The following is a 57,671-nucleotide window of genomic DNA, read 5'->3' on the forward strand; positions in this document are numbered from 1 at the left end:
GAGCCGATGGTACTGCGGTAACACGTGGGAGAGTAGGTCGGTGCCAAATCTTAAAGAAAGCCTGTAGGAAACTACAGGCTTTTCTTGTTTAAAGACTTTTTTATAAATCCTGTTTATGGTTTACAATCTTTTTGTAAACAAGCGTAGCAGCTTTTGATGAATAGGGCCGATGCTTTTATCGACAAGGTTTATTCTTTTTATAGCAACTGTGTACTGCTAACTCCCTGGACAGATCACTGCTAACTTCCCGAACAGATACTTATTCCGATAAAATCTGCAACAATTAGACCCTTTCATACGTTGTATAAACAGATCTGTTAAATTCTTTAATAATTTGTCTTTATACAATAACATTTTTTAACCATAATCTGCTATTAAATGGTGTCAGAAAGGCATTATGAAATAATTTTGGTTATCTTTGGTGTTAAACTAAAACACACATATAATGAGTTTTTTTGCTGAAAAAAGACGGGAAGTAATGCTTCACATTGAGCAGTATATGCTTGATATGATGGATACTTACCTGAAACCGATTGATACAAATTGGCAGCCAACTGATTTTTTGCCTGTTTCTACCAGTGATACTTTTATTCAAGATATAAAATCCCTTCGCGAAACTGCAAATGACCTTTCATACGATCTTGTTGCCGTATTAATTGGCGATACTATTACAGAAGAAGCGTTACCAACATACGAATCATGGTTATCCATGGTTGATGGTATTTCAAGAAATGAACAGGGTGGTTGGATGAAATGGGTGCGTCACTGGACTGCTGAAGAGAACAGACACGGTGATTTGTTAAATAGATATCTTTATTTATCAGGTCGTGTTGATATGCGCCAAATGGAAATCTCTACGCAATATCTTATTGCTGATGGTTTTGACATTGGTACTGGTCACGATCCTTATCGTAACTTCATTTATACAAGTTTCCAGGAGCTTGCAACGAATGTGTCTCACCGTAGGGTAGCTTCTTTAGCTAAAAAAGATGGAGATACATTACTTTCTAAAATCTGTGGTGTAATTGCCTCGGATGAAGCAAGACATGCTAAAGCCTATAAGGACTTTATGTCTAAAATCTTCGAAGTTGATCCTAGTGAAGCTATGATTGCATTTGAAGATATGATGCGTATGAAGATTGTTATGCCTGCTCACTTCCTGAGAGAAATGGGAATGAAAATGGGTCAGACTTTCGGTCACTTTACGGATGCTGCACAACGCTTGGGTGTTTATACCGCAGTTGACTATGTGGAGATCATGCAGCAGCTTATCGTAGAATGGAAAATTGAAAGTATGCAAGACCTGAATGAAGCAGGTGAAAAAGCCCGTGATTATATCATGGCTCTGCCAAGCCGCTTATTACGTGTTGCTGAAAGAATGAAAACGCCAACAATGGAATACAAATTCAGCTGGATACACGCTTAGTGCCATAGAAATAATTCCGATACTAACCATAGAAGAATATCTTATAAATAATAGCCCGGATGATAAATCCGGGCTATTATTGTTATATGGAGTTTACATATTCCTTCTGTACTGACCACCTACCTCATATAAAGCATTGGAGATCTGCCCAAGAGAACAAATTTTACAAGCTTCCATTAAAGCTTCAAAAGTATTTCCTCCTGCAATAGCTATTTTCTGTAATTCCTTCAAGACTGCTCCTGTGTGGTCTGCATTTCTTTTCTGGAATTCATCCAAAGCAGCAATCTGAAATTGTTTTTCTTCTTCTGTTGCACGGATAATTTCGCCGGGAACAACTGTTGGTGATCCGTTTTTATTTAAGAATGTATTTACACCCACAATCGGATATTCTCCATTATGTTTTAAGGTTTCATAATACAAGCTTTCTTCCTGGATTTTACCACGTTGATACATAGTTTCCATTGCACCTAAAACACCGCCACGGTCATTGATCCTTTTAAATTCAGCCAGTACAGCTTCTTCTACCAGGTCTGTTAAATCTTCGATGATAAAGGCACCTTGTAAGGGATTCTCATTTTTAGCTAATCCCAGTTCTCTGTTAATGATCAGCTGAATTGCCATAGCTCTTCTCACGGAATCTTCTGTAGGTGTGGTAATAGCCTCATCATAAGCATTGGTATGCAGTGAATTACAGTTATCATAGATTGCATATAATGCCTGCAGGGTAGTTCTTATATCGTTAAAATCAATTTCCTGTGCGTGCAATGATCTGCCTGAAGTCTGAATATGATATTTAAGCTTCTGTGAACGGTCATTTCCTTTATACTTGTTCTTGATCGCTTTTGCCCAGATACGTCTGGCTACGCGGCCTATTACAGCATATTCGGGGTCTATGCCATTAGAGAAGAAGAAAGATAAGTTGGGCGCGAAATCATCAATATGCATGCCTCTGCTCAAGTAGTATTCTACAAAAGTAAATCCGTTACTTAAGGTAAAAGCCAATTGTGAGATTGGATTCGCACCGGCTTCGGCAATGTGATACCCTGAAATAGATACAGAATAGAAATTGCGTACTTTCTCATCAATGAAGTACTTCTGAATGTCACCCATCATTCTTAAGGCAAACTCTGTAGAGAAGATACAGGTATTTTGCGCCTGGTCTTCTTTAAGAATATCAGCCTGGACAGTACCACGAACAGTACTGATCGCATAGGCACGGATTTTAGCATAGACATCTGCTGGCAAAACCTGATCGCCGGTTACACCCAGCAGAAATAGTCCAAGTCCGTTATTACCTTCTGGCAAAACGCCGCTGTAAACAGGTCTTTTAATTTTCTTTTCTTTATAGATTTGAGTAATCTTTTCTTTAACCTCGTCCTGCAGCTCATGTTCCATAATGTATTTCTCACATTGCTGATCGATAGCCACATTCATAAAGAAGCCTAACAGCATCGGAGCAGGGCCGTTAATCGTCATGGAAACAGAAGTAGAAGAAGCACACAGATCAAAACCTGAATACAATTTCTTTGCATCATCCAGTGTCGCAATACTGACTCCTGAATTCCCTATTTTACCATAAATATCCGGTCTGATGTGCGGATCCTCACCATATAAGGTTACCGAATCAAACGCAGTGGATAAGCGGTGTGCAGGTTGTCCAAGGGATACATAATGGAAACGCTTGTTGGTTCTTTCTGGTCCGCCTTCTCCGGCAAACATCCGGGTTGGATCTTCTCCGTCACGTTTCAGCGGAAATACGCCTGCTGCATAAGGAAATTCACCTGGTACATTTTCTGTTAATAACCAGCGCAGAATATCTCCCCAGTCTTTATATCTTGGCAGGGAAACCTTAGGGATTTTGAGCTGTGATAAAGATTCATAAAATAGAGGTTGTTTAATTTCCTTATCCCTTACTTTATAGACAAAGTACTCTTCTTTATATTTTTGAACGGTTTCTGGCCATTCTCTTAATAACCTGCGGCATTGTCCATCTAATTGTTCCTCTAAGTGATTGTAGATGTCCTTCAGAGACGTTTTTAACGGTTCTGTATCTTTCCCTTTCTTTGCAGACTTTTCGTCTTCACAAAGTTCCAGTACACCACTTAGCTGATAAAGTTTTCTGGCGATACCGCTTTGAAGGTCAACCCATTCATTATAAGCCTGGCTTGATTCTGCAATTTCTGCCAGGTATCTTGAACGGTCTGGTGGAATGATATATATTTTCTCTGATTGACCTGCTGTCATCAGCATTTTTGCTTTGAAATCTGTTCCTGTGCGCTCTTTAATTTTCGCCATCAGTGCAGTAAACAGGTTATTCATTCCGGGATCATTGAACTGAGAAGCCATTGTACCGAATACCGGGATGGTATCATCTTTTGCTTCAAACAGGTTATGGTTCCTTTTGTATTGTTTGCGGACATCGCGCAAAGCATCTAAAGCTCCGCGTTTATCAAACTTGTTAATCGCTACTAAATCGGCAAAATCAAGCATGTCGATTTTCTCCAATTGTGTTGCTGCACCAAATTCTGGTGTCATCACATATAGGGAAACATCGCAATGCTCTGTAATTTCTGTATCGGACTGACCAATACCTGAAGTCTCGACAATGATCATGTCGTAGCCTGCAGCTTTACAGATATCAATGCTTTCCTGTACATTGACAGACAATGCTAAATTTGCTTGTCTTGTTGCCAATGAACGCATATAAATTCTTGGATTATTAATCGCATTCATCCTGATCCTGTCACCCAGTAATGCTCCGCCTGTTTTTCTTTTAGAAGGGTCAACAGAGATAATTGCCAGTGTTTTGTCTTTAACTTCCATCAGGAAACGCCTCACCAGTTCATCCACCAGTGAAGACTTTCCAGAACCACCGGTACCAGTAATCCCTAATACAGGAGCCTGGCTTTTGCTGGTCAGCACTTTCAATTCATTGACGAATGCTTGTGCACCTGCAGGATCATTTTCGGCAACTGTAATCGCAGAAGCAATACTTCTTACCTCTTTGCGGGGGATCATTTCCAATTCGTTGGTAATCGATTTAGTGGTGATGAAGTCAGTTTGCTCCAGCATGTTATTGATCATCCCCTGTAAACCCATTGTCCGGCCATCATCAGGAGAGTAAATCCGGGTGATCCCGTAAGCTTGCAGTTCTGCAATTTCAACAGGTAGAATTACGCCACCTCCACCTGCAAATATTTTAATTTTTGTAGCTCCTTTTTCCTGAAGCAAATCATACATGTATTTGAAATATTCGAGGTGTCCGCCTTGGTAGGAGGTCATTGCAATACCTTGTACATCTTCCTGAATTGCACAATTGACAACTTCTTCTACAGATCTGTTATGGCCCAGGTGAATAACTTCTGCTCCTGAAGATTGCAGAATACGGCGCATGATATTTATGGTAGCATCGTGCCCATCGAAAAGGGCTGCTGCTGTTACAAAACGAATTTTATTTTTGGGTACGTAGCTCTTAATTGGTTCCATTAAAGAAATTATATTTGGTCAGTAAAGTTAATAAAAACTAAATAGCAAGTTTGATTATTGAAAGTCAAAATAATATATAACCGCTGTTTTTTATTGCTTTTAAAATATATAAGGCACAAAAAAAGACAAACCCTATCTGGACTTACACAAATTTTTCAAATTGTGAGTGCGGAGAGCGTTTGTCTTATTATTTTTATTGATGCGTCAGTTCTGTAATAGGTTCCCCTACACAGCCACTTGGCATTTGAATATGAAGCATTGCTGCTATTGTAGCGGCAATATCTGTCATGTGATGCGTTTGATTCGTTTTACCGGGCTTGACATTCCATCCCATGAAAACAAGAGGAATATGCGCATCGTATGGATTCCATGCACCATGCGTAGTTCCTGTTTTTCCACCGTCAAACCAGTTTGGCTGTAAAATGAAATAGATATCTCCGCTGCGACGTGCATTGTATCCGTTGGTAATCATTTGTTTTTGTACGGCGGTCAATGTGCTTTCTGAGATACGGGCTAAATCTACAGCGTCAGCAAATCCTTCAAGCGTTCTTAAATAATCAATAGATGCAGACTTCATTGCTGTAAAATCAGCTTGCTTGAAATCAGGATTGTCATGGTTAAAGATGATCTGGTTGTTCATCGCTAACAAGACAGGCTTTTTGATTTTAAATTTGCTTTCCAGGAATGTATTCAGACTAGCTACAATTGCTTTATCGTCTACCACGCCACCAGGAAGTTTATTCTCTTTCATAAAACCAGGAACGTGTGCTGCACCGTGATCTGCTGAGAGGAATAAAAGATAATTTCCCTTACCTACCGTTTTATCCAGGTAATTGAAAAAGTCTTCCAGGTCTTTGTCCAGGCGCAGGTAAGTATCTTCTGCTTCGATTGAGTTTGGTCCGTATTGGTGACCAATATAATCAGTCGAAGAGCAACTTACTGCTAAGAAATCTGTGATGTTGTCCTGACCAAGATTTTCTGCTTTGATCGCTACTTTTGCAAGATCAAGTGTAATTGTATTTCCGTAAGGAGTACTTCTGATCATGTCGTAGTTTTTCCCCGCATAAAGTTTTAAAGGGTGTGGGAAGGTTGGTGTTGCTTCTCCTCTGGTTTTACCTTCATAGTCTTTATTATCGGCTGTGCTTTGTGTATAGCTTTCAATAGGATAAAGCGTATTCCAGTTTTGCTCATAATATTTATTGGCCATTTTCAGCTTATTATAATCCTGCACCCATGCTGGAAGCTGAGACATATAATAAGTACTGGTAATCCAGTCGCCGGTTTGGCCATCGTACCAGTAAGCGCCATTTGGTGTGTGACCAGCTGGCAGGATTGATCCACGGTCTTTTAACGAAATACCGATTACTTTACCTTTGAAATTTGTAGCCAGCCGCAGTTCATCTGTGATCGTACTGCTCAGTAGATTTTTAGGAGACATCATACCTGCCCTGGTGGTTGAGCCTACAGAAACTACAGTAGTATCTTCTGTACAGTAAACGTTTCTTCTTAATTGCGGGTCATACCAGTCATTACCAACAATTCCGGTAATAGCAGGTACAGAACCTGTATAAATGCTGGAGTGTCCAACAGCGGTATAAGTAGGGGTGTAAGGGATGAATGTATTTTCGGCTGAAAATCCATCATTGATCAGGCGTTTGAAACCTCCGTTTGAGTATCTGTCATAGTAACGGTAAAGATAGTCCCAGCGCATTTGATCGACAACTAATCCGATGACGAGTTTCGGACGGTCAATGGTTGCAGGATAAGTTCCTGTACTTTTTGTTTTTTTCTGTGCCAGAGTCACTGTGCACAAACAACAAAGTGCGGTAAATAACAGGTAAGTTTTCTTCATCAGGTATTTATTACATTATTTTATAGGTTATGAAGCTTGAATAAGCTTTAAAGAACTTCTGCTACGACAAATGTACTTCCGCCAACAAAAATCAGGTCATCGGTTTCAGCAGTCGCTTTAGCTGCGTTCAAAGCTAACGTTACCGTTTCGAAAACAGGCCCTTGTAACATAAATTTTGCCGCTTCTTCTGCCAATTGATGTGCAGGCATTGCTCTTTCCAGGTCGGGCTGACAGAAGTAGTATTTTGCATTTACCGGCAGCATTTCCAGCACACTGGTCACATCTTTATCGCCCAGCATACCAATTACGATATGTAAATTGTGATATTCGGTGGCATTGATGTTTTCCAGTACTTCCTGGATACCTGCAATATTATGCCCGGTATCACAAATAACCAGAGGGTTCTCCTGGAGGGTTTGCCATCTGCCTTGTAAACCAGTAATTTGAGCGGTATGGGCCAGACCGCTGTATATGGCTTCATCAGAGATATCAAAGCCATTCTGGTTTAACGTTAATACGGATTGTATGACTGTTAATACGTTTTTTAGCTGATAGAATCCACTCAGATCAAGTATCAAGTCTTTAAACAAACAGGTATCTTTTTTATAGACTGATGTTTTAAGTAATTTGCCTTCGCGTACGGTATCCCGAACATGCAGCTCGGTATTGGCAAAAACCAGCTCACTTGCTGTTTCTTTAGCTTCTTCTATAAATACCTGTGCAATTTCTTCTTGTTTTTCTCCGATTACAGCGGGTACGCCCGGTTTGATAATCCCTGCTTTCTGACCAGCGATTTCAAACAGGGTATTGCCTAATAAGTTGGTGTGGTCAAAGCTGATATTCGTAATTACGGACAATGCTGGATGAATGATATTTGTGGAATCTTTTCTACCACCAAGGCCAACTTCAACAATAGCTACATCTACTTTTTCTGCTTCGAAGTAAGCGAAAGCCATCGCAACGGTTACCTCGAAAAAAGAAGGACTGATAGATTCGATCAGGTCTTTTTCCTGCGCGGTAAAGTCAGTGACGAAACGTTCGGTCATCATCTCGCCATTTACTCTGATCCTTTCTCTGAAATCTTTTAAATGGGGAGAGGTGTATAAGCCGGTTTTATACCCGGCTTTCTGTAAAATAGCCGCAAGCATATGGGAGGTAGAACCTTTCCCATTTGTACCGCCTACGTGTATGGTTTTAAATTTATCCTGAGGGTTTCCCAGGTTTTCACACATCACGATAGTGTTGTGTAAATCCTTTTTCATTGCTGCTGCACCGATACGGGTAAACATTGGAAGTCTGCTGTACAGGTAGTCCAGGGTCTCTAAATAAGTCATTGAAATGATTTGCTAAGGGTACAAAAGTATCAAAGAAACCGGATTTTATTTCACTTTAAAATTAAAAACTACCACACCTACCTGCAGGTCGGGCGCTGATTCAGATTGGTTGAGACGTGCACCCATTACAGCTGCTTTACATTTGGCCCAAAGGTCTAAATCCTGTAAGGTTGTACCCCTCACGCCAGGAGTGGCATCAACTACGATCCCTTGTTTATTAATACTGATCCTGACTGCTATTTTACCTGTTTTCTGACCGTTGTCCTGGGGAGTAACCAGGTTAGTAAAGCGTCTTAAAGCAATTGGTGTACCTCCAAAACCAGAACCGCCTTCACCATAGTTATTCGCAAGCGGATCTCCGTTAACTGACCCCTGATTACCAGGTGTAGTACCGGTTCCGTCTCCTTGTCCATTTCCTTTATTGGCTTTGCCTTTATAAAGTGCATTCTGATTTACTGCGGGTTTAGCAGGTTTATCAACAACCTTAGTCGCGACAGTAGGGGTAGAAGGTTTCGTGTTTTTCTTGGTACTGATACTTACTGCTTCTTCGTTGTCTTGTGTAGTGATTTCCTTATCTGTACTTTCTACTGATTTAACAGGCGTAACCACTTTTTCCGGAACTACTTTGTCAGGAAGTTGTTTGTTTGCATCCGGGTCAGCAGAAGGTTCTTCGATACTGGTATAATCCGTACCCATTCCTTCTACAGAAGTACCATAATTAACCACCATTCCTCCCATACCTGCTTCTTCAACAGGTTTGAAAGTCCCGATAGCAATAAAAAAGCTTAATATCAATAAACCAGCCATGATCGCGGTGGATATTGCTACGGCTTTAGGATAATTATTTTCTTCTTTATGGTAAGTCATTATTTTTTTGGTTCTACAGCTAATACAACTTTCAGTTTCAACTGATTGGCTACATCAAACACTGCCATAGTATTCTCGATGGAAACTCCTCTGGCAACATATAATACTATTGTCAGGTCCGGAGATGCCTTTTGATAAGTTTCAATACTTGCTTTCATCTGATCAAGTGTGACCGGTTGTTTCTCTACAAAATAAGTCAGATTATCATTGATAGAGACCGTTACTGTTTTCTGAGCAGCAGATTGTTGTCCGGATTCAGAACGTGGAAGAAGTAGTTTAACGACCTGCGGGTTCACTGCAGCCGAAGCTAGCAGGAAGAACAGCATCAGGAAAAACATGATGTCATTCAGCGCAGAAGTGTGTACCTCAACAGTTCCTTTATTTCTTTTGCGTAGATTCATTATTTACCTGGTTCCTCTAATAGATCAATAAATTCTAATGCGTCGGTTTCCATTCTCAGGATGATTCTTTCTACCATCGCATTCAGGATATGGTATAATACATAAGCGATGATACCTACAATCAGTCCTGTTGCTGAAGTAATCATTTTAGTATATAAACCACCAGATATAGTTCCGATCTCAATGGCACCTTTTACGGATACATCATGAAAGATTGTAATTACCCCGATAATAGTTCCTACGAAACCTAACATGGGTGCGATACCTGCAATAATACCTAAGATACTGATGTTCTTCTCTAATTTAGAGACTTCCAGTTTACCTACATTTTCAATTGCAGCTTCAATATCCTTGATCGGACGGCCAATACGTCTAAGCCCTTTTTCCAGCATACGTCCCAAAGGAGAGTTCGTATTTCTGCATAAAGCAATTGCATTTTCCAATCTGCCTTCGTGGATATATTGTTTGATCTGAAGCATCAGATTAGATTCTGTTTTAGAAGATTTTCTGATAGTCAGATAACGTTCAACGAAGATTACCAAACCAGAAAAAGCAAGGAATGCAAGTGGAAGCATAACCCAACCACCCTTCATCAATAAATCAAAGAAGTGAAGTTCCTGAGGTGCAGCAGCTACAGCCTGATTTGCGGCGTTGGCGGTATCTGTTAAATGGTGTACTGTATCTGTAGCAACCTGTAGCAAAGTGATCATATTTATTGTTTGTTTTTATAAATGTATATTCCGGGTATCTTTAGTTTTTTTGAAAGTTTCTCCAATTCAAGTTTGGCTGATTCCTCATCTTTTAACGTTGCAATACTCATCTTTAGTCTTTTTCCCGACATATTGGTGACAACTTTCGCAGTAATACCGCTTCTTTTCATCAGCTCAATGAACCTGTCTGCTTCTTTCTGATCGTGCATGGAAGCACCTATGATCTCATAAACGACAGCGGTATCACGTGCTGAAGCTATTGCTTTTTTTGCAACTGAGTCTTTCTTAGCAGTGGCAGGAGCCGAAGGAGTTACATTAGTTGTGGTTTTAATGGTATCAGCAAGAGCTGTAATGGAGTCAGACTTGTATCTTTCCTGTATAGGTCTCTTTACTGGTACTTCCGTTTTTGGAGTCGCAAAAGGACTGTTCGCTAATATTCCGCTAAACCATTCTGGTTTGACGATATAAGCAACAATCATCATGATTACTAAAATCAGTATACCAAGTATGATTTTTAAATATAACGGGGTAGTTTTAGGCTGCTCTTCCTCTTCTTCAGGATTATAAATTTCCTCGTTTTTATTGTAAAACGGAGCCGGCTCTGTCGTTTTAGTATTGTCTTTAATATTCCAGATCACTTCTTCCTGCTCAGTAATCGTAGCTTTTGCTACCGGAGATTTAGAACGATAGAAATTCAGAGCCTCGATTTCTGCACGAAGTTGCTTTTCATCTTTGCGCGGTTGATCCGGACGCTCAGGAATAAAGTTTTCCTGGTGAGGAACAACAGTTTCTATAATTGGTTCCTGAACAGGGGTAACCACAGGAGCTGTCGTAGTTTCCGAAGGAGTAACAGGCTCTTCTGTATGGGTTGCAGGAACTTCTGCAGGAGTTATAAGCTGGTCTTCCTGAACAGGGGTAATTTCTTGAACAGGAGTAACTTCTTTTTCTTCTGGAACCACTGGTTCTTCCACATGGGGAACAACGGTTTCAATAGGGATGATTACCGGTACCTCTTCGGCAGGTGCCTTGTCTTCCTCTTCAGCAAGAGTTACTTCTTCTTCGGGAGTTTCTATCTGATCTGGAACAACCGGAGTTTCAAAAGGTAAAGCTTCTTCGGAAGTGGCCGGAGTTTCTTCTTCGGAAGTAGCCGGAGTTTCTTCTTCGGAAGTACCTGGAATTTCTTCAGCAGGTACCTCATCTTCCTCTTCAACAGGGACAACTGCAGGAACTATTTCTTCTTCTGAATTGGATTGGTTTTCTTCGACCGATGGTGTCTCTGGCATGATCTCTTCAGCTGAAGGTTCCTGCTCAGCTTTTACAACCGGTAAACCATAAAAATCGAAACCGTAATTAAGTTTCTCAGCGGGTTCAAAGCGGAATTCATCATCAGCTTTATATAACTTCCCAAGCTCACCAAAATCGGCATGCTGCTGATTATTTAGTTGCTGCAGGATACCAGTGCTGAATTCATCAATAAAGTAGTTGGCAGTATCAATTGATACATTCCTCTTTTTACTGATAAATTCGGCTAATATAATCTCTTCTTTAACTTCAGGTGTAAAGTCAATAGTATAACTGGGAGGTACAAATGAATGCGTTTCTGCATCATACCTTCCCGGTAATTTCTTTTTGTAGACAGTTCCCAATCCGGAAACTCCTACGGCTTTACGGGTTTGAATAAGTTCTGAGAGGTAAGATAAGATATCCATTCTGGTAAAAATAAATTTAAATTCCGTATCAACCAATTATAATTGTAATTGCCTGGATAAATCCAGGCAAGCTCTTAGAACGAATAGCTGATTCCGCCAAATACATTTACACCAATTGCCTGGTAATATAAGTATCTGCTGTATTCTTTATTTAACAGGTTATTCGCTTTAACGAATGCTGAGAATTTGTTGTTGATCTTATAGTTAGCGCCAAGTCCTAAGTCTACAAAACCTTTCACATTTACTGATTGTTCTATAGCAGGGTTAGGGATGATGTAAGGAGCAGCTGGGGCAGCAGTATAGATTTTTGCATTAGATGCATCCTGGATAGCTACAGCAGCAGTAAAACCTAATTTGTCTGTTACATTGTACAACAGGTCTGAACTTATACGCAATTGAGGTTTAAACCAACTGTATTGTTCTGAAGCTGGTTTGTAATCTTCTACATTGATTTTACCAGTCCATTTTAACTGATCACTCACTTGTACAGAAACTTCACCTTCTAAACCTAATAACTTCATTGTTCCGAAATCGTAGATCACATCAAATTTGTTGAAGTCAGTAAAGTTGTTCACGAAAAGTGGCATGTCAGTAATTTCCTTACGGTATACTCTTGCTTTGTAACCAAAACCAGGGCCGCCGGTACCTTTAATACCTGCACTGAAACTTAGTTTTTCAATAGAGTTTCTAATTGCAATATTGCTATTCAGGAATGGATTTTCATCCGAGAATTCTTTCATAGAATTTCTGTTCACGTCTCCTTTAATCTCTCCAAAGATCTGAAGGTAGTCAGGAATAATCGTGAAGTCTGCAGTTACGGCAGGGAAGATTCTTGATTTGGACACCGTACCAAATTCCTGAACAAAGTTAATTCCTGCAGTGATTTTAATTCCACTAGCCTGTAAACGGATATATGGATTTAAACGTAATAAATTATTGGTTACACTTGTTGATACATCTTTCGTATTTCCAAACTCTCCTGAAGCAGCTAAACCAAAGTTGAAGCTGCTGATTCTTTTATTTAAATAACCGTTAATTACAACTGAGTTTTCGCTGGCAGATAACTGGTCGCCCCAGATATAGCCGTTAATTTTCGCTGCATAACTTAAAGCATCTTCATCTTCACTGTGTTTGTTGACAACCTCAGCTTCTGCTTCAATAAAGTTGAAAGACTGTTTGCCAGGATTAGGATTTCTTAGTGGATTAGTTTCATCATAACCATAGAAATAAAGACCTTTTCTCTCGTAATTGATACGACCGCTGAATATGGCCTGTTCACCGATGCTGCGACCAAAAACACTTAATTGCTGCTGGTTGAACTTCTGTCCATTTAATTTTCCGGACTGACTAAAGTGTCTGAAAAAGCCACCTGCCTGGTAATCTTCAGAACGGCCCATATTAATATAAGCTTCACCTAAAACTGTGCTGGCAGAACCAAAAGCCCCTTTTACATAGTTATTGATAATTTCTGTTTGTTTTTCTGCCGCTACTTCTTGAGCATATAATTTATCAATGTCTGAATTAAGCTCCAGTTTTCTATCGGTTAAGCTGTAATTGAAACGTGCTTTATAAGTTTTAACATCGTTCAAATCCGGGCTTCTTCTTAATTTAACTGCTTCGGCCAAAATTGGCTTATAAGGTCTTACTACTTCGATCTCTTCAGTTACTTGTTTATCATCATCGTTTTTATCAGCTACCTTTTTATCCGCAACTTTCTTTTCTGCTGCCTTCTTCTCTGTAGCCTTCTTTTCAGTTGTTTTTTTATCCTGTGCCTTAATGGTCAGTGTACCTGCGGTCAGTAAAAAAACAGTAGTATATAATAATTTGTTGAATCTCATGGTGCTTTGTCTTATTTAATTTTTTCTAATTTCTCTTTGGCAGTAGCGACAATTTCATCTTTACCGTCATAGTTATCAATAATACTTAAGAGCGTACTTTTCGCCTGCAGTTTGTCTTTTAATGCGACATAGTTGTCTGCCAGCAGGATAAACGCTTTTGCCACCCAGTAATCGTAAGAAGGCATGTTATTGACTAAATCAAAACAAGTTTTCTGAGATGCTTTATAGTCATGTTTATTATATTGAATTTCTGCCAATGTGTATTTTGCTTCAGCAGCAGCCAGTGTTTTTGTTTTAGCAACTACGTTACTGAATGATTTCACAGCCATTGTGGTATCCGCTTTTAACAGGTAAGCTTTACCAGCATACAGATCTGCACTGTTCACCTCTTCTTCAGAAGCTTTGTCAGATTCTTTAGTCAGTAATACATATTTCAGCATATCATCTGGCATATTCAACGCTGTATAAGCCTGAAGCAGGTTGTTAATTGCAAATGAATAATGTGACTTGTAATCTGCAGACGTTTCCAGTCTTTTCAGATATACGATAGCTTCATTGTATTTTTTCTGTGCTAAGAATAATTTAGAAATACTAACCAGTGAACGTTCGGTGTAATCACTTGTCCAGTCATTCAGGATGAATTCGTAATCAGCAATGGCATCATCAGGACGGTTCAGTTTAACCAGTGATTCTGCTCTGATAAACTTCGCTTCTTTAGCATGTATAGCTTTTGGATACTTATCAAAGTAAGCATTTACGCTTTCTACTGTTCCTTGTGCATCACCTTTCAGGTAAGTGTTTTTGGCTGCCGAGAAAACGATATTGTCCTGTTCTGCTACCGTATAATTACCGATAGGTGTAGTGTTCGCATAAGCGATAAAGCCATTGGCATCACCGCGGTCAACATAGATATTTTTGATAGATTCCAAAGCTTGTTTGGCTTCTTCAGTACTTGCGTAATCGTTGATTACTTTCTTGAATGATGCCAATGCTTCTTCATCTTTATCCTGGTTATATTGTACTAGCCCAATGGTAACCAGTGCTCTTGGCACATAACTACTGTTTGGATATTTGCTGATTAACGCAGTCAGGTCAGATTTTGATTTGTCCAGGTCACCTTTATTGAAATAAGTATAGGCAATTTCAAAACCTGCATCATCTGCATAATTTGAAGATGGGAATTGTTGTAACAAGCTGCCCATTGTAGCAATTTTGGTATCATCCTGCCCTTGTAATCCCTGGATCATTCCTCTCTGGAACAATGCATAATCTTCACCTGTTGATTTGTTGGTGATGATCCTGTTATAGTAGGTTAAGGCATTTGCATAGCTTTTGCTCACGAAGTAAGAATCTGCTAAACGCATAGTTGCATCAACTACTGTGTTTTTGTCTTTATCATTTCCATTCAGGAAGCGTTCAAAGTAAGTTGCTGCTTTTGCATATTTCTCATCTTCGAAGGCTGCGTATGCCAATGCGTAATTCGCAAAGTTGTACACTTTGGTTTTATCTGCATCAGGCATGGCCAGGAATTTTTCAAATGTTCTCACTGCTTCTCCGTACTTGCGTAACTCATACATGGCTTCTGCCATCCAGTAAGTACTCAATGCATGAATCTCGGCGTCATTAGGAATTGCATTTGAACGCTGGAACATCGAAAGTCCGTTAGGGAAAGCACGCTCATTATAGAATTCCAGACCTCTGAAGTATAACACTTTCTGGTAAGCTTCCAGTGCTTCTGGTGATTTATTCTGAATAGGTTCTAAAATATCAATTGCAGCCTGGTAGTTTTTACTGGTTAAAAGAATCTCGCCCAATAAAGTTTTGGCTTCGTTGATTTTACGCGAAGAAGGGAATTGCTTTAAGAAGCTCTGTGTAGATTCTAAAGCCTGCTGATTGAAATCAAGTTCGTAACTTAATCTTGCGTAGTTAATCCAGGCATCTTCCTGTGTTACTTTGTCAAATTCAAGACGGGATGCTCTGAAGAAAGCACTTCTTGCTTTTGATTTGTCACCCAGTTTAATGAAAGCACGGCCTAAGGTATGCATTCCACTTTGCAAATACACATCATCAGTAGTTAACTGCTCCAATATACCTACAGATTCTCTGTACATCCCTAATTCGAATAGTGAGTAACCGTACTGGTAAATGAAGAGGTTATTTTTGGTTTTAGTATTACCGCTTTTGGTATAGAAGTCACTAAAATACAGTGCTGCATTTTTGTAGTCTGATTTAGCAAAGTAAGAAGCAGCTATTAAACTCAGCATTTCTGCTTCAAATTGTTGTTTCGTATTTTTTAATACCGGAACAGCATAACTAATCACATCATCATAGCGTTCATCCAGGTAATACATGGAAGTGATATAATAAGGATAACTTGCTTCATAAGTTTTAGAACCTTTCAGTTTTTCAAAATTACTCAGGGCTGTTTTATATTCTTTATTCAGGTAATTGATATAAGCGAAGTAATAAGTTGCACTTTCCTGGAAAGGACCGTCAACTTTTTTAACCGCTTCAAATAAAGGTTCTGCTTTTTCTATATTTTTCAGTTCGAAATAAGAATAAGCTTGTTTGAACTGGTATTCTGTTCTTTGTTTCTGAGAAAGGGTAGAAGGGTCAGTTTTTTCAAACCAGTCCAGTGCTTTCTGGTAGTTTTTTTGTGCGAAGTAAGATTTACCTACGTGGAAGTAAGCTAATTTAGTATTCGGATTTAACGGATAGTCTTTAATGAAGGTTTGAAATAGGCTTTCTGCATCGCGGTTACCTAATTCCAATGCGCAGACAGCGGCATAAAACTTTGCGTTTTCTTTGAGTAAAGAAAGTTCAGCATTACTTTCCTGAGCTGTTCCGGGTTTTTGTCTTAGCTGTTCAACCAATCTGAATTGTTGAGCTGCAGCGACATACTTTTCGTTTTGAAGTAATTCAAGGCCCGTCTGATAGTTTTTATTGAGGTTTACTAACGCACTTACCTGCGCATAACCTGCGGTAAGGTTACCAGCTAATAAAAGCGGAATAAAAAAGTATTTTTTCTTCATTGGTGTTTAATTTCTTTAAGCGGTTATGAAACTAACATGGGTTAACACGATTTAAAACGTGATAAACTCATGATGGTTGCAATGATTTCAAATATGGTTGCTGCTAATATAATTATTGTAAAGTGTCTTATTAACATAAGAAGTTAACAAGTGTTGATAACACTGTTTAACGTTAATTCAACCGGAATGTTATAAAAGAAAAGGTTTGAAGACTAATCTCTCTGAGAAGCAAGCAGATAAAGTACAGCCATTCGGATGGCTACTCCATTTTCTACCTGGTCTAAAATGATAGATTGTTTACTGTCAGCGACATCACTTGTAATCTCCACACCTCTGTTAATAGGGCCTGGGTGCATGACAATGATTTCTTTGTCCAGGTTATCCAGAATTTGTTTATTCAGGCCGTACATCATCGCATATTCTCTTAAGGAAGGGAAATATTTGATATCTTGTCTTTCCAGCTGAATGCGCAGCATGTTGGCTACGTCGCACCAGTTTAAAGCTTTGATCAGATCATGTTCAACCTTTACACCCAAACTCGCAATATGTTTTGGGATTAAAGTAGTCGGGCCGCAAACCATCACTTCTGCACCCAGCTTTTGCAGGCAGAGTATATTGGATATTGCTACTCTTGAATGCAGGATATCTCCAACGATCACGACTTTCTTTCCTGCCACTTCACCTAATTTCTCGCGGATCGAGTAAGCGTCAAGTAATGCTTGCGTAGGATGCTCATGCGCGCCGTCTCCGGCATTTACGATCTGCGCGTTGATATGTTTGCTCAGAAACACACCTGCGCCTGCGTATGGATGTCTCATGACCACCATATCCACTTTCATGGCCAGGATGTTATTTACGGTATCAATCAGTGTTTCTCCTTTACTTACAGAAGAGGAGGAAGCTGCGAAATTGATCACATCGGCCGAAAGTCTTTTTTCTGCCAGTTCGAAGGATAGTTTGGTACGTGTTGAGTTCTCAAAGAAGATATTTGCAATCGTAATATCACGCAGTGAAGGTACTTTTTTTATCGTCCTGTTAATGACGCCCTTGAAATTATCTGCAGTCTCAAAAATCAATTCAATATCATTCAGGGTAATATCTTTAATGCCTAAAAGATGTCGTGTTGATAGTTTTTCTGCTGCCATTTCTTATTTATTTCGGTCTGATAATAATATTACTTTGTCTTCTCCTTCTGTCTCTTTCCAGCTCACTTTTACCATTTGGGAATCCAGACTATCTACCTGCTGCCCGATATAATCAGGTTCAATAGGGACATGTCTTGAAAATCTCCTGTCAATGAGTACCAATAGTTCCACTTTGGCCGGCCTGCCAAAGGCAAGCAATGCATCCAGTGCAGCCCTGATGGTACGGCCTGTCCAGAGTACATCATCGATCAGAATGACATTGCAGTCTTCAATGATAAAATCTATAGTGTTGCTATTTGCGGAAACAAGCCCGTCCTTTCTTCTGAAGTCATCTCTGAAGAAAGTGATGTCAAGATTACCTTTTCTGATATTCTTGTTTTTAAGGGTTTCTGAAAGTTCTTGTTTGATTCTGTCTGCGAAGTAACTGCCGCGGGGCTGTATACCAATGAGTACGGTATTAGAAAAATCGTTGTGATTCTCAATTAATTGATGACAAAGTCTCTTAATTGTGATTTGGAATTTTTTACCGTCTAGCAGGGTTCTCTTTTGCATTGACAAATTGATTAGGCAAATATAAAAAATCGGATTGAATTATATACCCGCAATTTTAATTAATTTCAATGAGCTTCGACGTTTTAATTGTAAAATAATGCTAATCGCCTGATTTCTATACTGAAATTTAGGAGTGGATGCCTGTTATTTTTGTGAGATTATTTCAGAACCTTCTTTTTCTGGATAATTTGGAGTATTTGTTCAAATGAATCAGGAATATAATTTAACTGATTAACAATTTCACAATTATTAATGCGGATTTCCGTTACTATTAATTAGAAGCAACAAAGCGCTTAAACCCCTTGCTAATTCACTAAATTGCCCTATGCAGCAGGCTATAATATTCTTTGACGGTGTTTGCAATTTATGTGCAGGCTCAGTTAAATTCGTCATTAAGAGAGATCCTAAAGACAGGTTCAGATTTGCTGCCTTGCAGAGCGATATTACGCAACAGTACCTTGGGCCATTTGGTTTATCACTGAGTGAACTCAGCAGTATTATCCTGTTAGAGAACGGGAGGGTGTATCAACGCTCCACTGCTGCGTTGCGTATTGCCAGGCATTTGAGTGGCGGCTGGCCATTGTTATATGTTTTTATACTCGTCCCTGCTTTTATCCGCGATTTCGTTTACAATCAGATCGCAAAACGCAGGTATTCGATCTGGGGTAGAGAGGAGAGTTGTATGGTGCCTACGGCTGAGTTGAAAGCTAAATTCCTGTAAGTTAACCGCAGATCGTATTCATGGCCTGATCTTAGAAATTTACCCCCAAAAAAAAGGGTGCCTTTTATTGGGCACCCTTTTCTATTATATAAGCCTGAAGATTATTTAGCTTTGTTTTTGCTTTCTTCGCCTTCCATTTGCTCTTTCAATTGTGCAAGAACACCTAGATCACCAAGAGTTGATTTCTCAACTGAATCTTTAACTTTTTTAACTGCATTGCTTGAAGCTTTAGCATCTTTTTTCTTAGTAGCTCTTTCTTCAGCAGCAACTTCAGCTTTAGCCTCTTCCCAGATACGGGCGTGAGAAACAACGATACGTTTAGCATCTTTGTTAAACTCAATGATTTTGAAATCATTAGTTTCTTCAGCTTTGATAGTAGTACCATCTTCTTTAGCCATGTGTTTAGTTGGAACGAATCCTTCTACACCATATGGTAAAGCAATAACAGCACCTTTATCAGTTACTTTAACAACAGTTCCCTGGTGAATTGAATCTAACGTGAAGATAGTTTCAAAAGTATCCCAAGGGTTTTCTTCTAATTGTTTATGACCTAAGCTTAATTTACGGCTATCAACGTCTAATTCTAAAACAACTACGTCTAATGTATCACCAACTTTAGTGAATTCGTTAGGGTGGTTAACTTTTTTAGACCATGAAAGATCAGAGATATGGATTAATCCATCAATACCTTCTTCAATTTCCACGAATACACCGAAGTTAGTCATGTTTTTAACTACAGCAGTATGTTTGCTTCCGATAGGGTATCTTTCAGCAACATTTTGCCATGGATCTTGCGTTAATTGCTTAATACCTAAGCTCATTTTGCGTTCGTCTCTGTCTAAAGTTAATACTTCAGCTTCGATTTCATCGCTAACTTTCAAGAATTCCTGTGGGCTGCGTAAGTTTTGAGACCATGACATTTCTGAAACGTGAATTAAACCTTCAACGCCAGGAATGATTTCTAAGAATGCACCGTAATCAGCTACAGTAACGATTTTACCTTTAACTTTAGATCCAACAACAAGGTTAGTATCTAAACTTTCCCATGGGTGTGGAGTTAATTGTTTTAAGCCTAATGCGATACGTTTTTTCTCGTCATCAAAGTCAAGAACAACAACGTTGATTTTCTCATCTAAGCTCAATACTTCTTTTGGATGCTCTATGCGGCCCCAGGAAATATCAGTAATGTGAAGTAAACCGTCAACACCACCTAAATCGATGAATACACCGAAGTCAGTAATGTTTTTAACAGTACCTTCTAATACCTGACCTTTTTCAAGTTTAGATACGATCTCAACTTTTTGACTTTCTAAATCGTCTTCGATTAAGATTTTGTGTGATACGACAACGTTTTTAAATTCGTGGTTGATTTTCACAACTTTGAATTCCATTGTTTTACCTACATAAACATCGTAATCACGGATCGGTTTGATGTCGATCTGAGAACCAGGTAAGAAAGCTTCAACACCCATGATGTCAACGATAAGACCACCTTTAGTACGGCTTTTAACAAATCCGTTGATGATTCTGTCATTGTCAAGGGCTTCGTTGATAGATTCCCAAGATCTCTGAGTTTTAGCTCTTTTACGAGATAAAATCAATTGACCATTTGCGTCTTCCGGAGCTTCAACAAATACATCAACTGTGTCACCGATTTTCAAATCAGGTGTATCACGGAATTCAGAAGTTGATACTAAACCGTCAGATTTAAATCCTACGTTTAATACAACGTCTTTATTGTTGATAGATACAACAATACCGCTGATAATTTCACCTTGATTGATTTGATTGAAAGTATCGGTATACATGTCTTCAAACTTTTTACGGTCTTCGTCAGAGTATTTTCCGAAAGCTTTATCGTCTGCATCCCAGTCAAAATCCTGATCTGGTGTTGCTAGTGATGATTTGATCTGTTCGATCGACAATGAATCTGCTTCAGATTCAATGGTTTCTTTTTCAGTCAGACGAGCGTCTGCACCTTGTAATTCGGCTTTTTTAGCCTCTAATTCTTTTTCTGCTACTTGTTTTTTTGCCATTAATCATTTAATCTCCTTTTCCCTTTAGGGATTGCAAAGATAGAAATTAATATTTTTAAAGAAAGAATTTTTTAATAAATGTTCTTGATTTTGAACAGTTTGCCTTGTTTAATATGTATTTTGAATGACAATCGGGTGTTAATTCCCCATATTCTGTTTTCAAGCCAGCTGTGGAATGAAAGGAGTTACTTTATTTAATGCGAATTCGAGTTGTTCAACCGGGGTAATTTCTGTATTGTCCAGAATGATAGCATCTTCGGCACGAACAAGCGGGCTTTCTTTTCTTGTGGTATCTGCATAATCACGGTGTGCAAGATTCTCAAAAACATCTTCCAGCGAGGTTGTTGTATCACCTTTGCTTTGTAATTCTTTGAATCTTCTTTCTGCTCTGACTTTAGGGTCAGCTGTCATGAAAAGTTTAACCTGGGCATCAGGAAATACAGTAGTGCCGATATCACGGCCATCCATAACGATGTTTTTGGATTTACCCATGCGCTGCTGCTGTTTCACCATTTCTTTACGCACCTGTTTCAGTGCAGATATTTCACTGACAGTTTCGGAAACGGGCATTTGTCTGATTTCTTCTGAGACTTCTTCGCCATTTAAAGTAATGTGCGATTCATAATCTCTGGAGTGGAAGTTCAGCTCTATGTGCTGAAGAGCATCAATAACTGCTGCCTCATCACTTACATTGGTATGATTGCGTATAAAATATAAAGTCACTGCTCTGTACATTGCGCCGCTATCGATATAGATAAAGCCTAGTTTTTTAGCCAGTGCTTTTGCGAGTGTACTTTTACCGCATGAAGAATAGCCATCGATGGCCACAACTACATTTTTTCTCATATAGTTGCAAATATACTGTTTTGAGGGTTTTTTAAAATACTATTAAAGAAAAAGAATTATTTTTGCGCTTATGTATAAAGACAGAAAAGAACTCGTTAAATCGCTGACCTTTAAAACTTCCAGGAGTGGGGGCAAAGGTGGGCAGAACGTCAACAAGGTCTCCAGTAAGGTAGAAGTGATTCTTCACGTTGAATCGGCGGAATTCTTCACTACAGAAGAGAAACTACTACTTGCAGAGCGCCTTGCAAACCGGATCGACACGGAAGGTAATCTTCATGTAGTTTCTCAGGAAGACAGAAGTCAGCTTGTGAATAAGGAACAAAGTATTATCAAATTGATGGCTTTGCTGAAAACCGGCCTTCATGTAGATAAGAAAAGAAAACCGACGCACACGCCAAAAAGCGTAATCCTGAGAAGGAAAAGCGACAAAAAATCAATTGCAGTAAAAAAAGAGAACAGAAAAAAGCCAGGTATGGATGCCTGGCTCAATTAATTTACCGTTAGTTAACGGATTGAATACGGCATGAGCTACTTGAATCTGTAAGACATGGTAACTGATCCCCACTGATGTGCTCTCGCAATACTTTTAACTTCTTTCGTTTTAAAGATCACGCCAAAATCTGCAGTAAAACGATCTACACTGTAATCTATTCCCAATTGCTGCGCAAATACAATAGGTTTCTGGCTAAAAGTTACCGGACTGTTATTGTTAAACATACTTCCCTCAATAGTTGCATCATAAGCTACCACATTTAATTGCGGTTTAGCATAGAAAAATATTTCCCTTTTGACCAGTGATTTAATTTTAGCATTATTGCCGATAGCTGCATGGGTATAAGCAGAGTTAAATAACTGATTCAGGTTACCTGTTCTGAAAAGTAATCCTGCGCCCGCCCCACTAAAAGTTGTTCCCAGGTTCGCATAACCTTCAAAAGATAATTCAACTGCGTTTCCTGCGGTACGTGTCAATAATTTGGTGTATTGTGCAGAAAGGTTAATAGCCAGCTCGTTTTTAATCTGGTAATCCCAACCGCCTACGTCATAGAAGCCGAATGTTTTATGTAATAATTTCTGACCAGCTTCACCCAGAGAATTCTTTCCGGTAGTTCCGATCTGTGCGCTTGCAGTGATGATACTTTCATCACTATAAAACCAGTTCATCGTACCACCAACATATAGGTATCCGGCAAAGGGACGATCTTGTGTCGCAGGATCCGGAGCATAGCCTGAATAAGGGTTGAACATCATTTGTCCAACGCTGATTTCGTAGGTTTTCTTTTCCAGTCCGGCCTTTAGTTTGGACTGGTCTGTGGCATGACGAAAGTACAGGAACAAACCGTTCGTGTAATAACGGTCGGAGCCTTGCCCCAGATAAGAATCGTTATCGCTTTTGAAACCAACCTCGTTTTTAAAAGATTGTGAATAAGCGAAGGAAGTGCAGAACAATAGAATGAATAGGATTGAATATCCGGTATACTTCATGTGAATTATAAAAAAATAAAGCCCCGGTTATTCCGGAGCTTTAAATATAAGAGTTAAAATTTATCTGCGCAATTAGTTTGCAGCTACTGGTTTGACTTTGATCGTCAGATCCTGAGGATCTTTAACCTGATCTTTCATCAGCGCCAGTTCAATTACTTCTTTCATTTCAGACACATAGTGGAAATTAAGGTCCTTGATATAACTTTCTTTAATCTCCAGAATATCTTTACGGTTAGACTTACATAAGATAATGTCTTTGATATTTGCTCTTTTCGCTGCAAGGATCTTTTCTTTAATTCCGCCAACTGGTAAGACTTTACCACGAAGGGTAATTTCACCTGTCATAGCTAAATTAGATTTCACTTTACGTTGTGTAAATGCTGAAGTCAATGCAGTCAGCATTGTAATACCTGCTGAAGGGCCATCTTTAGGGGTTGCTCCCGCAGGAACGTGTACATGGATATCCCAAAGGTCAAACAACTGATTGTCTATACCAAACAATGAAGCATGAGCTCTAAGATAGGCCAGCGCGATAACAGCCGATTCTTTCATCACATCGCCCAGGTTACCTGTCAAAGTTAATTTCCCTTTTCCAGGGCTAAGGCTTGCTTCTATAAATAGAATATCACCACCTACTTGTGTCCAGGCCAGTCCGGTAACTACACCAGCAACCTCATTACCCTCATATAAATCTTTGTCATAGATAGGAGCACCTAAAATGCGTTCCACATCTTCCTGACTTAAAGTAGATTCATAAGTTTCTTCCATGGCAATTTTAGTGGCCACACCACGAACCAGTGAACCAATCTTTTTCTCTAAACCACGAACGCCTGATTCACGTGTATAATCTTCGATTACTTTTTCAATCAAACTTGGTTTTAGAACAATATCTTTTGTTTTAATACCATGCTGTTCTTTTTGTTTTGGTAAAAGATACTTTTTAGCGATTTCTATTTTTTCTTCAATTGTGTAGCCGTTCACCTCAATAATTTCCATACGATCCAGCAAAGCAGGCTGAATGTTGCTCAGTGAATTTGCTGTAGCAATAAACAATACATTGGACAAATCGTAGTCTGTTTCAACATAATGATCATTGAATGCACTGTTTTGTTCTGGATCTAATACTTCAAGCAAGGCAGAAGAAGGGTCTCCTCTGAAATCAGAACCGACTTTATCAATTTCATCCAATACAAATACCGGGTTAGCGGCACCTGCTTTTTTGATAGATTGAATAATACGGCCTGGCATAGCACCTATATAAGTTTTTCTATGTCCGCGGATTTCAGCTTCATCTCTGATACCGCCTAATGCCATACGGACATATTTACGGTTCAGTGCTTTCGCAATTGATTTACCTAATGAAGTTTTACCAACTCCCGGAGGGCCTACCAAACAGATGATCGGCGCTTTCATATCACGTTTCAGCTTTAGAACAGCTAAATATTCAATGATACGCTGTTTTACTTTCTCCAGTCCAAAATGGTCTTTATCTAATACTCTTTGTGCACGTTTAAGATCGAAATTATCTTTAGTGAAATCATTCCATGGTAAATCAAGCAATAATTCAAGATAATTGATTTGTACAGAATAATCGGGAGCAGCAGGATTCATTCTTCCCAGCTTTTCCAGTTCTTTACCGAAATGGTCTTTCACCTGTACTGACCATTTTTTCTTCTTTGCACGGACTTCAAGTGCTTCGTATTCCAGGTCTGAAGAGTTTCCTCCCAATTCTTCCTGAATTGTTTTCAACTGCTGGTTTAAGAAGTAATCTCTTTGCTGTTTATCTAAATCAACACGTACTTTAGATTGGATCTGGTTTTTTAATTCCAGCATCTGCAGTTCTAGTGTCAGTAATTCCATAACCATTAAAGCTCTTGCTCTGAGATTGTCCATTTCAAGCATTTTCTGCTTGTCTTTGACATCTGCATTCATATTAGAAGAGATGAAGTTGATCAGGAATGAAGTACTTTCAATATTCTTCAGGGCCATAGCGGCTTCACTTGGAATATTTGGTGAAAGCTGAATGATCTGTGAAGACATCTCTCTGATAGAAGCTACCAGTGCTTTAAATTCTTTATCTTTTTTATGCTTTGCCTCATTAAATTTACTGATAGTAACTTTAATATAGGGCTCAGACTGTACCTCTTCAATTAATCGGAAGCGTTGTTTTCCCTGGATAATCACAGTTGTGTTACCATCAGGCATCTGCAGCATCTTAATGATATGTGCTACAGTACCGACTTTATTTAACTGCTCAAAGGTTGGATCTTCAATGGATACATCAAGCTGGGAAACTACACCAATAATTTTGTCACCTTTATAGGCTTCTTTTATCAGTTTTATAGACTTGTCTCTTCCAACGGTAATTGGGATGACAACTCCAGGAAATAATACCGTATTTCTCAATGGAAGTATGGCAAGTATCTCAGGTGTTTCTTCGTTATTCATCTCATCTTCATCCTGTTGGGACATCAAAGGGAAAAATTCCGTATCTTCATTTATGATGGGTAGTGCATTGCCAAAATCAAACTGATCTTTTATACTCATTAATAGGCCTTTCTAGAATAAAAAAACGACAATGTGACAGTCTGCCGCTTATAAAAATTATAATTATATATTGGTGGGTATAATTTCAACTCCTGTGCCAAAGATTGAATATCGGTTTTTATCTGTTAAAAAGTCAGAATATGTAAAATTATTTGACTGATGTATCATATTTTCCTTTTTTCAACGTTTACCCTTTAAATATCAATAAATGATATGTAAATTATGGGTACATAATACCTATCATTTTATATCTTTATTCTTTATTAAATAAAATTTGATGAACTACATTAAAAAAGCGCTTATACTATTTTTGGTTGTTTCTGCCAATGCCGCTTTCGCTCAAAGCGGAAGTTACGATAAATTAGGAATGCAGGCAATGATGAAAGGCGATTATAAAGGAGCTGTTGCTCAGTTAGAGAAAGCCGATTCTAAAACTCCAAATAATCCAAGCGTATTAAAGATGCTCGGGTATTCTTATTTTCAATGTGGTAATTTTGAGAGTTCTATTGAAACCTATAGCAGACTTATTACGGTAAAGCCTTCTGACTATTCAGCGTATTACTATAGAGGTAAAGCCAGGCAGAATGTTGCAAATGATCCTAAGGAATCTTTGAACCAGATGCGTGATACATTTTACCAGTCGGCGATTAAAGACTTCACTAAAGCAATCGAGATCAACGGAGAAGAAGATACTCAATTGTTGCAGAACAGAGGTTTAGCTTATAAGGATTATGCGATTTATAAATCTTATAAAATTAAGAAACGCGTAGATAAAGATGCTTGTATTGTGTTGTTTAACAATTCAGTTGCAGATTTCCAGAAAGTATTAACTGTTCAGCCTTTGCGTAAGGATATCATTTCTTTGATAGATTATGTGAAAGCACAGGTGGCAAGTTTGAAATAAAACACAAATACGATATCAATAAAAAAGCCAGAGCATATACTCTGGCTTTTTTATTGATATCGTATTTTGAAGATCACTGGTTTTTATTTGAATCTTCCTGTAATCGCATAACTTTTTCCATTCAGTAACTTAATGTTCTGCGTTTTCTTCACCTCATATAAGCTATCAGGAAAATAAGAAAGTGTATCATTTGAAGTATACAGTGAATTGATATTGCTGATCAGCAGCTTAATGCCGTGAATCTTACCGTTTCTATAGCTTACAATAAGTGATTTTACGGGTACTTTCTCATTGTCAGAAAGGTAGGTTTCTGAATCTTTAGCCCTTTCTGTCGTAAACAATCCCTGCCAGGCAGATTTATTGATGTCAGCATCAGAAAAAGAGGACAATTCTTTTGGCCAGTCTGCAATCTTCAGTTTTTTACGTTCCGAAGCTTTATTCACAATAACGGTTTTGTCAATTTCAGGATTTAATGCCGTTAAACGTTTAGCCTCTTTCGCTATATAATCTTTCAGATCGAAATAAGCCAAAGGCGCATTCTGGTTTTTGGGCGCTGTAGAAGTACAGGCCGCAAAAACTAAAATACTTAAAGAAAGGAATGACAGTTTCTTCATTATATCAATTCATTTCCTGTCATGATCGCAGGTTTTTCAATTCCCATTAACTTCAGGATTGTAGGTGCAATATCACCTAATTTACCGTCAGCAATAGCGGTATATTCTGTACCTACTAAAATACAAGGAACCAGGTTGGTGGTGTGTGCGGTATTTACAGAACCATCGTTATTCAGCATATATTCTGAATTACCATGATCTGCCAGGATAATAAAAGAATAGCCATTTTCAAGACCTTTGGTAACGACTTCCTGTGCGCAACGGTCTGCGGTTTCCACAGCTTTAACAACAGCTTCAAATACACCTGTATGACCTACCATATCCGGGTTCGCAAAATTCAGACAAATGAAATCTGCCCAGCCTGTTTCCAGCTCTTTGGTAATCGCATCTGTAATTCCCTGAGCACTCATCTCTGGTTGAAGGTCATAGGTAGCTACTTTTGGAGAAGGCACCATGAGTCTCTTTTCGTTTTCGAAGGCCAGTTCTCTGCCTCCGGAGAAAAAGAAGGTTACGTGAGGATATTTTTCTGTTTCCGCAATACGGATTTGGTTTTTATGGTTTTTCTCTAAGATTTCTCCCAACGTTTCTGTCAGGTCATCTTTGGTGAAAATAACTTTTACACCTTCAAAATTTTCATCATAAGTAGTCATTGTTACATAGTACAATGGCAATTTGTGCATCTCAAATTCAGGATAGTCATTTTGAGTCAGGGCAGCTGTAATTTCTCTGCCACGGTCTGTTCTGTAATTGAAGCAGATCACGACATCCTCAGGAGCGATCACGGCCAAAGGCTGATGGTCAGCTCCGGTAACTACGATAGGCTTAACGAACTCGTCCGTAATGCCATCAGCATAAGATTGTTCAATAGCTTTTAAAGGATCTTGTGTAAGTAAACCAATTCCTTTAGTCATGACATCATAAGCTTGTTTAACGCGTTCCCAGCGAGAATCTCTGTCCATCGCATAATAACGGCCAATTAAACTGGCTATTTTGCCGGTAGAGGTTTTTAAATGGTCATCCAGTTCTTTAATAAAGCCCAAACCTGAATTCGGATCTGTATCCCTGCCATCTAAAAAGCCATGAATAAAGACATCTTTCAGTCCCTGATCATTTGCCGCATCACATAATCCTTTTAAATGATTGATATGGGCATGCACACCACCATCAGATACTAATCCGATAAAATGAACAGCCTTATTGTTTTTCTTAGCGTAATCAAAAGCATCAACTAAAGTCTGATTAGTTTGAATAGAGCCATCGCTGATTGCTTTGTTAATTCTTCCTAATTCCTGGTAAACTACTCTTCCTGCACCCAGGTTCATGTGCCCAACTTCAGAATTCCCCATTTGTCCTGCAGGTAAGCCTACAGCCTCACCAGATGCTTCCAGTTTCGAGTTTGGATAGTTTTTCAGTAAAGAATCAAAGAAAGGTGTATTTGCTGCGTAAGCTGCGTCTGAGTTGTCTTGTTTTCCGTAACCCCATCCATCAAGAATGAGGAGCATCACTTTTTTATTATTCATTTAAATTGAATTGATATTTCGCTGATAAATAATGTCAAACAAATATAACTCTTATTGATTTTGATGAAGCATCTAATTGTAATTTATACACTGATCTGATCTTTACCATAGGAATTTAGTTCTTCATGGTTATTTTTATCACCTGAATTCCTGTACAAGGCCCGGCCAATATTTTAGGCAATTGCAGGGATACCTGGTTGTTTGCAGCTGCATTGAATTGAACAGGCATATCCGATTCTAATAATTTGCAGTCTTTAATTGCCGATGCCGGAAAGGGTAAAATAAGCTGACTTAATGGTTTTGCAATACTGGCATAAATATACTTTTCTCCATGGGTACCTGTCTTTTGAGTCAGATAAACATCCTGAATAGCGGGAGCATCTACATGCGAAGCGCCATAAACTGCTTCACCGTTTGCGGTGAGCCAGCCACCCATTTCGCGTAACCGCTGTATAGCTGCCAATGGAATTTCCCCATTTGGCTTAGGGCCAACATTTAACAAGTAATTACCACCTTTAGCTACATTACTCACTAAATAACCGAGCATTTCATTTGCTGGCTTCCAATTGTAATCTTTGGCATGCCAGCCCCAGGAGTTAACCATTGTCGCAGCAGTTTGCCAGGGTCTGGTTTGTAACTTCTCCGGATAAGTATTGTCCATCATTTCCAGAAAATCGATATCATCGCCAGGGTTGAGGTAAGAAATACGGCCGTTAATTAAGCATTTCGGACTTTCTTTTCTGATTAGGGCAATTAACTGATCACGTCTTTTATCAGAAATAAATGTCTTCTCCTGTTCATCTCCCCAGGTATCAAACCAGAACATATCGGGATTATAGTTGTGAATCAGTTCAGAAACCTGTGGTAGACATTTCTCTTTCCAGTATTTTTCGAATTGTGCATCCGTTTTTCTTGGCAGCCATTCGGGAGTTGCGCCTCCAGGATGTTCCCAATCTTCGCAATGAGAATAATAAAAACCGAATTTCAATCCATACTTTTTACAGGCTTTCGCCAGCTCTCCAAGAATGTCTTTTTTATAAGGCGTGCTACCAATATCATAGGTCGAAACCTTTGAATCCCAAAGCGCAAATCCATCGTGGTGCTTAGCGGTGATGACAAAGTATTTCATACCCGCGTTTTTAGCTTCAAATATCCATTTGTCGGCGTCAAAGTTAACCGGGTCAAATTGTTTGACCAGCGCCTGATATTCTTTAGCAGGTACTTCAAGTCTTTGTTGTGCCCACTCGGCATACCAGCCATTCGCATGTTTTAAGGTTGTATCTGGCAAGGTATGTCCATTATAGCTTCCTTCCAGAATACTATATAGCCCCCAATGAACCATCATTCCGAAATTAGCCTCTTTAAACCATTGACCGCGCTCTGCATTACTGGTTTGTGCTTTTATTGTGGTCAACAGTGTGAGGGTGAATGAAATTATGATTGCTGATTTTTTTAACATCTGAATTTGTATTTGGTTAAAGCTCAGTAACTAAGATAGTCGTATGTTTTAGATTCTTGTATAGGATATTAGCTAATCACTAATCTTTAATGGCATAATTTGTGTGCGGAATAATTGTTATCTTTAGAATATGATTAGACCCATACTTTCGACATTGATTTTTTTGACCCAGTTATTCCATCCTGGATTAATTCAAGGAGATATTGTTGATTCTATATCAACCTTATTCAAGTCTGCGAATTCAAAGGAGATCAGTAAAAGCTTTTCTCCATCTGTGGAGCTGACTATAAATGAGGAAGAAGATGTATACACCAAAGCACAGGCAGAACAAATACTCAGAGATTTTTTCACTAAGAATGCGCCTGTGAATTCAACTGTTGTACATCTGATCAATACCAATCCTAATTATAGGTTTGGCATCCTGTCCCTGAGCACAAAAACCGGGAAATTCAGGGTGGCAATTACGCTGAAAAAAACAGCTAACACCTTTTTTATCACCGAATTACGGATTGAACCCGATAAATAGTAATGCAAATTTAGGTAAAAATGCTATTTTTGATCTAAAATACATGTTTTGGATAAGAAATTAATAGACCTATTTATAAAAAATGCGATCGCCGAAGACCTTGGCGATGGCGATCATACCTCTATGTCTACCATCCCGGCCGGAACAACTGGGAAAGCCAAGCTATTGGTTAAAGAGGATGGTATACTTGCTGGCGTAACACTTGCGCTTGAGATTTTCAATCAAGTAGATTCAACGCTTCGGACGGAAGTTTTTTTAAATGATGGAGATGCTGTGAAATATGGGGATATTGCCTTTACTGTTGCTGGCAGCTCTCATGCTATTTTGCTGGCCGAAAGACTGGTCTTGAACTGCATGCAGAGAATGAGCGGAATTGCAACCAAGACCAACCATGTTGTACAGTTACTTTCACCTTATCAGACTAAAATTCTGGACACCAGAAAAACTACCCCAGGTATGAGATATCTGGAGAAATGGGCAGTTAGAATAGGCGGTGGAGTAAATCACCGGATTGGTCTGTATGATATGATCCTGATCAAGGATAATCACGTGGATTATGCAGGTGGAATTTCAAATGCAATTACAGCTGCAAATCAGTATCTTGCGGATAACGGTAAAAAACTTGAAATAGAGATTGAAGTAAGAAACCTGGAAGAGTTAACCCAGGTATTAAATACAGGTAAGGTAAATAGGATTATGCTGGATAATTTCAGCTTTGCTGACCTTAAACAGGCTGTGAAATTGATTGATCATCAGTTTACAACAGAAGCGTCTGGTGGGATTACCGAAGAGAATATAACTGAATATGCAGCTTGTGGAGTAGATTTTATCTCTATGGGCGCATTGACCCACTCAGTTAAAAGTTTAGACATGAGTTTAAAAGCCTATTAAGGTATGATATCTATCTACTCTATTTCTGCGGTTATTTTAGCCTATCTCTGCGGGTCTATACCTACGGCAGTTTGGATCGGACAGGCATTTTATGGTATTGACGTAAGAGAATACGGCAGTGGAAATGCTGGTGCGACCAATACTTTCCGTGTACTGGGTAAAAAGGCTGGTATGGCCGTAATGACCATCGATATTGCTAAAGGATACACTGCGACCAAGCTTGCCTATTTTATAGGGCTATCGGTAACTGGCCCACATAACTCTTCTCAATTTGTTAACTATGAACTTGCACTGGGTGTAACCGCAGTGATGGGACATTTGTTCCCAATCTTCGCTGGTTTTAGGGGCGGTAAGGGGGTGGCTACGCTTTTTGGAATGATTTTAGCAGTTAACTTTCCGGCTGCTATGCTTTGTGTTCTTGTTTTTGTGGTCGTATTGCTGGTTACAAAATATGTATCTCTAAGCTCTATATGTGCAGGATTTACCTTTCCATTAGGAATTGTTTTTGTGCTGCATTCCACAATTAAGTCTGAAGTTCTGTATGGGATGTGTGTTTGTATTCTGATATTGGTTACACACCAGAAAAACCTGGAACGTTTACTTAAGGGCAAAGAATCTAAAGTGTATCTGTTTAAAAAGAAAACAAATACTAACTAAAAACCGATGAAGAAATTAACGTTACTGGGTATTGCTGCTGTAGTATCTATGACTTATGCATGCTCTACAGTTCCCTTGTCAGGGAGAAACAGAATAAGTTTTGTCAATGAAAGTGAGATGCAGACTGCTGCTGCACAGAGTTATACCACACTTTTAAAAGATCCGAAAACCAAAATATTAAATAATGCCGATGCCCAGAGAGTCAAACAAATCGGGCAAAAGATCGCTGCTGCGGTGACGAAATATATGAATGCCAATGGGTATGCTGCGCAAATTCAGGGTTTTCGTTGGGAATTTAACCTGATTGACAGTAAAGAAGTAAACGCATGGTGTATGCCGGGTGGTAAAGTTGCTGTTTACTCTGGTATTTTGCCTGTAACTAAAGACGATGCAGGATTAGCGACAGTAATGGGGCATGAGATTGCACATGCAATTGCTCAGCACTCTTCAGAACGTGCTTCAAAAGCCGCATTAGCACAAGGTCTGGGAGGTTTAGTTGGTGCTGCGGCTGGTAGCCAGTCTGAAACCACACAAGCTGCAATCAGCAAAATCTACGGGGTTAGTGCGCAAGGGTTTTATCTTTTGCCTAATTCAAGAACACAGGAATTAGAAGCGGATCACTTAGGCCTGATTTTTATGTCTATGGCTGGTTACAATCCTTCAAGTGCAGTTAGTTTCTGGCAAAGAATGGCTGCTGTAAGTCAGAGTTCACAGAAACCACCTGAGTTTTTAAGTACGCACCCTGCAGATGGTACAAGGATTGCACAGATTCAAAGAGACTTGCCAGAAGCGCAAAGATATTTTAACTCTCCTACGGGAAAGCCAATCAGATAATCAGAAGAGCAATTTTCTAATTCTATACTATAAAGGGTCGCTAATGCGACCCTTTTAACGTTTTAATCATTGCTGAAGCTTTCAGCATACATTCTTCATATTCAGCTTCTGCAGAAGAAGCGAAAGTTATTGCTCCACCTACCTGGAAAGATAAATACTTCTTTTCTTCATTGTACAGGATGCTGCGGATCACTACATTGAAATCAAAATCTCCTTCAGGATCAAAATATCCAAAAGCACCAGAGTAAATGCCTCTTCTGCTGCATTCTGTATCCTCGATCAATTCCATTGCTCTTACTTTCGGAGCACCCGTCATCGAGCCCATTGGGAAAGCATTTTCTATAGCCTCAACTGCATGTAATTCCGGTTTAAGCTGACAGCTTATCGTCGAAATCATCTGATGCACTTGCGGAAAGCTGTAAATTCCAAAAAGCTCTTTGACTTTAACCGTTCCTGGTACTGCGCTTTTTGTCAGATCATTTCTGACCAGGTCTACGATCATTACATTTTCGGCCTGTTCTTTAATATTGTTTTTTAAATCAATCTTAATCTGTTCATCTTCCTGAGCATCGGGGCTTCTTTTCGCTGTGCCTTTAATGGGCTGAGAAGTTAGGACGTCTCCGCGTTTGCATAAAAACCGCTCAGGACTTGCAGAAAGAATGTACTTGCTATCGACCTTAAAGAAGCCTGAAAATGGGGTAGGGGATAATTCATTTAAATTGAGGTAGACCTCATAGGGATCAATAGAAGCATTTTCTGCGAAGAATTCCTGGCAGAAATTAACCTCATAAATATCACCCCTTGCAATGTGGTCTCTCAATTCGTTGACCTTAGCCAGATAAGTTGCCCTGTTCATTCTTGGCTCCAGCTGCAAAGCAGGGGCAGAATTTACAGGAAACTGCTGCAGTCCATTAATGGTTTCCAACAAATCTGCAGGCCCTGTTAATACTTCAATAAGACCATTACTAACTGCAATCAGGTATTTTGGTGTAAAAAAGAAGAGATCTGGAAAATCAAGTTTGTTCTCTTTACCAGATGTCAGCTCTTCTATCTCGTTTTTAAGGTCGTAGCTAAATAAGCCGAATAACCAGCCCGGATGAGTTTGAGAAAATGTTCTCAGCGCCTTAAAAGCGTTGCCTGTGGGAGCATTCAGCTGATGTTCTGTACCTGCGGCAAGTAGAAAATCATATTTGGAATAAGGATCAGTGTATTCATTTGAATCAAAACAACAGCATACTTCAAATTGATTTGCCCATTGTAAAGCTTTTTGTTTAAATGAAATTAGTTCCTGGGAATTCATTGTATTAAAAAATTGGTATTCAACACGTTTAAATAAAAAAAGGCGGCACCAGGCCGCCTTTTATATATGAATTGATCTCTTAAGGAAGAATCAAAGTTTGTACTCTGTCCGGACCTACAGAAAGGTATCTTACCGGTACTTCTAATTCTTTTTCTAAGAAAGCGATATAAGAAGCAAGCTGAGCAGGAATCTGATCAACTTCAGTGATTTTAGTAATGTCAGTTTTCCAGCCTTCAATTTCTTTCAGAACTGGGTTTGGTTTGATCGTGATGATGTCATACGGCATGTAATCAATCGTCTCTCCATTGTGCTCATAATGTGTACAAGCATAAATGGTATCAAATCCGCTCAGTACATCAGCTTTAGTCATGACCATTTCAGTCACACCATTCAGCATGATTGCATATTTCAAAGCAGGAAGGTCGATCCATCCGCAACGGCGTGGTCTTCCGGTAGTTGCACCAAATTCGTGTCCTACCTGACGCAGGTTTTCACCTACTTCATCTTCCAGTTCAGTAGGGAACGGGCCGCTTCCTACACGTGTGCAGTAAGCTTTGAAAATTCCGATCACACTTCCGATTTTGTTTGGCGCAATACCTAAACCAGTACAAGCACCAGCAGTAGTTGTATTTGAAGAAGTTACGAAAGGATAAGAACCGAAATCAATATCCAGTAATGTACCCTGTGCACCTTCAGCAAGCACTTTTTTGCCTTCTTTAAGGTAGCCGTTTACAAAGTGCTCGCTATCTACATGAGGAATAGTTTTGATAAACTCAATAGCCTCGAAGAAAGCAGCTTCTTTTTCTGTCAGGTCATACTCAAAGTTATAATGAGAAAGTAATTCCTTGTGTTTAGTAACCAGTTTATTGTAACGCTCTTTGAAATCTGGTAAGGTAGTATCCCCAACACGTAAACCATTACGTCCGGTTTTATCCATATAAGTCGGGCCAATACCTTTAAGTGTAGAACCGATCTTATCTTTACCCATTTTCTGCTCATTTGCAGCGTCTAAAAGCTGGTGAGTAGGAAGAATCAGATGTGCTTTACGTGCGATCACCAGTTTGCCATTGGCAACAGGATCATGACCTGCAGTTTTCAGGTTATCTAATTCTCTTTTTAAAATGATGGGATCGACTACCACACCATTACCAATCAAATTCATGGTGTCTTTGTTGAAAATACCAGATGGAATAGTATTTAAAACAAACTTTTTGCCATCAAACTCTAAGGTGTGGCCGGCATTCGGTCCGCCTTGAAAACGAGCTATCAAATCATATTGCGGACATAATACGTCAACAATTTTTCCTTTGCCCTCATCGCCCCATTGCAGGCCAAGAAGCACGTCTACTTGCGTCATTATTTTAATTTAAGAAAAGATTATAATTGTGTTGTTTAACTTGCGTGTTTAATATCCTCTTTTTGTTTAATGGATGCTTTTGCTGAACAGTCAAAGCAGCTGCCATATAAGTTTAAAGAGTGATGTTTGATTTCGAATTTCAGCAGGTCACCTACCATGCTCTGAATCTGATGGATCCTTGGATCACAGAATTCAACAACTTTACCGCAATCAATACAAATTACATGATCATGCTGGTGGTAGCCGTACGATTTTTCGAACTGGGCCATGTTTTTCCCAAACTGATGTTTAGTAACCAGATCACAGGAAACAAGTAACTCCAGTGTATTATACACGGTAGCCCTGCTTACTCTGTATTTCTGATTTTTCATATGGATGTAGAGGGTCTCTACATCGAAATGATCATCTCTGGAATAGATTTCTTCTAAGATGGCAAAACGCTCAGGCGTTTTTCTCAGACTTTTATTTTCGAGATAAGCTTCGAATATTTTTCTAACCAACTCGCTGTTATGGTTTGTAGACATAGTTTTAAAACTCCTCTCAAAGGTATCATTTTTTATATAGAACGCGATGAAACTGTTTAAATTTTATCTGTTTATTGCTTCATTTTGACTCATAAGCAATTTAAACAGATAAACTTAAACAGTTTTTATAGCATAATCAATTTTAAGCGTCGAAACGTGTTACACCAGTCACCCCTTTGACTTCCAGCAGATTTTTGATCAGGTTGTCCAGGTGCTCTTTATCATTGACAAAGATCATGATTGAACCATCAAAAATACCATTATCCGTGTCCACAGTAATAGAACGCATATTCACCTTAAAATCACCAGAAATTACTTTGGTAATATTGTTAATCAGTCCTACATCATCAATTCCGATTATGTGCAGCCCGGTCAGGAAGGTTAGTTCCTGTTGTTTGTTCCATTTCGCTTTAACCACACGGTAACCATAATTGGCCATCAGCTGTGCAGCATTAGGGCAATTGGTCCGGTGTATTTTAATTCCCTCACTTACGGTAACAAAGCCAAAAACATCATCACCAGGAATAGGATTACAACAAGCAGCCAGCGTGTAATCAATTTTCTGCAGGTCTTCGCCAATCAGTAAAATATCAGACTCAGGGCCTTTTACTTTACTTAATAAAGCTTCAATCTGTTGTCCATCGTTGCGCTCAATGCCTCTGTTTTCAATTTCCTTTTCACTTGCCAGGTATTCTTTCAGATCTTTTAGCTCGATCTTTCCGGTTGCTACAGCAATAAAAAGTTCCTGGGTAGAAGTCAGTTTGAAGAAATAGCTCAGCTTGTTCAGATTATCTGTATTATAGGTAATCTTTAAAGATTTAAGCTTGCGTTCCAGTGTTTCTTTACCACCTTCTGCAATCTTCCTTTTTTCTTCTTTTAATGAAGACTTGATTTTTGACTTTGCTTTTGCGGTAACCACAATATTCAGCCAGTCTTCTTTTGGAACCTGTTTACCAGAAGTTATAATTTCTACCTGGTCACCATTTTGCAGCTTATAAGAAAGCGGTACCAGTTTATGGTTCACTTTTGCACCGATACATTTGGCTCCTACATCGGTATGGATCTCAAAAGCAAAATCCAGTGCAGTTGCACCTAATGGTAATTGTATTAATGCTCCTTTCGGGGTAAAGATGAAAATCTCATCCGAAAAGAGGTTCATTTTAAAGTCATCCAGGAAATCCAGTGCATTCGCTTCCGGATTGTTCAGCATCTCTCTTACTTTCAGGATCCACTGATCAAGTCCGTTGTCATTGCTTGACTCTTTATATTTCCAGTGTGCTGCAAAACCTTTCTCTGCAATTTCATTCATGCGCTGCGTACGGATCTGTACTTCAACCCACTGGCCTTTTGGCCCCATCACCGTAGTATGCAAAGATTCATATCCATTCCCTTTGGGAGAAGATACCCAGTCGCGTAAACGATCCGGATTGGGGCGGTATAAATCGGTCACTATAGAATAAGCTTTCCAGCAATCAGCTTTCTCATTTTCAGGGGAGCTATCCAGGATAATCCGGATGGCAAAAAGATCATACACTTCCTCAAAAGGGATGTTTTTCTTTTTCATTTTATTCCAGATCGAATGGATAGACTTAGGGCGGCCATAGATACTCGCTACGAAACCCTGTTCTGCCAATATTTCATTGATCGGATCAACAAAATGTTTAACAAACAGTGTACGTTCTGCCTTTTTCTCATTCAGCTTGGTCGCAATAAATTTATAGGTATCCGGCTCCAGGTATTTCATGGAAAGATCTTCCAGCTCAGATTTTATGGCATAAAGTCCCAGTCTGTGCGCTAAAGGAGCATAGAGGTAAATCGTCTCGGATGCAATTTTTAACTGCTTGTGCCTTGGCATAAAATCCATGGTCCGCATGTTATGCAGGCGATCTGCCAGTTTAATTAAAATTACCCTTACATCATCCGCCAGGGTCAGCAGCATTTTCCTGAAGTTCTCGGCCTGCAAAGAGCTGTTATAGTCAAAGACACCTGCTATTTTAGTCAGCCCGTCAATGATCTTGGCAGTTTTCTTTCCAAACTCTCTTTCAATATCTTCGAGCGTGATCTCTGTATCTTCGACCACATCGTGCAAGAGTGCACATACAATAGATGTTGTTCCGAGCCCGATTTCCTCAGCAGCGATTTGAGCCACAGCAATTGGGTGATAAATGTAAGGTTCACCAGATTTTCTGCGCATATCTTTATGACTTTCAAGGGCCATATCAAATGCTTTTCTGATTTCTTTTTTATCTCCTTTTTGTAATGTTGGCTTACAGGCACGCAAGAGGGCACGGTATCTCTTCAGGATTTCTTGCTTTTCCGCTTCTAAATCAATCACTAAGGTATTCTTCATTTGTATTATTTTCGTAATAATTATAGCTTGTTAATCGTTTAAGAATATATTAGATTTAGTTATAAACCTAATGTATTAAATTTGCTTTAACTTCGTGGGAGTATAAATTTATGAAATTTTGCAGTTTATTTATTCTGTTATTTGTCATTATTGCCTTAGGTGAACTAAAGGCCCAGGAAAGTTCTGCGCCTGTTAAGTTTCCTGTGAGAGGCAAAAATGATACCATCAGAGTAGCCTCCACAAATGAAGACGGCGAAATGATACCATGGATACCTCTTAATGAGGTAGTTATCTATGGTGCCAGAATTTTTAAAACTCCCGCAGACCGTGCAGCGTTTAACAGGCTCCGTTACAATGTACTAAAAGTTATGCCTTATGCCCTTTTTGCAAAAAGAAGGTATGAACAACTGGAGCGTGATCTTGCTGTAACCACAGATCGCAAAGCGCATAAAAAGCTGGTCAAAGCATGTGATGCTGAAATCAAAAAAATGTTTAATACTGAGATCAAAGAACTGACCATTACGCAAGGCCAGATTCTGACCAAGTTAATTGACAGGGAAGTCGGTCGAACTACATACGAAATTGTCAAAGAAACACAAGGAGGTGTAAAAGCCTTTATTTACCAGTCCGTTGCAAGAGTAGTGGGCCATAATTTAAAAAGCACTTATAACCCTGAAGAAGAAAGAGATATAGAATCTATTATTCAGTCTTCGGGCTTTTATCATCAATAAGCATGGAAGAAAACCCTCAAAGTATTTACCAGTTTAATGCAAAACTAATCGATGGAAAAAATAAAGAATTAGCAGATTATAAAGGTAAAGTACTTCTGATCGTAAATATTGCTTCTGCGTGTGGATTCGCGCCTCAATTGAAAGAACTTCAGGAGCTTAGAGATTCGTTTAATCAGGACGAATTTGAAGTTCTGGGTTTCCCTTCCAATGATTTCGGGGGCCAGGAACCTCTGGTAGGAACTGCGATTTATGAATTTTGTGAAGCAAACTACGGTGTTAAATTTCCTGTATTTGACAAAATCATGGTCAGGGGGTCGCAAGCAAATCCAATCTATAAATTTTTGAGTAATAAAGACCTCAATGGTCACATTAAATCTACACCAAGGTGGAATTTTCATAAATACCTGGTCAATAAAAATGGCGAAGTAGTGGACTACTTTTTCCCGTTTACCAAACCATTATCTTCAAAGGTCAGAAAGAAAATTCAACGCCTGCTCTAAAACGGTGCGCATTGCTCACCAATTCTAAAACAAAACAATGAAGTTAGATATATTAGTATTAGCTGTACATCCGGATGATGCAGAATTAGGCTGTTCAGGAACAATTTTAAAACATATTGCCCAAGGCAAAAAAGTAGGAATAGTTGATTTTACGAGGGGAGAATTAGGAACCCGCGGAACAGCTGAAACACGTGATCAGGAAGCTGAGGATTCGGCAAAAATATTGGGCTTGCATGCCCGTGAAAATTTAAGATTCAAAGATGGGTTTTTCAAAAATGACGAAGAACATCAATTGGAGGTAATCCGGATGATCCGAAAATATCAGCCTGAAATCGTTTTAGGTAATGCGGTACGTGACCGCCATCCTGACCATGGAAGAGCTGCCTCTTTAGCGAGCGATTCTTGTTTTCTGTCTGGTCTGCCTAAAGTGGAAACGCTGGACAACGGTGTAGCGCAACAGGCATGGAGACCGCGGTTATTCCTTCAATATATTCAGGATACTTATATCAAGCCAGATGTAATTATAGATATTACGCCTTATATTGAAACGAAAATCAATTCGATCAAAGCTTTCAAAACTCAATTCCATAGCCCTGAGCTTAATAAAAATCCAGAGCTTGACGGCCCTGCGACTTACATTTCTTCTCCAGAATTTTTTGAGAGTGTAATTGCAAGAGCCAGAGAGATGGGAAAACCTATCGGTGCGACTTATGCAGAGGGCTTTACTTCTGCTAAACTTTTAGGAGTAGATAGCCTTTTCGAACTGCGTTAGGGAACAAAATGGTGCTATTGGCTGTTGTTAGTATAAATCTAACACAGCTTCAACTATGGCCGGTATATTCTCTAAAATAAAAAATGCGTATACACTTTTTCAAAGTGTAGATCTCGAAAAACTGGATGCACTATCAAAAAAAGTAGATCTTAAAAAGATAGTGGATTCGGTAGCCGGTCTGGATGAAACCCAGCTTTCCGGTTTAATGAAAATGCTGGGCACTCCACATAAAAAGAAGGAACTTCCACCCATTAACGGTGATTTCTATCATTTGGGAGATACGGCATTAAATGAGGAAGATCGTGCACTGCAATTAAAAGTGCGTGCGTTTTTGGAGAAAGAAGTTAAACCGCTGGTCAATGAATACTGGTTGAAAGCGGAGTTTCCCTTTGAGCTGATCCCTAAAATTGCAGAACTGAATATTTGTGGATTGACTTACCAGGGTTATGGATGTCCCGGTAAATCAAACGTAATGGAAGGAATGCTGGCGATGGAAATGGCCAGAATAGATACTTCCATGTCCACCTTTTTTGGTGTTCAAAGTGGTTTAGCAATGGGTTCGATCTATCTTTTGGGCTCAGAAGCTCAAAAACAAGAATGGCTGCCAGAGATGCAAAAGATGAAAATTATTGGTGCTTTTGGTTTAACAGAACCCGAAGTAGGCTCTGCAGCTGCGGGAGGGCTCACCACCACAGCTAAGAGACAAGGAAGTAAATGGATTCTGAACGGTCAGAAAAAATGGATCGGTAATTCTACATTTTCTGATGTAACGATTATCTGGGCAAGAGATGTGGATGATAACCAGGTCAAAGGGTTTCTGATCCGAAAAGGAAATAAAGGTTTTGCTGTAGAGAAAATGCAGGACAAAATGGCCTTAAGAATTGTGCAAAATGGTTTGATTACGCTAACCAATTGTGAGGTGGACGAAGAAGACCGTTTACAAAATGCCAATTCCTTTAAAGATACCGCTAAAGTATTAAGAATGACCAGGGCAGGCGTAGCGTGGCAAGCTGTGGGTTGTGCGCGTGGAGCCTATGAAAGTGCATTAGCCTATACCAGGACACGTAAACAGTTTGGTAAACCTATTGCTTCTTTCCAGCTCATCCAGAATCACCTCGTAGAAATGTTGTCTAATCTGACAGCGATGCAAACTTTATGTTTCCGTTTATCTCAATTACAGGATCAGGGATTATTGACTGATGAGCATGCTTCATTGGCCAAAGTATTTTGTTCGTTGCGAACCCGCGATGTAGTGAGCAGGGCGAGAGAGGTAATGGGTGGAAATGGTATTCTGCTAGAATATGATGTGGCTCGTTTTGTGGCCGATGCAGAGGCGATATATTCTTACGAGGGTACTAAAGAAATTAATTCGTTAATCGTTGGCCGTGCCATTACAGGATTTTCTGCTTTTGTTTAATAAAGATACGTTAAACCGAAATAGTTCGTTATATTTTGGTTACATGTAACATCCTCCAATTTATTACCCTTAATTTTGGGTATACAGTAAATAAAACAATTAAAAATAGAATAAATGAAGAGATTAGTGCTGTCACTATTAATGACTACTCCCGCTTTTGTGTTTGCACAACAGGGAGATTTTACATTGAATGGAAAAATTGGTGCACTGGATGCTCCGGCAAAAGTATATCTGACTTATAGAAGTGGCGAAAGTGCAGTAATGGACTCAGCAACAGTTAACAAAGGCGCATTCGTATTTAAAGGAAAAGTAGCCGGGCCTACTATGGCAAGAGTGATTGTGGACCATAAAGGTGAAGGCTTAAAAAAATTGGGAAGATCGGCGGATAATGCGATCGTTTACCTGGAGCCGGCAACCATTAACCTGACGGCTAAAGACTCTGTGAAAACAGTGGTAGTTACGGGGTCAAAATTAAATGAGGAGAATGCAAGCTATATGAAATATATTGCTGCACCACTTGCTGTGTTGACTGCTATAAATAAAGAATATGGTGACGCTTCGGAAGAAAAACAAAAAGATGAGGCATTCAGAAAATCACTGGAAACCAGATATGATAAAGCAGAAGGAGACATGAAAGCTCTTCAGGCTACTTTTATTAAAGCTAATCCTGATTCTTATTTCAGCTTGCTTGCCTTGCGTGAATTAGCAGGACCAAGTATTAATGTGGCAGAAATTGAACCAGCTTATAAAGGTCTTTCTGAGAAAATACGTGCTTCTCAGGCAGGAGTTGAATTCGAGAAAGCTATTGATGCTGCCCGTTCAACTTCGGTAGGGGTAATGGCACCTGATTTTACGCAGAATGATGTGAATGATAAACCTGTGAAATTATCAAGTTTCCGTGGTAAGTATGTCCTGCTTGATTTCTGGGCCTCCTGGTGCGGACCATGCAGAGCAGAGAATCCTAACGTGGTTGCTGCCTACAATAAATTCAAGGACAAGAAATTTACTGTACTTGGTGTTTCCTTAGATCAGCCAGGTAAAAAAGATGCATGGTTAGCTGCAATTAAAAAGGATGGTTTGGTATGGACACAGGTTTCTGACCTTAAGTTCTGGAATAATGCAGCAGCAGCGCTTTATGGCGTAAGAGGAATTCCTCAAAACTTCTTAATTGATCCTGCGGGTAAAATCGTTGCGACTAATTTAAGGGGAGAGGAATTACATGCTAAGCTTGCAGAACTCCTGAAATAAATTTGGAAAGAGCTGTTTGATCAGTTCTTTTTGACCGTAATAAGCACTAAGCCCTTTCAAGGGTTTGGTGCTTTTTTTTTACCTGGCTTGCTGGAAGCTGTTAAATTGTTTTTTCTGATAGAATTAATACTATATTTAGGTACAGCTAACACTGACCAGTTAGTTTTGGGAAAAATGTTAAACTATATTCAAAGTATAAAAGAGGGTGACCATATATCTTTTGAGATAGTTTTTAAGCTATGGCATAAAAAAGTCTATGCTTATTTTTTTAAAAAGACTGCTTCCGGAGATCAGGCAAAGGAGCTTACTCAAATGGCTTTTATTAAGCTATGGAATTTTAAGCACACCCTGTCCGAAGATCAGCCACTCGACCTTCAGCTGTTCAAAATCGCAAAAACAACTTTATTGGATTATTTTAGAAAACTGGCTAACGATGAACGTAATCTGAAGTTGTATTACCATAAGGCATCCGAAGATGTTGTAGAGCAAGATCAGAGTTTTGATACTAAAGAGCAGTTGGATTTAGTCTTAAACTTGCTGCCACCAACGCGTAAAAAGGTTTTTGTTTTAAACAGACTTCATGGCTACTCTTATAAGGAAATATCTGAACAACTTTCTATTTCGCCCAGAACAGTAGAAAAACACATCTCATTGGCCATGAAACAGCTTCACGGTTACTCTTCAATCCCAGCAATTATTTTCCTGATCAGGTTTTTTCAATAGAAAACTAAAGGTTTCCGAAGAAATTAAAATTTATTTTTCAGGCATTACGGGTTTTGCTCAAATCAAATCGTATTAGTATTATGAATATGTCAGAAGAGCTGCTGAATAAGTATTTTAAAGGAACTTGTACACCAGAGGAAAAGATCCTGGTGATTCAGTATTTGAATGAGACCGATGATTTACCAGCAGGCGTATTTAGCAAAGATGAATGGGATGAAACTCCGGATGCGATTATCTCTGAGGCAGAAACACTCCTGATGTTTGAGGCAGTAAGGAAACAGACTACTGCTAAAATAGACCGGATAAGCTGGCTTAAAATTACCGCTGCAGCAGCAATTGTGTTGACTGTATTGGGAATTGGACTTTTGAGTTTGAACCGAAATCAATCAAAGCTTATGCTGGCTGACAGGCAGAACCTTCCTGTTGAAATCAAGAATGCTGTTAACTGGAAATCTGTCGTGAATTATACAGAGCAAGATCAATTGCTAACCTTACCGGATAATTCTACCGTAAAAATATATCCAGGTGGCGAATTAAGATATACTGTGCCTTTTGTTCAACATAACCGGGAAATCTATTTGAAAGGAAAAGGTTTTTTTCAGGTTACAAAAGATAAAAAACATCCTTTTATAGTCTATGCAAAAGGTGTTTCTACTACTGCTTTAGGAACTTCTTTTACCATTACGGCTTCAGAGAAAAATAAATTGGTTAAAGTACAATTGCATACCGGAAAGGTCTGGGTTAAAAATGTAGATTCTATCCATATCAAGCCATTCAGTGAAATCTTAAAACCTGGAGATGAGCTGGTTTACAATATCTTACTGAATAAAGTAAAGCTGATGGATGCTAAACTGCCTATGCGTAAGCAAAAAGACAACCCGGTCATATTTAACTTTACACAAGCTCCTTTAGCCGATGTTTTTGCCAGTTTAGAGCAGCACTACCGCGTTAAGATTATTTATAATCCGGCCGATGTGGCGGAAATGTCGTTTACAGGGAGTTTAAAATTAACGCTACCCATAGCAACCATACTGGAAGAAATAACCGAACTAAATAAATTAAGTCAAACCAAAACAACTCAAGGTTACCTGATCAGCAAGTAAAATCAAATCAATATCATTTATATAAATACCCTGCTAAATAAGCATGGAGGGAATCCTTTTGCCAAAATTAAACCACCAAAAACCATAGATTATGCTTAGAAAATTTACCAAACATCTGTTCTTTTGCCTGCTGCTGATCGCAGTTTCGGTAAAAGCCTGGGCTCAGACCTCTGAGATTACCGGGATCGTAAAAGATGAAATGGGGGAGCCCTTAATTGGTGCCACCATCCTTTTACAGAATATGAAAACCAATGAGAAGAAGGGGATCATGGTGAATAAAGATGGCAAGTTCCTGATTAACGGGCTGTCTGCAAATATACCTTACACGGTTAGTGCTTCTTACATCGGTTATGCGACAAAAACAATTAGTAATTATCTGCTTAAAGCAGGTGAACAGGCAACTTTGCTCATTCAGTTAAACCCCGATTCCAAAGCGCTATCCGACGTGGTTATTGTTGGGTACGGAAGTCAGAAAGCAAAAGACGTAACCACTTCAATTGCCAGTATTAAAGCTGCGGATATCGAAAACCAGCCTATCAGCAATGCTGCGGAGGCTATGGTCGGTAAAATGGCTGGTGTTCAGGTTTCACAGGGCTCTGGCACACCTGGAGGGGCATTGTCCATTAAGGTTCGTGGAGTAGGGACTATTACTGCTGGTTCCAGTCCTTTGTATGTCATTGATGGAGTACCAATTTCCAATGATAATATTAACACTTTAAACACCAATGACATCGCTTCTATTGAAGTGCTGAAGGATGCGTCTTCAGCAGCAATTTATGGTTCCAGAGGTTCTAATGGGGTAGTTTTAATTACCACCAAACAGGGTAAGAACGGTGTTTCTACCATTAATGTAAACAGCTATACCGGCTGGCAAACACTATCGCACAAAATCAAAATGATGGATGCGTATCAATATTCTCAAATGGTGCTGGATTCGAGGAATAATTCTTATACAGATGTGATGGATGCCATTAACAGAAAAAACAATGCTTTAGGTTCGCCTGCCGTTAATTACAACATCAATGACAGTAATGGTACCCGTTTATTTAATACTTCGAACAACACCAATACAGTAATTCCACAAGAAATTATACCTTATTTGCAGGGTCAGCAAGGCTTAACCAATACAGATTGGCAGGATGAAATCTTCAGAGTAGCACCCATACAAAATCATTCTATCTCTGCTGCGGGTGGCAGTGAATTGCTGAAATATTATGCTTCTCTTGAATATTTTAATCAGGATGGTATTATTATAAACAGTGGTTTTAAACGCTACAGCGGCAGATTGAATCTGGAAGGGAGAAAAGGAAAAGTAAGGTATGGCGTCAACTTCAATCCGTCGGTCATTAATGAGAAAAGAGTAAATGCAAATGGTGCTTATAACTCGAATGGGGGAGGAATCGTTGCATCTGCTTTACATTATTCACCTATTTTTCCGGTATATAATCCGGATGGCTCGTACAGTTATGCCCAAAACTCCTGGAGTCCTGGTACGGTTACTACTTTGCCTAACAATACTGTTGCAAGTGGTAATGGTGAAACACAAGCCTGGAATCCTGTTGCTTTAGCTAAGCTGCAAAAAGATGACGTGAGTTCTCACCGAATGACAGGAAGTACATTTGTTGAGGCGGAAATATTTAAAGACCTGAAGTATAAACTTCAATTGGGATTTGATATTTTCAATAGTTCAGAAGATACTTTCAGACCTTCTACAATCCCTCAATCCAACACTGCTGGTAATCCATTATCTGAAGCTACAGGCTCTTCCAGAACGATTAAAGAAACTAACTGGTTATTAGAACATACTTTAAACTATGCTAAAACCATCGGAGACCATAGTATTAATGCTTTGCTGGGCTGGTCTAATCAGAAGGATGATTTAAGTGGAAATTATGCTTTTGCTTCCAAAGGATTTATTAGTGATCAGGTAGAATTTCTGAGTGCTGGTTTGGTGACTAATGGAACCTCTACCCGTACGCAGTGGGCATTGGCATCTGGCATTGCAAGGTTGCAGTATAGTTATAAAGGGAAATACCTGTTTACAGGTTCGGTAAGAGCGGATGGTTCTTCTAAGTTTGGAAAAAACAATAAGTGGGGTTATTTCCCCTCAGCTTCCCTGGGCTGGAGATTATCAGAAGAAGATTTTCTTAAAAACTCAGAAGCAATCTCCGATTTGAAATTAAGAGCCAGTTACGGTTTGACTGGTAATTTTAACATCCCTAATTATGGGTCACAAGGAGCGATGACTAATTACGGTTATGTATTTGGTGGCGCTACCCCATCGGTTGTTAATGGTGCTGCACCATTTGCGCAACCAAACGATGATTTGAAATGGGAAAAAACAGCGCAGTTGAATCTTGGATTTGATGCTTCTTTTTTCAAAAATAAGCTGACTTTGTCTATTGATGTTTACAACAGTAACACTAATAATTTACTGTTGAATGTGCCTGTCCCTATATCTACAGGTTTTTCTACCGAGCTGAAAAATATTGGTAAGGTCAATAATAAGGGAATTGATATTAATTTAGGTACGCAGCAGCAATTTGGTGGAGTAAGGTGGACAGCAAACGCTAACTTCTCGAAAAACATCAATAAAGTCGTAGAATTAGGCCCAGGTAACGCAGACATTATCAAGACAGGATCTGTTGCCAATGCCTATTTTATTACGAGGGTTGGCGAGCCTATCGGTTCTTACTATCTGCCGGTAGTTTTGGGCGTATTCAAAAACCAGGCAGAAGTTAATGCTTACCCTCATTATACAGACACACAAGGCAATTATGATCTGAATACCTCTAAACCAGGTGATTTTAAATTTAAAGACGTAGATGGTGACGGGGTGATTGACCTGACAAAAGACCGGGAGATTGTAGGAAATTACCTGCCTAAATTTACTTACGGTTTTGCGGCTTCAGCAGAATATAAAGGTGTAGATCTGAATGTTTCAATGCAGGGTGTCTACGGAAATAAGATCCTGAATCTTTCCCGCAGGTATTTTGCAAATAAAGAAGGTAATATGAACAACATGGTGAGTTCTCTGGATCGCTGGATGTCGGAAAGTAATCCGGGAAGCGGTCAGGATGTTCGGGCTAACCGTGCTGCAAAAGGCAGTAATGGTACAACTTCTACGTGGCATGTTGAAGACGGATCTTATTTAAGAATCCGTAACATCGCTCTGGGCTATACTTTTCCAACTGATTTAGTTAAGAAAATGAATTTAACTAAGCTTAGAGTTTATCTTTCCGTACAAAATCCATTTACTTTCACAAAATATTCGGGATACAATCCAGAGGTGACCAACCGATCTGATGCCACCACAAACGGTGAAGATTATGGCGTTTACCCGACTTCAAAAACAATATCCTTAGGTATCAACATCACTTTATAAAATAAAAACCATGAAAAATTATATATACATTCTTATTGGTGGTTTAGTGCTGACAGCCACTTCCTGCAAGAAATTCCTGGATTTAAAACCACAGGATTCCTATACCGAAAACATTTTTTATGTGGATGAGAAAGGGCTTCAAGGAGGTCTGATCAGTTGCTATGATGCTTTACAAACTGATAGCCTTTACGGAAACAATCTGTTAACTCTGGGAGAAATCCGAGGAGACAATGTTACTGACAACGATCCTGGTTCGGGAGCAGGTGTACGGAATCAAATTGAAGTATTTGCTGAAACTTCAGCCAATAATATCCTTTCGGGCAGCTGGCAAGGACACTACAAAGCTATTTACCGTTGTAATATCATTCTGGACAGGGCCCCTGCAATCGTGATGAATGAAACTATAAAAAACCAGATCATTGCGCAGGCAAAATTTATCCGTGCCCTAAGTTATTTCAACTTAACCAGACTCTGGGGTAATGTCCCATTGGTAACCAAAGTTCAGAAAACCGAAGAAGCCCGTGAAAACAGCCGTTCCACACCCGCGCAGGTTTATCAGCAAATTATGAGTGACCTGACCGACGCAGCAGCGAAACTTCCTGTCTCCTGGTCCGATGCCCAAAGAGGAAGAGCAACCAGTTACGCTGCTTCAGCCCTTTTGGGTAAAGTTTATCTTTATCAGAAAAACTATACGATGGCAGCCTCAATCCTGCAACCTGTAGTTACTGCCATCTATACCGGCACCACCTTGGCAACCGTACCACAAACCACTACTTTTCCTAATACATTGAAAACGAGTAAAGATATCATCTTTGCGGTTCAATATCTTTCAGGCGGTGTAAAAGAGTTTGTAAATCAAGATAACCGTTATAGAAATAATAACAATACCAACATTATTAACCTGCCACAAAGTTTATTTGAAGCTGGCGATAACCGTAAAGCGCTCCTTGCTGTAACCGGTACAGGTGGCCGTCCGGGGAAATTTAATACCCCACAGGTAAACAATGAAACCAGTAGTGATTTTCCAGTGCTCCGCTGTGCTGAAGTGCTTTTAATGTATGCAGAAGCATTGAATGAAGTTGCTTACGGAAATCCAGATGCATTTACAGCGCTGAACGCAGTACGTACCAACGCAGGAATAACTGTAAAAACACCAGCCATGCTAACTTCACAGAATTCATTCAGAACAGCTCTTTATTTAGAAAGAAGACTAGAGCTGGCTCTGGAAGCCGACCGCTGGTTTGACATTGTGAGAACCAATCAAATGGCCGCAATCTTCCCTGGCATTCCAAACTTCAGAAGTCTGTATCCAGTACCACAAGTAGAAATTGACAACGTCAATAAAAAAGACGGCTGGCAAAATACTGGCTACTAAAAAAATAAAAAATCGTAGCAGTTATCAGAATAACTGCTACGATTTTAACAACTTTAACAAAAAAAACTATGAAAGCTTCTTTCCTGCTATTTTGCAGCTGGCTCATCACAATAACAGCCATCGCCCAAAATCAAAATCATGGGTCATCCAACCAATACACCCTTCAAAATACAACTAACCCAGTTCAATATAAAAACTATTACCTGCTAACCCTCTTACAAAAAGATGCCGCAGTAAACACACTGATCCAAAAAGACCCCGTGTTCAGCGACCTCTTAAAAAACAAGACAACCAACATCAACGCTGCATTAAAAAACTGCGCCGGCGATATTCTATGTCTCACTACAACAATCAAATTCAGTCCCGAAGAAATAAAAATAGTAAGTAACCGTTTGCAAGCCCTTTTTAAACCTGGCAATGCATTAGCCTTGCTGATCAGCCACGACCTTATCCCATCAGGCTGTTATAATAGCTATGAAAACCTAAAACCTTTGGAAATGCTAACCAAAGCCTGGGAACAAGATGCTAATGCCATAAATTATGTCATCGACGTCTATGTAAATGGTCAAAAACCGAATTATCCGGCTATAGACTCCATTAGTTTTGATCTCAAAGACAAAAACTATCCTGAACTAGTTAACACCAATGCAAAACTAAGTCTGACTGCTAAAAATACATTATACTTTGAACCCTCTCTGCAATTTGCGTTAACCGCGTTGGAAATCAATGAAAGAAATGATGCTGCCGATTACGAGCCCATGGCCACTACCGTAAACAAGGCTGCTCTTTCCTCCATTAAAAACACAAATTTCAAAGCCTATCCCTACACCTTGATCCTGGTACCCGGAGAAGGCCCCGAAGAACATGATTACAGAACTTAGTGCAGGAGGTATGCTCCGTTGCCGTCTCGCAGCAGAACAATACCAAAAGAAAGTTGCGCCCTATATCATGGTTTCCGGTGGGAGAGTACACCCCTATAAAACAAAATATAGCGAAGCTTATGAAATGAAGAAATTTCTGATGCAAACCTTACAAATTCCCGAAAGTGCTATCCTGATGGAACCACACGCCAGGCACACGACGACCAACCTGCGTAACGCTTCAAGACTCATTTATCGTTACCACATCCCAATGGAGCAACCCGCGCTTGTTGTAACTACTAAATCACAAAGCATGTATATCAGCGATATCATGCCTCAGCGCTGCATCAAAGAACTAGGCTATGAACCTTACAAAGCCGGAAAACGTTTATCAGACAATGACCTTGAATTTTACCCAAATACTAAATCCTTACAAATAGATTTTGATGAACCCATGGACCCATAGGTTCATCAAAACCTTTCCCCATTTAGTTTCTTCTCAACCAAACACAAAACAATCCAAATCCATCCATTTCTTTAACACCTAAGAGGGATTTTCCAGGGAAGAAGGATTCTTAGCAAAACAAAAAACCACCCTGCTATATTTATGACATGTTTAATCGCTTTTCGCGGTTAAATCCGTCATAAATATAGCAGGGTGGTTTTTGTTTCTATTTTCCCTGGAAAAACCTCAGATCCTAGTTAAATGGCCGTTTGGTAATACTCGTGTTCCCCATGGCGCTTTTCTCGTACAGTCCCACACAAGAACTATCGAACGAACTATCAAAATTCACCTTTCCAGCCTCTAACTCCGTCGGTACCTTAGTCCCCTCCAAGAAATAATAAACCTTGGTATTTCCACCTTTATGATGCGGTTTATAATTCCCATAAGTTTCCATTTCCGACCAGATGGTATCTTTCACCGTAACCGCGAACACATACTGAACCGGGCCCGTATTGTTCTCGTTTCTATACTGAGCAACCTCCTTGAAGCCAGCCTTAAGATCGCCTGCTCCAGGCTGAAAAAACGTACCCTTCAACATCCAACCCACTAAAATCAATACCATTACGCCCAGAAAAATATTAATCTTTGTATTTCGCATCCTCTCTTATAAATCAACCAACACTTTATGCATAACCTCTAAACCCTGATCAATATGGCTTTTCTCCATAATCAACGCGGGACGGAAACGTACAGTTTGCGGGCCGCAACCCAGGAACATTACATTATGCTCCAGACCCTTTTGAATAAACGCATTACGCATTTCACCATTCGGGAAATCAAAAGCACAAAGCAGACCCTTGCCCCGTACATTACTAATCTTATCATACTTCTGGGCCAGCCCTTCCAGGTTATCCTTTAAATAAGCACCAACACCAGCCGCATGATCACACAGTTTATCCTCCTCGATAATCTGAAGAATCTTTGTCGCTCTCACCATATCAACCAGATTACCACCCCACGTAGAATTAATTCTTGAAGGGACGCGGAATACATTGTTCTCTATCTCATCTACCTTATTTCCCACTAATATTCCACAAACCTGCATTTTCTTACCAAAAGCAAGAATATCAGGACGTGCCTTTTCACTATAATGCTGATGACACCAGAACTTACCAGTTAAGCCAACACCAGTTTGCACCTCATCATAAATCAGGAAAGCATCGTTCTCATCAGCAATGTTGCGGAGTTGAATTAAAAACTCTTCACGTAAATGATTATCACCACCTTCAGACTGGATCGGCTCAATAATAATCGCACATATATCGTCCTTATAATCAGCAAAAGCCTGTTTCACCTGAGCAATAGAAAGTTCTTCCGTACTGATTGCTGTCGCTAAATTATCATGCTCCAGCGGGAACTTTACCGTAGGAATAGAAACCCTTGGCCAGTCAAATTTGGCAAACCATTTAGTTTTGTCCGGTGATGTATTTGTTAAACTTAAAGTATAACCAGTTCTGCCATGGAAGGCTTTTTCGAAATGGAGTACTTTAAATCCTTTTTCTTCTTTGTGACCCTTGGCAAAATTTTTCTGAACCTTCCAGTCCATTGCCACTTTAATCGCATTTTCAATAGCTAACCCGCCACCTGCAATAAAAAAAGCATGCGGAAGATAAGAAGGGATACCAATCGCGCCAAAAGTTTTTACAAATTCTGCATACTGCTGCGTATACACATCAGAGTTTGAAGGGTTTGCCATTGCCGCCTGCAACAGATTTTGTGTAAAAACAGCATCATTAACCATTTTTGGATGATTATATCCAAGGGGAACAGATGCGAAACAAGTAAAGAAATCCAGTAATGTCCGCTTGTACTTTGAGTCGTAAATGTATGCTCCCTGGCTTTGTCCCATATCGTAGGTTAAATCAAATCCGTCAGCTAAAACATGCTGACTTAAAATCTCATTAACCTGATCAGGAGCTACAGTAAGTTGGTACATAATTCTTATATTTTGGTTTATCCAAATTTAGTAAAATGCCCCTGAATAACAAGTCTGGGGCATATTTTACATAAAAAACCAAAAACAAGGTTTAAACTGTTTAAAGTGTGATTTTACAATAAAATTGGTTTTGGACTGACAAACCCGGGAAGTTATTTTGCGAAATTTTGTCTTTTAAATCCGGAAAATACAATATTAATTGCATTCATATTTCATATCTGAATCATATCCGACGGTGTACTTGGTAAGATAGTATATATTAATAATGTTGCCTTTGTCATCTTTTTTATAGGTGTAGTCCTGATAATAAGCGGGACCACGTACCGTAAGATCGGGTAAATTCTTTGAGGCTTTGCCGAAATAAGGCCTTAGAATTCCATTATAAAAGAGTGGTAATTCATTTTTGCCCTCATCAATGAAATTCTTTTGTGATAACTCATCCTTGTAAGATATTCTTAATACTTCTCTACCATTTTCAAGTGTAGATGTAAGATTTCCAGCTGTATAAAGATATTCACTTTTCAGATAAGTTTCTCCTTTCTTTAAAACTTCAATAGCAAGATATCCCTCTGGATTATAAATGTAATCTTTGATGTTAGTATTGTCAGAATAGGTTTCTTTTACAATTCTCCCACTAGCGTCTAATTGATAAGTTGTCGTGGTTCCATTAGCTTTTTTTAAAATGATCTGATCAGTTGAGTAACTATAAAGATTCAAAGAGTCACCATATTTGGCTGTTACTACCCTTGCTTTACTATCATAAGTATAATTGATTTTGCCTTTTGCTCCTGTACCAAGACCATCCAGGATAGTATAACTATTCTCTTTCAGTACACAGCCATCTACTTTTACCGGTGGTAATTCTATCTCGGGATCCTTATCATCTTTTTTGCAGGAAGCTATAAACAGTGCGGTGACTGAGATTAATAATAACAATTTTTTCATCTTTACTTTTCTTATAAAGATAATTAAATTAATCGATATTTAAAATAAGTTTTTCATTCCCATGATGCCGAGCAAACCTCCTGTATGCAAAGCAATGACTTTCTCTTCCTGAGCGAAATAATTTTTAAACCCCAGATCATTTATCGCAAAAAACATCTTCGCTGTATAAACGGGATCAATCAACATCCCGTGTTCAGCTGTAAAAACCTTAATAAAATCCAGTAACTCTGGTTTCGTTTTCGCATAGCCTCCAAAATGATATTCTGTATGTAAAATTAATCTTTCATCCGTAGCTACATAATGGCCTATTTCTTCCCTGATAAAGTCACCTCCCTTTAATACAGGGATCACATGGAGCTTCATTTTTAAGCCTGCTTTTTGAATTCCCTGTAATAAACCTGCAGCCGTTGTACCCGTTCCTGCTGCACAAAAAAGATGGTCTATATCTTTGGGAAGCTCGGCAATGATTTCTGCACATCCCAATGCTGCTTCAGCAGAAGCCCCGCCTTCATCAATAAAATAAGTATCAGCATGTTTTGCGGCATACTCAAGGTAACAAGCACGCTTATCTTTATAAGCCTCTCTGTCGATAAAAATCAGCTCCATTCCATATAAAGAACAAAGGACCAGCATTTCATTATTTACCTTTTCTCCCCTCACAAAAGCAGTTGCTTTTAATCCCGATCTCGCAGCTGCAGAAGCAGTAGCCACCAGGTGATTCGAATAAGCTCCGCCAAAAGTGACCAGATGATTTTTATTTTCAGTAGCAGCGGCCTTTAATATATACTTCAGTTTACGCCATTTATTCCCCGAAATATAAGGATCAATTAAATCATCCCTTTTGACCCATAGCCTGAATAAATGCGCATGTTTTAACTGTTGTAACGGGCTGTGTAAATCTGTAAACATGAACAAATTTAACGCGTTTGGCTTAAAATTAAACTATAAACAATTTTATCGGCTAAATTTCAACTTTTCTACAACTTAAAGATTAGTTTTGTAAAATGGAATTATTATAGGGTCTGCTCTCTTAAAGAGTACCAGGCTGTGTATTTGTCCATAAAATTTGATAAAATAAATAATGGAAAACAATAACAGCGGACTGGAATTAGAAGAGCAGGATTTATACGAACATTTTAATATTGTTGTAGACAAAGGGCAGTCCCTATTGCGAATAGATAAATTTTTGATGCACCGTATGGAAAATGCTTCAAGAAATCGTATCCAAAATGCGATTGAAGCAGGTAACGTACTGGTGAATAAAGCCACTATAAAAGCTAGCTATAAAGTTAAACCAGCCGATGAGATCTCGATCGTATTTCCTCACCCACCAAGAGATACTGAAGTTTATCCGGAAGACATCCCATTGGATATCGTCTATGAAGATGATGATTTACTTATTGTAAACAAGGTTGCAGGAATGGTTGTACACCCTGGATTTAACAATTATACAGGTACTTTGGTTAATGCGCTTGCATTCCATTTTGAATCCTTGCCACAATTACCCGGTAATGAAGGCAGGCCTGGACTAGTACACCGTATTGATAAGGATACTTCAGGATTGCTGATCATCAGTAAAAATGAAATTACGATGACTAAGCTGGCTAAACAATTTTTTGACCACAGTATTACCAGGAAATATCTGGCTTTAGCCTGGGGCGATATCAAAGAAAACGGTACAGTTTCCGGTTATATCGGCCGTAGTGCCAAAAATAGGATCGTCATGGATGTTTATGACGAAGAAGATAAAGGAAAGTGGTCAGTTACACATTACACTGTTTTAGAACGTTTAGGCTATGTAACTTTAATCAGCTGTCAGCTTGAAACAGGTCGTACACACCAGATCAGAGCTCACATGCAGCATATTGGTCACCCATTATTTAACGATGCGAATTACGGCGGAGATAAGATCCTTAAAGGAACGACGTTTACAAAGTATAAACAATATGTAGCCAACTGCTTTGAGATGTTACCGCGACAAGCTTTACATGCACAGACTCTAGGTTTTATACACCCAACCACTAAGGAATATATGGAGTTTGAAGCACCATTACCTCCGGATTTTGATTCTGTACTTAACAAATGGAGAAACTACATCGCACAGCCATAAAAATTTAATGCAACAAGAATATATTTTACATAACGATCAATTCATTGCGATAGACCAAGCTATCCTGACAGCCAGTAACAGAGGCTTCAGGTATGGCGACGGGCTGTTTGAATCTATGCGCATGTCTGGCGGTAAACTGAAGTTTGCTGAACTGCATGCTGATCGTTTACAAGCGGGCATGAATGCATTGAAAATGGAAGGAGGGATTCTATTTGATGATTATTTCCTTAAACAGAAAACTGCTGAGCTTTGTAAACGCAATAAACTAAAAGATAATGTGAGGTTTCGCTTGTCTGTTTACCGGGATGGTGAAGGGTTGTATACACCTGATGGTAACAAATCAGGATATGTACTGGAAGCGGGCCCGCTTGCTGCGGGAGGTTATGAACTGAATAAAAAGGGACTGATCATCAATGTTTACGATGAGATCACTAAACCGATTAATAAACTTTCCACTTATAAGACCAGTAACTCGTTACTTTATGTGATGGCCGGTTTATATAAACAACAAAACCGGCTGGATGAAGCTTTTATCTTAAACCAGCACGGCTTTCTTTGTGAAAGTATCAGTTCCAATGTTTTTGTGATTTACGATAAGCAGATTTATACACCAGCGCTTTCTGAAGGATGTATTGCCGGGGTAATGCGTAACGTAGTTATGAAAGTGGCTAAAACCAACCAGATTCCTGTAATAGAAGCACAAATTAATCCTGAAGTCTTAAATGAGGCAGACGAGGTGTTTATTACCAACGCTACATCCGGTATACGCTGGGTGATGGGGTATGGTAAAAAACGATATTTTAATGAAATCACCAAGTCTTTAAGTTCTTTACTCAATGCGTTATAGCTATTCAGCTATAAACGCATTCCTCTTAAAAATTCATCGGCCATCATTCTTTTTTTACCCTCATACTGTACATCCAGTAAAGAAATATAACCATCCTGAGCCGCAAACTTTAAATAGCTTTTACCATCAGTTATAAACATACCAGGACTCACTGAAGGTGTTATTTCTTCAAATGTTGCTTTAAAAATCTTGATCGTCTTTTCATTTAATTCTGCAAACGCAGTAGGGTACGGACTTAGCCCCCTAATCAGGTTATAGATTGTTTTTGCAGAATTATTCCAATCCACTTTACAG

48 protein-coding genes (1 of these 48 running past the window's edge) are annotated in these 57,671 nt (G+C 39.2%); 21 read left to right on the forward strand and 27 right to left on the reverse strand.

What is annotated here, in order from left to right; genetic code table 11:
* Positions 1-445: 445 nt before the first annotated feature.
* On the forward strand, positions 446-1,426 hold the full coding sequence (locus ABIB30_RS12085; RefSeq protein WP_068402973.1) for an acyl-ACP desaturase: 981 nt from the start codon (positions 446-448) through the stop codon (positions 1,424-1,426).
* Between the two features lie 93 nt (positions 1,427-1,519).
* On the opposite strand, the gene ABIB30_RS12090 is transcribed toward ABIB30_RS12085, so the two are convergent.
* From ABIB30_RS12090 to pyrR, 11 genes are all read right to left on the reverse strand, one after another.
* The gene (locus ABIB30_RS12090) at positions 1,520-4,912 is read right to left on the reverse strand and encodes a methylmalonyl-CoA mutase family protein (RefSeq protein ID WP_354302347.1); all 3,393 of its coding nucleotides are present in this window, start codon (positions 4,910-4,912) and stop codon (positions 1,520-1,522) included.
* A 193-nt stretch (positions 4,913-5,105) separates the two neighbouring features.
* Positions 5,106-6,764 (reverse strand): alkaline phosphatase PafA, encoded by a 1,659-nt coding sequence (gene pafA, locus ABIB30_RS12095; RefSeq protein ID WP_354302350.1) that lies wholly within the window; start codon positions 6,762-6,764, stop codon positions 5,106-5,108.
* A gap of 47 nt (positions 6,765-6,811) precedes the next feature.
* Complete coding sequence (locus ABIB30_RS12100) at positions 6,812-8,098, reverse strand: bifunctional folylpolyglutamate synthase/dihydrofolate synthase (protein ID WP_354302352.1); 1,287 nt, start codon at positions 8,096-8,098, stop codon at positions 6,812-6,814.
* Between the two features lie 45 nt (positions 8,099-8,143).
* The gene (locus tag ABIB30_RS12105) at positions 8,144-8,965 is read right to left on the reverse strand and encodes an energy transducer TonB (protein ID WP_354302354.1); all 822 of its coding nucleotides are present in this window, start codon (positions 8,963-8,965) and stop codon (positions 8,144-8,146) included.
* Positions 8,965-9,366: an ExbD/TolR family protein gene (locus ABIB30_RS12110; protein WP_068402964.1), complete on the reverse strand. Its 402-nt coding sequence runs from the start codon at positions 9,364-9,366 to the stop codon at positions 8,965-8,967. The genes ABIB30_RS12105 and ABIB30_RS12110 overlap by 1 nt, the downstream gene beginning before the upstream one ends.
* Positions 9,366-10,076 (reverse strand): MotA/TolQ/ExbB proton channel family protein, encoded by a 711-nt coding sequence (locus ABIB30_RS12115; RefSeq protein ID WP_183867254.1) that lies wholly within the window; start codon positions 10,074-10,076, stop codon positions 9,366-9,368. Before ABIB30_RS12115 ends, ABIB30_RS12110 begins: the two co-directional genes overlap by 1 nt.
* A gap of 2 nt (positions 10,077-10,078) precedes the next feature.
* A complete protein-coding gene (locus ABIB30_RS12120) occupies positions 10,079-11,785 on the reverse strand; it encodes an HU domain-containing protein (RefSeq protein WP_354302357.1) in 1,707 nt (568 codons plus the stop codon).
* Positions 11,786-11,859: 74 nt separating this feature from the next.
* Positions 11,860-13,623: a porin family protein gene (locus ABIB30_RS12125; RefSeq protein WP_354302359.1), complete on the reverse strand. Its 1,764-nt coding sequence runs from the start codon at positions 13,621-13,623 to the stop codon at positions 11,860-11,862.
* Positions 13,624-13,634: 11 nt separating this feature from the next.
* A complete protein-coding gene (locus tag ABIB30_RS12130; protein ID WP_354302360.1) occupies positions 13,635-16,655 on the reverse strand; it encodes a tetratricopeptide repeat protein in 3,021 nt (1,006 codons plus the stop codon).
* 212 nt (positions 16,656-16,867) lie between these two features.
* Positions 16,868-17,800, reverse strand: a complete 933-nt coding sequence (locus ABIB30_RS12135) for an aspartate carbamoyltransferase catalytic subunit (RefSeq protein ID WP_068402951.1) — start codon at positions 17,798-17,800, stop codon at positions 16,868-16,870.
* A 3-nt stretch (positions 17,801-17,803) separates the two neighbouring features.
* A complete protein-coding gene (gene pyrR / locus ABIB30_RS12140; RefSeq protein WP_068402950.1) occupies positions 17,804-18,352 on the reverse strand; it encodes a bifunctional pyr operon transcriptional regulator/uracil phosphoribosyltransferase PyrR in 549 nt (182 codons plus the stop codon).
* Between the two features lie 325 nt (positions 18,353-18,677).
* On the opposite strand from pyrR, the gene ABIB30_RS12145 reads away from it, so the two are divergent.
* Positions 18,678-19,073: a thiol-disulfide oxidoreductase DCC family protein gene (locus ABIB30_RS12145; RefSeq protein ID WP_354302363.1), complete on the forward strand. Its 396-nt coding sequence runs from the start codon at positions 18,678-18,680 to the stop codon at positions 19,071-19,073.
* Between the two features lie 101 nt (positions 19,074-19,174).
* On the opposite strand, the gene rpsA is transcribed toward ABIB30_RS12145, so the two are convergent.
* Together rpsA and cmk are read right to left on the reverse strand one after the other, a co-directional pair.
* Positions 19,175-21,109 carry a 30S ribosomal protein S1 gene (rpsA, locus tag ABIB30_RS12150; protein WP_111635945.1) on the reverse strand — a complete coding sequence of 645 codons (1,935 nt, stop codon included), beginning with the start codon at positions 21,107-21,109 and terminating at the stop codon, positions 19,175-19,177.
* Between the two features lie 159 nt (positions 21,110-21,268).
* Positions 21,269-21,955: a (d)CMP kinase gene (gene cmk / locus ABIB30_RS12155; protein WP_068402945.1), complete on the reverse strand. Its 687-nt coding sequence runs from the start codon at positions 21,953-21,955 to the stop codon at positions 21,269-21,271.
* Positions 21,956-22,025: 70 nt separating this feature from the next.
* Here cmk and ABIB30_RS12160 point away from each other — a divergent pair, with 70 nt between their 5' ends.
* Positions 22,026-22,448, forward strand: coding sequence for a peptide chain release factor-like protein (locus ABIB30_RS12160; RefSeq protein WP_502931087.1), 423 nt, complete (start codon positions 22,026-22,028; stop codon positions 22,446-22,448).
* A 35-nt stretch (positions 22,449-22,483) separates the two neighbouring features.
* On the opposite strand, the gene ABIB30_RS12165 is transcribed toward ABIB30_RS12160, so the two are convergent.
* Positions 22,484-23,437, reverse strand: coding sequence for a lipid A deacylase LpxR family protein (locus ABIB30_RS12165; protein WP_354302365.1), 954 nt, complete (start codon positions 23,435-23,437; stop codon positions 22,484-22,486).
* 72 nt (positions 23,438-23,509) lie between these two features.
* Positions 23,510-25,984 (reverse strand): endopeptidase La, encoded by a 2,475-nt coding sequence (gene lon / locus ABIB30_RS12170; RefSeq protein WP_354302367.1) that lies wholly within the window; start codon positions 25,982-25,984, stop codon positions 23,510-23,512.
* A gap of 277 nt (positions 25,985-26,261) precedes the next feature.
* Between lon and ABIB30_RS12175 the strand changes: the two genes are divergently transcribed.
* Entirely contained in the window at positions 26,262-26,888 is a 627-nt protein-coding gene (locus ABIB30_RS12175; RefSeq protein WP_068402936.1) for a tetratricopeptide repeat protein, read from the forward strand.
* Between the two features lie 83 nt (positions 26,889-26,971).
* On the opposite strand, the gene ABIB30_RS12180 is transcribed toward ABIB30_RS12175, so the two are convergent.
* From ABIB30_RS12180 to ABIB30_RS12190, 3 genes are all read right to left on the reverse strand, one after another.
* Positions 26,972-27,502 (reverse strand): hypothetical protein, encoded by a 531-nt coding sequence (locus ABIB30_RS12180; RefSeq protein WP_354302370.1) that lies wholly within the window; start codon positions 27,500-27,502, stop codon positions 26,972-26,974.
* Positions 27,502-29,022 (reverse strand): 2,3-bisphosphoglycerate-independent phosphoglycerate mutase, encoded by a 1,521-nt coding sequence (gene gpmI / locus ABIB30_RS12185; RefSeq protein ID WP_354302372.1) that lies wholly within the window; start codon positions 29,020-29,022, stop codon positions 27,502-27,504. The genes ABIB30_RS12180 and gpmI overlap by 1 nt, the downstream gene beginning before the upstream one ends.
* Before the next feature lie 115 nt (positions 29,023-29,137).
* A complete protein-coding gene (locus ABIB30_RS12190; RefSeq protein ID WP_354302373.1) occupies positions 29,138-30,481 on the reverse strand; it encodes an alpha-L-fucosidase in 1,344 nt (447 codons plus the stop codon).
* Between the two features lie 130 nt (positions 30,482-30,611).
* On the opposite strand from ABIB30_RS12190, the gene ABIB30_RS12195 reads away from it, so the two are divergent.
* The 4 genes from ABIB30_RS12195 to ABIB30_RS12210 are packed head-to-tail and all read left to right on the forward strand — an operon-like array spanning position 30,612 to position 33,389.
* Positions 30,612-31,007, forward strand: coding sequence for a DUF4783 domain-containing protein (locus ABIB30_RS12195; RefSeq protein ID WP_354302375.1), 396 nt, complete (start codon positions 30,612-30,614; stop codon positions 31,005-31,007).
* Positions 31,008-31,055: 48 nt separating this feature from the next.
* Positions 31,056-31,898 carry a carboxylating nicotinate-nucleotide diphosphorylase gene (nadC, locus tag ABIB30_RS12200; protein ID WP_354302377.1) on the forward strand — a complete coding sequence of 281 codons (843 nt, stop codon included), beginning with the start codon at positions 31,056-31,058 and terminating at the stop codon, positions 31,896-31,898.
* A 3-nt stretch (positions 31,899-31,901) separates the two neighbouring features.
* Positions 31,902-32,555: a glycerol-3-phosphate 1-O-acyltransferase PlsY gene (plsY, locus tag ABIB30_RS12205; RefSeq protein ID WP_111635935.1), complete on the forward strand. Its 654-nt coding sequence runs from the start codon at positions 31,902-31,904 to the stop codon at positions 32,553-32,555.
* 6 nt (positions 32,556-32,561) lie between these two features.
* Positions 32,562-33,389, forward strand: a complete 828-nt coding sequence (locus tag ABIB30_RS12210) for a M48 family metallopeptidase (protein ID WP_068402928.1) — start codon at positions 32,562-32,564, stop codon at positions 33,387-33,389.
* 40 nt (positions 33,390-33,429) lie between these two features.
* Here ABIB30_RS12210 and ABIB30_RS12215 read toward each other — a convergent pair whose 3' ends face one another.
* From ABIB30_RS12215 to ABIB30_RS12230, 4 genes are all read right to left on the reverse strand, one after another.
* Positions 33,430-34,689, reverse strand: coding sequence for an anthranilate synthase component I family protein (locus ABIB30_RS12215; protein ID WP_354302379.1), 1,260 nt, complete (start codon positions 34,687-34,689; stop codon positions 33,430-33,432).
* Between the two features lie 79 nt (positions 34,690-34,768).
* Positions 34,769-36,046, reverse strand: coding sequence for an adenylosuccinate synthase (locus ABIB30_RS12220; RefSeq protein ID WP_068402926.1), 1,278 nt, complete (start codon positions 36,044-36,046; stop codon positions 34,769-34,771).
* A 35-nt stretch (positions 36,047-36,081) separates the two neighbouring features.
* Positions 36,082-36,570 carry a Fur family transcriptional regulator gene (locus ABIB30_RS12225; RefSeq protein ID WP_068402925.1) on the reverse strand — a complete coding sequence of 163 codons (489 nt, stop codon included), beginning with the start codon at positions 36,568-36,570 and terminating at the stop codon, positions 36,082-36,084.
* Positions 36,571-36,712: 142 nt separating this feature from the next.
* Complete coding sequence (locus ABIB30_RS12230) at positions 36,713-38,920, reverse strand: RelA/SpoT family protein (RefSeq protein ID WP_354302382.1); 2,208 nt, start codon at positions 38,918-38,920, stop codon at positions 36,713-36,715.
* A 110-nt stretch (positions 38,921-39,030) separates the two neighbouring features.
* Between ABIB30_RS12230 and ABIB30_RS12235 the strand changes: the two genes are divergently transcribed.
* The 11 genes from ABIB30_RS12235 (at position 39,031) to ABIB30_RS12285 (ending at position 51,500) form a co-directional block, all read left to right on the forward strand.
* Complete coding sequence (locus tag ABIB30_RS12235) at positions 39,031-39,651, forward strand: DUF4294 domain-containing protein (protein WP_354302384.1); 621 nt, start codon at positions 39,031-39,033, stop codon at positions 39,649-39,651.
* Between the two features lie 2 nt (positions 39,652-39,653).
* Complete coding sequence (locus ABIB30_RS12240; RefSeq protein ID WP_354302386.1) at positions 39,654-40,151, forward strand: glutathione peroxidase; 498 nt, start codon at positions 39,654-39,656, stop codon at positions 40,149-40,151.
* Between the two features lie 37 nt (positions 40,152-40,188).
* Positions 40,189-40,923 carry a bacillithiol biosynthesis deacetylase BshB1 gene (bshB1, locus tag ABIB30_RS12245; protein WP_354302388.1) on the forward strand — a complete coding sequence of 245 codons (735 nt, stop codon included), beginning with the start codon at positions 40,189-40,191 and terminating at the stop codon, positions 40,921-40,923.
* Positions 40,924-40,978: 55 nt separating this feature from the next.
* Positions 40,979-42,340, forward strand: coding sequence for an acyl-CoA dehydrogenase family protein (locus ABIB30_RS12250; protein ID WP_354302390.1), 1,362 nt, complete (start codon positions 40,979-40,981; stop codon positions 42,338-42,340).
* 114 nt (positions 42,341-42,454) lie between these two features.
* Positions 42,455-43,588, forward strand: a complete 1,134-nt coding sequence (locus tag ABIB30_RS12255) for a redoxin domain-containing protein (protein ID WP_354302392.1) — start codon at positions 42,455-42,457, stop codon at positions 43,586-43,588.
* 174 nt (positions 43,589-43,762) lie between these two features.
* Positions 43,763-44,311 carry an RNA polymerase sigma factor gene (locus ABIB30_RS12260; RefSeq protein WP_354302394.1) on the forward strand — a complete coding sequence of 183 codons (549 nt, stop codon included), beginning with the start codon at positions 43,763-43,765 and terminating at the stop codon, positions 44,309-44,311.
* Positions 44,312-44,391: 80 nt separating this feature from the next.
* Positions 44,392-45,414 carry a FecR family protein gene (locus ABIB30_RS12265; protein WP_354302396.1) on the forward strand — a complete coding sequence of 341 codons (1,023 nt, stop codon included), beginning with the start codon at positions 44,392-44,394 and terminating at the stop codon, positions 45,412-45,414.
* A gap of 91 nt (positions 45,415-45,505) precedes the next feature.
* Positions 45,506-48,799 (forward strand): SusC/RagA family TonB-linked outer membrane protein, encoded by a 3,294-nt coding sequence (locus ABIB30_RS12270; protein WP_354302398.1) that lies wholly within the window; start codon positions 45,506-45,508, stop codon positions 48,797-48,799.
* Between the two features lie 10 nt (positions 48,800-48,809).
* The gene (locus tag ABIB30_RS12275) at positions 48,810-50,174 is read left to right on the forward strand and encodes a RagB/SusD family nutrient uptake outer membrane protein (RefSeq protein ID WP_354302400.1); all 1,365 of its coding nucleotides are present in this window, start codon (positions 48,810-48,812) and stop codon (positions 50,172-50,174) included.
* Between the two features lie 68 nt (positions 50,175-50,242).
* Complete coding sequence (locus ABIB30_RS12280) at positions 50,243-51,055, forward strand: hypothetical protein (RefSeq protein ID WP_354302402.1); 813 nt, start codon at positions 50,243-50,245, stop codon at positions 51,053-51,055.
* 10 nt (positions 51,056-51,065) lie between these two features.
* Positions 51,066-51,500 carry a YdcF family protein gene (locus ABIB30_RS12285; protein WP_354302404.1) on the forward strand — a complete coding sequence of 145 codons (435 nt, stop codon included), beginning with the start codon at positions 51,066-51,068 and terminating at the stop codon, positions 51,498-51,500.
* 232 nt (positions 51,501-51,732) lie between these two features.
* Here the strand turns inward: ABIB30_RS12285 and ABIB30_RS12290 are convergent, their stop codons facing one another.
* The 4 genes from ABIB30_RS12290 to ABIB30_RS12305 all read right to left on the reverse strand — a co-directional run bounded on the left by ABIB30_RS12290 (position 51,733) and on the right by ABIB30_RS12305 (position 55,329).
* Entirely contained in the window at positions 51,733-52,137 is a 405-nt protein-coding gene (locus ABIB30_RS12290; protein ID WP_354302406.1) for a hypothetical protein, read from the reverse strand.
* Between the two features lie 6 nt (positions 52,138-52,143).
* The gene (gene lat / locus ABIB30_RS12295; RefSeq protein WP_354302408.1) at positions 52,144-53,475 is read right to left on the reverse strand and encodes an L-lysine 6-transaminase; all 1,332 of its coding nucleotides are present in this window, start codon (positions 53,473-53,475) and stop codon (positions 52,144-52,146) included.
* A 195-nt stretch (positions 53,476-53,670) separates the two neighbouring features.
* Positions 53,671-54,420: a hypothetical protein gene (locus ABIB30_RS12300; protein WP_354302410.1), complete on the reverse strand. Its 750-nt coding sequence runs from the start codon at positions 54,418-54,420 to the stop codon at positions 53,671-53,673.
* 39 nt (positions 54,421-54,459) lie between these two features.
* Positions 54,460-55,329: a 1-aminocyclopropane-1-carboxylate deaminase/D-cysteine desulfhydrase gene (locus ABIB30_RS12305; protein WP_354302412.1), complete on the reverse strand. Its 870-nt coding sequence runs from the start codon at positions 55,327-55,329 to the stop codon at positions 54,460-54,462.
* Between the two features lie 172 nt (positions 55,330-55,501).
* On the opposite strand from ABIB30_RS12305, the gene ABIB30_RS12310 reads away from it, so the two are divergent.
* Both ABIB30_RS12310 and ABIB30_RS12315 read left to right on the forward strand, forming a co-directional pair.
* A complete protein-coding gene (locus tag ABIB30_RS12310; protein ID WP_354302414.1) occupies positions 55,502-56,530 on the forward strand; it encodes an RluA family pseudouridine synthase in 1,029 nt (342 codons plus the stop codon).
* Between the two features lie 7 nt (positions 56,531-56,537).
* Positions 56,538-57,377, forward strand: coding sequence for an aminotransferase class IV (locus ABIB30_RS12315; RefSeq protein ID WP_354302415.1), 840 nt, complete (start codon positions 56,538-56,540; stop codon positions 57,375-57,377).
* Positions 57,378-57,385: 8 nt separating this feature from the next.
* On the opposite strand, the gene fmt is transcribed toward ABIB30_RS12315, so the two are convergent.
* Positions 57,386-57,671, reverse strand: partial view of a methionyl-tRNA formyltransferase gene (gene fmt / locus ABIB30_RS12320; protein WP_354302417.1) — the final stretch only. 623 nt of this gene lie beyond the right edge of the window; only the last 286 of its 909 coding nucleotides appear in the window; the start codon falls outside the window, past its right edge; it ends in the stop codon at positions 57,386-57,388.

The organism is Pedobacter sp. UYP1 (assembly GCF_040547305.1).
Lineage (GTDB): Bacteria > Bacteroidota > Bacteroidia > Sphingobacteriales > Sphingobacteriaceae > Pedobacter.

What these genes read in the sequence shown, in the direction of transcription:
- ABIB30_RS12210 (WP_068402928.1), top strand. Translation starts at nt 32,562, where the DNA reads ATGAAGAAATTAACGTTACTGGGTATTGCTGCTGTAGTATCTATGACT.
- ABIB30_RS12100 (WP_354302352.1), bottom strand. Translation starts at nt 8,098, where the DNA reads ATGACTTATTTAGAGACCCTGGACTACCTGTACAGCAGACTTCCAATG.
- ABIB30_RS12125 (WP_354302359.1), bottom strand. Translation starts at nt 13,623, where the DNA reads ATGAGATTCAACAAATTATTATATACTACTGTTTTTTTACTGACCGCA.
- ABIB30_RS12195 (WP_354302375.1), top strand. Translation starts at nt 30,612, where the DNA reads ATGATTAGACCCATACTTTCGACATTGATTTTTTTGACCCAGTTATTC.
- ABIB30_RS12305 (WP_354302412.1), bottom strand. Translation starts at nt 55,329, where the DNA reads ATGTTTACAGATTTACACAGCCCGTTACAACAGTTAAAACATGCGCAT.
- ABIB30_RS12300 (WP_354302410.1), bottom strand. Translation starts at nt 54,420, where the DNA reads ATGAAAAAATTGTTATTATTAATCTCAGTCACCGCACTGTTTATAGCT.
- ABIB30_RS12240 (WP_354302386.1), top strand. Translation starts at nt 39,654, where the DNA reads ATGGAAGAAAACCCTCAAAGTATTTACCAGTTTAATGCAAAACTAATC.
- pafA (WP_354302350.1), bottom strand. Translation starts at nt 6,764, where the DNA reads ATGAAGAAAACTTACCTGTTATTTACCGCACTTTGTTGTTTGTGCACA.
- ABIB30_RS12160 (WP_502931087.1), top strand. Translation starts at nt 22,026, where the DNA reads ATGTATAAAGACAGAAAAGAACTCGTTAAATCGCTGACCTTTAAAACT.
- plsY (WP_111635935.1), top strand. Translation starts at nt 31,902, where the DNA reads ATGATATCTATCTACTCTATTTCTGCGGTTATTTTAGCCTATCTCTGC.
- ABIB30_RS12115 (WP_183867254.1), bottom strand. Translation starts at nt 10,076, where the DNA reads ATGATCACTTTGCTACAGGTTGCTACAGATACAGTACACCATTTAACA.
- ABIB30_RS12145 (WP_354302363.1), top strand. Translation starts at nt 18,678, where the DNA reads ATGCAGCAGGCTATAATATTCTTTGACGGTGTTTGCAATTTATGTGCA.
- lon (WP_354302367.1), bottom strand. Translation starts at nt 25,984, where the DNA reads ATGAGTATAAAAGATCAGTTTGATTTTGGCAATGCACTACCCATCATA.
- pyrR (WP_068402950.1), bottom strand. Translation starts at nt 18,352, where the DNA reads ATGCAAAAGAGAACCCTGCTAGACGGTAAAAAATTCCAAATCACAATT.
- ABIB30_RS12130 (WP_354302360.1), bottom strand. Translation starts at nt 16,655, where the DNA reads ATGAAGAAAAAATACTTTTTTATTCCGCTTTTATTAGCTGGTAACCTT.
- ABIB30_RS12310 (WP_354302414.1), top strand. Translation starts at nt 55,502, where the DNA reads ATGGAAAACAATAACAGCGGACTGGAATTAGAAGAGCAGGATTTATAC.
- ABIB30_RS12190 (WP_354302373.1), bottom strand. Translation starts at nt 30,481, where the DNA reads ATGTTAAAAAAATCAGCAATCATAATTTCATTCACCCTCACACTGTTG.
- ABIB30_RS12220 (WP_068402926.1), bottom strand. Translation starts at nt 36,046, where the DNA reads ATGACGCAAGTAGACGTGCTTCTTGGCCTGCAATGGGGCGATGAGGGC.
- ABIB30_RS12280 (WP_354302402.1), top strand. Translation starts at nt 50,243, where the DNA reads ATGAAAGCTTCTTTCCTGCTATTTTGCAGCTGGCTCATCACAATAACA.
- ABIB30_RS12290 (WP_354302406.1), bottom strand. Translation starts at nt 52,137, where the DNA reads ATGCGAAATACAAAGATTAATATTTTTCTGGGCGTAATGGTATTGATT.
- ABIB30_RS12285 (WP_354302404.1), top strand. Translation starts at nt 51,066, where the DNA reads ATGCTCCGTTGCCGTCTCGCAGCAGAACAATACCAAAAGAAAGTTGCG.
- ABIB30_RS12165 (WP_354302365.1), bottom strand. Translation starts at nt 23,437, where the DNA reads ATGAAGTATACCGGATATTCAATCCTATTCATTCTATTGTTCTGCACT.
- ABIB30_RS12105 (WP_354302354.1), bottom strand. Translation starts at nt 8,965, where the DNA reads ATGACTTACCATAAAGAAGAAAATAATTATCCTAAAGCCGTAGCAATA.
- ABIB30_RS12175 (WP_068402936.1), top strand. Translation starts at nt 26,262, where the DNA reads ATGAACTACATTAAAAAAGCGCTTATACTATTTTTGGTTGTTTCTGCC.
- ABIB30_RS12270 (WP_354302398.1), top strand. Translation starts at nt 45,506, where the DNA reads ATGCTTAGAAAATTTACCAAACATCTGTTCTTTTGCCTGCTGCTGATC.
- ABIB30_RS12180 (WP_354302370.1), bottom strand. Translation starts at nt 27,502, where the DNA reads ATGAAGAAACTGTCATTCCTTTCTTTAAGTATTTTAGTTTTTGCGGCC.
- ABIB30_RS12120 (WP_354302357.1), bottom strand. Translation starts at nt 11,785, where the DNA reads ATGGATATCTTATCTTACCTCTCAGAACTTATTCAAACCCGTAAAGCC.
- bshB1 (WP_354302388.1), top strand. Translation starts at nt 40,189, where the DNA reads ATGAAGTTAGATATATTAGTATTAGCTGTACATCCGGATGATGCAGAA.
- lat (WP_354302408.1), bottom strand. Translation starts at nt 53,475, where the DNA reads ATGTACCAACTTACTGTAGCTCCTGATCAGGTTAATGAGATTTTAAGT.
- ABIB30_RS12225 (WP_068402925.1), bottom strand. Translation starts at nt 36,570, where the DNA reads ATGTCTACAAACCATAACAGCGAGTTGGTTAGAAAAATATTCGAAGCT.
- ABIB30_RS12250 (WP_354302390.1), top strand. Translation starts at nt 40,979, where the DNA reads ATGGCCGGTATATTCTCTAAAATAAAAAATGCGTATACACTTTTTCAA.
- ABIB30_RS12085 (WP_068402973.1), top strand. Translation starts at nt 446, where the DNA reads ATGAGTTTTTTTGCTGAAAAAAGACGGGAAGTAATGCTTCACATTGAG.
- ABIB30_RS12260 (WP_354302394.1), top strand. Translation starts at nt 43,763, where the DNA reads ATGTTAAACTATATTCAAAGTATAAAAGAGGGTGACCATATATCTTTT.
- ABIB30_RS12275 (WP_354302400.1), top strand. Translation starts at nt 48,810, where the DNA reads ATGAAAAATTATATATACATTCTTATTGGTGGTTTAGTGCTGACAGCC.
- ABIB30_RS12230 (WP_354302382.1), bottom strand. Translation starts at nt 38,920, where the DNA reads ATGAAGAATACCTTAGTGATTGATTTAGAAGCGGAAAAGCAAGAAATC.
- ABIB30_RS12235 (WP_354302384.1), top strand. Translation starts at nt 39,031, where the DNA reads ATGAAATTTTGCAGTTTATTTATTCTGTTATTTGTCATTATTGCCTTA.
- cmk (WP_068402945.1), bottom strand. Translation starts at nt 21,955, where the DNA reads ATGAGAAAAAATGTAGTTGTGGCCATCGATGGCTATTCTTCATGCGGT.
- ABIB30_RS12315 (WP_354302415.1), top strand. Translation starts at nt 56,538, where the DNA reads ATGCAACAAGAATATATTTTACATAACGATCAATTCATTGCGATAGAC.
- ABIB30_RS12215 (WP_354302379.1), bottom strand. Translation starts at nt 34,689, where the DNA reads ATGAATTCCCAGGAACTAATTTCATTTAAACAAAAAGCTTTACAATGG.
- ABIB30_RS12255 (WP_354302392.1), top strand. Translation starts at nt 42,455, where the DNA reads ATGAAGAGATTAGTGCTGTCACTATTAATGACTACTCCCGCTTTTGTG.
- ABIB30_RS12265 (WP_354302396.1), top strand. Translation starts at nt 44,392, where the DNA reads ATGAATATGTCAGAAGAGCTGCTGAATAAGTATTTTAAAGGAACTTGT.
- ABIB30_RS12110 (WP_068402964.1), bottom strand. Translation starts at nt 9,366, where the DNA reads ATGAATCTACGCAAAAGAAATAAAGGAACTGTTGAGGTACACACTTCT.
- rpsA (WP_111635945.1), bottom strand. Translation starts at nt 21,109, where the DNA reads ATGGCAAAAAAACAAGTAGCAGAAAAAGAATTAGAGGCTAAAAAAGCC.
- gpmI (WP_354302372.1), bottom strand. Translation starts at nt 29,022, where the DNA reads ATGAATAATAAAAAAGTGATGCTCCTCATTCTTGATGGATGGGGTTAC.
- ABIB30_RS12090 (WP_354302347.1), bottom strand. Translation starts at nt 4,912, where the DNA reads ATGGAACCAATTAAGAGCTACGTACCCAAAAATAAAATTCGTTTTGTA.
- ABIB30_RS12135 (WP_068402951.1), bottom strand. Translation starts at nt 17,800, where the DNA reads ATGGCAGCAGAAAAACTATCAACACGACATCTTTTAGGCATTAAAGAT.